Origin of the sequence: Amycolatopsis jejuensis (assembly GCF_000717335.1) — a bacterium.
Lineage (GTDB): Bacteria > Actinomycetota > Actinomycetes > Mycobacteriales > Pseudonocardiaceae > Amycolatopsis > Amycolatopsis jejuensis.
This window is the reverse complement of sequence record NZ_JNYZ01000039.1, coordinates 115,344-166,804: the sequence shown is the minus strand read 5'-3', so window position 1 is coordinate 166,804 and position 51,461 is coordinate 115,344. Positions and strand designations below refer to the sequence as shown.

The following is a 51,461-nucleotide window of genomic DNA, read 5'->3' as shown; positions in this document are numbered from 1 at the left end:
TGGCGCAACCGGCACTGCCACCCGAAGCGCCACTTCGCAGCCGGCTCGAAGATCCGCCGCCCAGATTACCTACCCAACGTTGCGTGACGCGGCACTAGCGCGACGTTCCTGGGGACGGTGTGCCACGATCGTCGCGTGACGACCGCGCTGATCTACCTCGTAGTCATGCTGCTGGTGGCCGCCGTGGTGTTCCTCTTGGCCGCAGTGGTGTTCGGCCGGGGCGAGGAGCTCGCGCCGCTGCCGCCGGGCAGCTCGCCCACCCGCCTGCCCGCCGAGGACATCACCGGCGAGGACGTGCGCCGGGTGCGCTTCCAGCTGGTGCTGCGCGGGTACAAGATGTCCGAAGTGGACTGGGTGCTGCGCAGGGTGGGCGTGGAACTGGACGAACTACGCGAACGCGTCGCCCGGCTCGAAGCAGTGCAGGCCCCGCGGGAGGCAGCCCACCGGAGGCCGCCGGGTGAGTGACCTGGTGCTGTCGGTGGACGTGGCGGCACCGGCAGGCACGACCTGGCTCGCATTGACGGACTGGGCCCGACAGGGCGAGTGGATGCTGGGCACGTCGGTGCGGGTGATCGAGGGCAACGGCCGCAGCGTCGGCTCGAAACTGTCAGCGTTCACCGGCTTCGGCGGCGTCGGCTTCACCGACACGATGGAGATCACCGCCTGGGAACCGCCCCTGCGCTGCACGGTCCGCCACCTGGGAAGCCTGGTCCAGGGCACCGGCGTATTCCAGGTACTGGCAAAAGGCGGCGAACACTGCACGTTCGTCTGGGCCGAACACCTGAAACTGCCCTTCGGATTACTCGGCCGCGCAGGCTGGCCGGCCATCCGCCCGGCCTTTGCACTGGGCGTCCGCCACTCACTACGGCAATTCGCCAAATTCGCCGAGAACTACTCGATGGGGGACCGATGACAACTCTGCTGGGCGAAGACGGAATCGCCCGCTGCACCTGGGGAAACTCGACCCCGGACTACGCCGCCTACCACGACGAGGAATGGGGCGTCCCGCTACACGGCGAGGCAGAATTGTACGAACGACTCTGCCTGGAATCCTTCCAGTCCGGCCTGTCGTGGATCACCATCCTGAGAAAACGAGAAAACTTCCGAAAAGCCTTCCGCGGCTTCGCCCCGGAAAAAGTGGCACGATTCAAAGAGCGCGACATCGAACGCTTGATGCAAGACGCCTCCATCGTGAGAAACCGCGCAAAAATCGAAGCAGCAATAACGAACGCAAGGGCAATAGCCACCCTGGACGTCACCCTGGACGACCTACTCTGGTCCTTCGCCCCGCAAACACACCGACGCCCCCGCACCATGGCCGACGTCCCAGCCATCACCGACGAATCAAAGTCAATGGCAAAAGAACTGAAAAAACGAGGCTTCGCCTTCCTAGGGCCCACCACCTGCTACGCCCTGATGCAAGCCACCGGCATGGTAGACGACCACATAAAAGGCTGCTTCCGCGCCACCTGACCTTCCGTGAAGGGAACCTTCACGGACTTAGATTCCCTCATGGTTCCCTTCACGGACTTCCCCCCCTCGCCAACCGCAGCCGAGGCACCCACCCAGACCCAGCAGCCCAGTCTCCGCCCTGCACCCCGATACGAAGCCAAAACACGGTCTGAGGGGCTTGTCAAGGCATCTTTCCCGCCTTGACAAGCCCCTCAGGCCGTAGTCACAATTCCGGCTTCGGGGTGCCCTCACGCAACAGTTCCTAAACGGAAACCCTCACCGCCACATCACTTCCCTTGAAAGGAAGGCTTCCTCTTCCCCACAAACGCCTCCACCGCCTCGGTATGATCAGCAGTAGCCCCCAACGCATTCTGCGCCGCATCCTCAGCCGCCAACGCCCCCTCCAAAGACGACTCCGCAGCCACCCCCAGCACTTCCTTGATCTTCGCAAACGCCACAGTCGGCCCAGCCGCCAACCGAGCCGCCACCTTCTGCGCCCGCCCAGCCAACTCCTCATCCGGCACAACCTCGCCGACGAGCCCGATCCGCAGCGCCTCCGCGGAATCCACCGACCGAGCCATCAACATCAGCTCCGCCGCCCGCCCGTACCCGATCAACCGCTGCAACGTCCAGGACGCCCCCGAATCCGGCCCCAGCCCGACATTCGCAAACGCCATCAAGAACGACGACGATTCCGCGGCAATTCGCAGGTCACACGCATACGCAAACGCCGCCCCCGCCCCGGCCGCAGTACCGTTCACCGCAGCGATGACCGGCTTGGCCATCCCGGTGATCGCCAGAATGATCGGGTTGTAATGATCACTCACCGTGTGCAGCGGCGCCGGGTCGTTCGCCTGCAGCAGCCCGACGTGCTCCTTCAGGTCCTGCCCGGCACAGAACGCCTTGCCGGTGCCGGTGAGGACGACCGCGCGGACGTCCGCGTCGTCGGCGGCCGCGCGCAGCTCGGCGATCAGGCGTTCCTTGAGTTCGACCGTCAGCGAGTTGTACGCCTCGGGCCGGTTCAAGGTCAGCGTGCGCACGCCGTCGGCGTCGGCGGTCAACAGGACGTCGGATGTGGTCACGAAATGCTCCTCTGAAACGGCGGCTCGGGTTCTCCGCACCGAGTCTCGCACCCCCGGCGGGCGGCATACCAGCACCGATGCGGCGGCAAATGATCGGTCCGCGTTCGCGCCCGGGCGCTGATGAGGGACAATGGGGGTCGAGACCCGGCTGGCATGGGAGTGCGCGACCCGGGCGCGCCGGTTGATACGGAGGGAGCACGCTATGGCGGCCATGAAGCCCCGGACCGGAGATGGTCCCCTCGAAGTGACCAAGGAGGGGCGGGGCCTCGTGATGCGGGTGCCACTGGAGGGTGGCGGCCGATTGGTCGTGGAGCTCTCCGCGGAAGAAGCGAAGGACCTCGGTGCGGCATTGCAGGAGGTCACCGGCTGATCCCGGCCCGGCCGACTCTGTCCACTATGCACCCCGGTCTCCTGCTGGAGGCCGGGGTCGCGGTTCGTCTGCGCCCGAAGGTTGCTCGCTGTGCGTAACTCGCTACCACCCGTCCCCACGAAACTGCCCGAGATCGAGGTCGTCGCCGCGACGCGCCGGGGGATCCCGCTGGTCGTGCTGGCCGCTGCCGGGGACGAGGACGCGTACGGCTCGAGCGGGCGCACCGGCGAGATCCGCGAACTCACCGAAGACGTGCCGCGCTGGGTCGCCGGGATCGGGGACGCCGCGCCGAAGGACTTCCGCCAGACCGGTGCGGCGCTGGCCAGGACGTTGCGGGACGCGGCGGAGCACCGTCCGATCCGGACAGTCCAGGTCGCCCTGCCGCCGGACGTGACCGCTGAGCACGTCGGCGAACTGGCCACTGGACTCTTTCTCGGTGGCTATCGATTCGTCGTCACCACGTCGGAGCCGAAGCCATCGATGCCCGCCGTCCGGCTGGCGGCGGGTGACGATCGGGCAGTGCCGGAGTACGCGGAGGCAGCGTCGCGGGTACGAATTCTGGCTGCGGCCGCGGCATTTACGCGCGATCTGGCGAATACGCCGTCGAATGTCAAGAATCCGGCGTGGCTGGCGAATACCGCGGCAAAGGTCGTTGGTGGCCCGGTCGAAGTGACCGTGCGGGACGAGAAGTGGCTGGCGGACAAGGGATTCGGCGGAGTGCTGGCGGTCGGCGGTGGGTCGGCGTCGCCGCCGCGGCTGATCGAAATGACGTACCGCCCGCGTGGTGCGGCGAAGCATTTGTTGTTCGTGGGCAAGGGAATCACGTTCGACACCGGCGGGCTTTCGGTGAAACCGGCCGACGGCATGCACCTGATGCGCACCGACATGGCAGGCGGCGCAGCCGTGATCGCCGCGGTCCGCGCAATTGCGGAGCTGAAACTGCCGGTGCGCGTCACGGCGCTGGTGCCCGCAGCGGAAAACCATGTATCCGGCAGCTCGTACCGGCCGGGCGACATCGTGCGCCACTACGGCGGCCGGACCACCGAGGTCGGCAACACCGACGCCGAAGGCCGCATGGTGATGGCCGACGCGCTCGCGTACGGCATCGATCGCTTCCGCCCGGACCTGGTCGTCGACGCGGCCACTCTCACCGGCGCGATGAAGGTGTCGCTCGGTCTCCGCGTCGGCGGCGTCTTCGCCACCGACGACGACCTGGCCGCCCGCGTGGTGGCGGCGGGCGCCCGCGCCGGGGAGGCGTGGTGGCGGATGCCGCTGGTCGAGGACTACGCGCGCGGAATCGAAGGCGAACTCGGCGACGTCCGCCAGGCTCCCGGCGGTCCGGGCGGCATCATGGCGGCGCTCTTCCTCCGGGAGTTCACCGCGGGGCTTCCGTGGGCCCATCTGGACATCGCCGGTCCGGCCCGCGCGGACAAGACGTACGCCGACATCGTTCCGGGTGCTTCGGGTTTCGCCGCCCGGACATTGGTGGAGCTGGCCGCTTCCTACGGCTGACCTTGCAGTACGTGATCCCGGAACGCCACGACCGCGGGCGGGAGTGGTTCTCCTGCCCGCCAGGCCAGTCCGATCGTCCGGCTGACCGGCGGTAGCAGCGGCACCTCCGCGACGCCCGCCGGAGCGCCCGGCTCGAACCGCGGCAGCAGCGCCACCCCCAGCCCCGCGCCGACCAGCCCGCGCACGGTGTCCGACTCCTGCCCTTCGAACGCCACCTTCGGCGTGAAACCCGCGGCGGCGCAGAGGTCGTCGGTGATGCGGCGCAGGCCGTAGCCGGGTTCGAGGAGGACGAACGGCTCGTCGGCCAGTTCCTTCATCCGGACTCCACGGCGCCCGGCCAGGCGATGGCCCGCCGGGACCGACAGGCGGATCGGCTGCTCGTCGAGCACCACCGTCTCCAGCCGGTCGTCGGCCGGGACCGGGGCGAGCAGCGCGAGGTCGAGCTCTCCGGACACGAGCCGGTCCACCATCTCCTGCAGCGACCCTTGGATCAACGTGAACCGCGAGGGTGCCGGGTAGGTCCGCAGCAGTTCCGGTACCAGGGTCCGGCCGAGCAGGTGCAGGAACCCGAGCACGACCCGTCCGCTCGCCGGTTCGATTTCCTCGCGCGCCAGCCGGACCCCGGCGTCCACCAAAGGCAGCGCCCGCTCGGCGGCGTCGGCCAGCAGTTCGGCGGCGCGGGTGAGGCGGACGCCGCGGCCGTCCGGCACGGTCAGCGGCGCGCCGAGCGCCTGCCCGAGCGCGGCCAGCCGACGGCTGACGGTGGGCTGCGGCACCCCGAGCACCTCGGCCGTGCGGGTGACGTTGCCTGTGCTTCGCAGCGTCGCCAGCAGCTGCAGGTGCGGGACGAGCAGGGACGTCAGGCTCTCATTCGCCACGGTATGAATGATGGCAGATCAGCGTATTGGACGTATTGGTTAGCGAACCTTACTTTCGGGGCGTGCCCTCTTCGACCCGCCGGGTGAAGGTCGCGGTCGCCGCCGCGGGCTTCACGTCGTTCGCCCTGCTGTACGCCCCGCAGGCGGTCCTGCCGCAGCTTGCCGCGCAGTACCACCTCGACCCGGGCGGCGCGGCGCTCGCGGTGAGCGTGGCGACCGGTGCGCTGGCGATTTCCGTGCTGCCGATCGCCGCACTGTCCGAAGTGGTCGGACGGCGGCCGGTGATTCTCGCGTCCGTCCTCGTTTCCTCGGCGCTCGGACTCCTGCTGCCGCTGGTCCCGGACTACTCGCTGCTGCTCGTTTTACGCGCGATCCAAGGCGTGGCGATCGCGGGTTTTCCCGGGGTGGCCACGGCTTACCTCGTGGAGCGGCTGGGTAAAACCGGCGTCGCGGCCGCGGTCGGGGCGATGATCGCGGGCAACACCGTCGGCGGCATGTCCGGACGCTTGGTGACCGGTTTCACCGCGGGCTCGTTCGGCTGGCGCGGGGCGCTTTACGTCGTCGCCGGGATTTCCGTGGCCTGCGCGGTCGTGACGGTGGTGGCGCTGCCACGGTCGTTGCCGCGCGGGAGCCCCCGCGACGTCGGCCGCGGACTCCTTGACGCGGTACGGCGCCCGGTGCTGCTCGTGCAGTACGCCGTCGCGCTGCTGGCCATGGGTGCCTTTGTTGCGCTGTACAACGCGGCCGGGTTCCGCCTGACCGGCTCGCCGCTCAATCTGACGCCAGCCGTTGCGTCGCTCGTCTTCCTCGCGTACGCGCTGGGCTCGGTTTCGTCCGTCCTGGCCGGTCGGCTCGCTGCACGGGCCGGGCGCCGTCGGGCGTTGGTCGGCGCGCTGCTGGTCACCGCGGCGGGTGGAGTGCTGACGATCCCGGACTCGCTACCGCTGATCGTCCTGGGTTTCCTCGTGCTGACGGCGGCCTTCTTCGCCGCACATTCCATCGCGAACAGCTGGGCCGCCGCCGAAGCCCCGGAGAACGCTCGCGGGCAGGTCGGCGGGCTGTACATGCTGATGTACTACCTGGGCAGCAGCGTCGGCGGGGGAGCCGGGAGTGTCGTGTACGGGCACGCGGGCTGGGGGTGGCTGATCGTGGCCGTGGTGGTCTGGCTGGGGCTGGCCGCGACGGCCGTGCAGCTTACGAGCAGGCGGTGGCGCAGAGCAGCCCACCGCCTACCGGAAGCAGGGCCGGGACCAGGCGGTCGTCCTCCCGGATCGCCCGCGCCACCTCGCGCAGCGCCAGCGTCTCCGGGTCGCGGCGGGCCGGGTCGGTGACCCGGCCGCCGGCCAGCACCTGGTGGAACACGATGATCCCGCCGCGGCGCAGCAGTGCGACACCCTGCTCGTAGTACCCCGGGTACTCGATCCGGGCGGCGTCGACGAACACCAGGTCGTACCCGCCGGGCGTGAGCCGCGGCAGGACGTCGAGCGCGCGGCCGACGATGAGCCGCATCCGGCCCGGCGGGTACCCCGCTTCGAGGAACGTCTTGCGAGCGGCGCGCTGGTACTCCGGCTCGACGTCGATCGAGGTCAGCACGCCGTCGGCGGCCATCCCGCGCAGCAGGTACAGGCCGCTGACCCCGGATCCGGTGCCGACCTCCACCACCGCCCGCGCACCCAGCGTCGCCGCGAGGAACCGCAGCGTGCCGCCGGCTCCGGGGGCCAGCGGGGCGCAGCCGAGGTCGACTGCGCGTGCGCGGGCCGCGGCCAGCTGGTCGTCGTCGGGCACGTACCCGTCGACGTACTCGGCCCCGGTCGCCGCCTGTGTCCCCGAACTCACGCGCGAAGGTTAGCGCTGGTTGTCGATAAATCAGCGAAGGCTCCCTGGTAAGCCTCCGGAAACAACTTCTCAGGCTGCTCTCAGACCGGTCTCATGTCCCGCACATGGAGATCGGCGAGACTGAATCCCGAACGCGGGAACACCGCGCGCTCGATCTGCGTTGGCCGAGGTGAAGAGGAGTGACCCAGATGGAGGTGCCTGCTCCCCTGATGCAGAACGCCGAACTGCCGGAGGCCGAGCCGGTGACCGTGGACGCGACCGAGGCGGCGTGGACGCCGCCCTCGTGGGACGAGGTCGTGCGCGAACACGCCGACCGCGTGTACCGGCTCGCGTACCGCCTCACCGGCAACACGCACGACGCCGAGGACCTCACCCAGGAGACGTTCATCCGCGTCTTCCGGTCGCTGGCGTCCTACAAGCCCGGCACGTTCGAGGGCTGGCTGCACCGGATCACCACGAACCTGTTCCTCGACATGGCGCGCCGCCGCTCGCGCGTGCGCATGGAGGGGCTGCCGGAGGACACCGACCGGATCGTCGGCGACGACCCGAGCCCGGAGCAGTACTACAGCGACACCCACCTCGACCCTGACCTGCAGGAAGCTCTCGACGAGCTGCCGCCGGAGTTCCGGGCCGCGGTCGTGCTGTGTGACGTCGAGGGCCTGTCGTACGAGGAGATCGGTGCCACGCTGGGCGTCAAGCTCGGCACCGTGCGCAGCCGCATCCACCGCGGCCGCTCGGCGCTGCGGGCCTCGCTCGAGCGCAGGCGCGCGATGCGGGACGAGCCCGTGAAGGTGTCTGTATGAGTGGCTGGCGCTTCGCCGAATCGCACCTGATGCCGGACGTCGTGGTCGCCCTGGTCGACGGAGAGCTGTCCCCGGGCGCACAGGACCGCGCCACGTCGCACGTCGCGCACTGCCCTGGTTGCGCGGCCGAGGTCACCGCCCAGCGGCAGGCCGTCGCGGCGGTGAAGCGCGCGGGCGAGCCGTCGATGTCGGCGGGCTTCCTGGCCAGCCTGCGGTCCATCCCGGAACACACCGACCTGCCCGGTTCCCCGGACAACCTCGCGGTGACGGCCGACGGCCAGCTCGTGGCCATCCAGCGCCCGGACCGCGTTGCCGGACTGCGCGACATGGGAGTCCTCGGAGGTGCCGCGCCGTTGGGAACAACAGCGCCGCTCGGGCAATCGGCGAACGTGCTCGGCGGCGGCCGCTTCACCCTCAGCCGCAAACGAGCAGCACAGGGCGCGGGAGTCGTCGTGTCGGGTCTGGTACTGAGCGCACTCGCGCTCGTCGGCACCTCGGCTGACAGTGGCGAGGGCTCCGACCCGGCCACGCTGCCACCCGCGAACGCGAACTTCGCCCCGGCGAAGATGGGGGCGCCGACCTCGTCCTCGCCTTCGTCACTGCCGACGCCTTCGTCGGTGGTGCCGGTGGGGGAGAGCGTTCCTGTCCCTGCTCGGTGAGTCTTCGGCCGGGTTCCCTGGGTGGGGCCCGGAGGAGTGTCTGGGGAGTGGGTTGGCGGTTGCGTTGCACGGTTGCGGCTCGTGGGGGTTGGGGAACCGTTGCGGGCTCACGCGCCGGGATACGGGAGCCTTGCGGGCTACAAAGCGCCAGGCCGAGCCGGTCCGCAGGCTTGCTGGACCGGCCCGGTCCGCAGGCCCAGCGGCCTCGGCCGCTCACGACGGCGGAGGTGAGCCCTGCCTGGCTCGTTTTCCGGGGAGTTCCGGCGGTCCCGGCTCGTCGAGCCGAGCTCCGGCGGGGTCCCGGCGCGGGCGTGTGAGCACTGCTCGACTCAAAGGGTGGGGGTGAGCCCTGCGGGCTCCGCAGGTTCCGCTGAGTCCCGGCGGGCAGCCCCGGCAAGCTGAGCCCTGGCAGGCCCGGTTCCTGGAAAAAATTCCGGAAGTCCCAGCTCGTCGAGCCAAGCCCCGGCGGTCCCTGAACGCGAGCCACAACCCGTGCAAACTCAAAGCACCCCCACCCGGGCCCACCGCAGGTCCACAGCCGCATTTTGCAGGCAACAGCCATTTCACTGTGCGCTAGGCACACTCTGACGCGAGGCTTGGGTATCGTCGACCTCCAGCCACTGACCGTATCTCCGGGGAATGATGACCGACCAGCCGAACGCCAATTCCGCTCAGTCCGGCGCCGTGGGGGCTGATCGGCTCTCGCCTCGGCCGTTGGAGAGGCCTTCGGTCGATCCGCAGCAGGCGGCGGTCTTCGGGCGGCCCCATGGGGTCGACGGGGCGTTCGACAAGCTCTACACCCCTCCGCCCAACGGGAACGGGCGGCGCGGGCTCGAGCTGGCGCCGCCGACACCCGAGTCGCTCGCTGAGGCTTTTCGGCGGCCGGAGGGGGCCGAGGGGGTCGTGTTGCAGCGGCCGCTCGAGGCGGTCGGTGAGGCACCCGCTCCCGAGGAACCGCTGTGGACCGATGCGCGGGATCCTTGGCGGGATCCCGCGGCCGGGGCGGTGCTCGGGGGGCCTGCGGTTCCGGCTGAAGACGCCGATGACAAGAAAGCAGCGCGACCCGGTGGGGCGCGGCTGAGCTTGCCCGAGGTCCTGTTCGGGCGGCGGGTGCAGCCGAAAGCGCTTGCGGTGCTCGGGGTCGTCGCCTTGCTGATCGGGGCGGTCGGCGGGCTGGTCGGGTGGTGGATCGCCGACACCGGGTCCGAATTGACCGGCAGTGCCACGATTTCCGAGGCCGAGGCGGCGAAAGAACGGCCGCCGGGGTCGCTCGCCGACATTGCCCGGCGCGTGGCGCCCGCGGTGGTGTCGCTCGAGGTCGTCAAGCCTGGTGCCGACAGTGGCGAACAGGGGTCCGGCGTGGTCATCGACCCGCAGGGCTACATCCTCACCAACGAGCACGTCGTCGCCACTGCCGTTGCCGACACCGGCGCCAAGATCACCGCCGTGTTCAACGACGGCACCCGGGCCCAGGCCAAGATCGTCGGCGCGGACCAGAAAACCGACCTTGCCGTCGTGAAAGTCAACGTCACGAACCCGGTCGTGATGCAGGTCGGCAAGTCGTCCGACCTGCAGGTCGGCGACGCGGTGATCGCCGTCGGGTCGCCGCTCGCGCTGCAGAACTCGATCACCGCGGGCATCGTCAGCGCGATCGACCGGCCGGTCACCGCGGGTGGCGACAGCGGCGCGCCGCCGGTCACGTACTCGGCCATCCAGACCGACGCCGCCATCAACCACGGCAACTCGGGCGGTGCGCTCGTCGACTCGACCGGTGCGCTCGTCGGGATCAACTCGGCCATCCGCTCGTCCAGCTCCGACGGCGGCAGCATCGGCATCGGCTTCGCCATCCCCAGCGACTACGCGATCAAGATCGCCAAGTCCCTCATCAAGAACGGCAAGGTCAACCACGCCGACATCGGGATCAACGCGGCGTCCACCGTCGCCGGGTCGACCACGATGGGCGCGCAGGTCCGCAACGTCGCGCCGAACGGCCCGGCGGCATCCGCGGGTATCCGCGAAGGCGACGTCATCACGAAGGTCGGCGACCGGCTCGTGCGCGATTCGGCGGAGCTCACCGTCGCGGTGCGCAGCCACGACCCGGGTCAGGTCGTGCCGGTGCAGCTGGCCCGCGACGGTGCGTTGCTGGTGGTCGACGTCACCCTCGGGTCCGACTGACCGTCACGCGCTCTTAAGCCCCGCGCGACCTTCGGGCCTGCCAAGACGGCAGACTGCCCGGGTAGTCTTGGGCGGGGCAGCACCGAGCGGAGGTTCACGGGTGTTCGACAGTGTCGGCTGGGGCGAAATCCTCGTGCTCATCATCGCGGGGCTCTTCATCCTGGGCCCCGAGCGCCTGCCCGAGGCCGCATCGTGGATGGCCAAGAGCGTCCGCAAGGTCCGCGAGTTCGCCTCCGGCGCGCGCGACCAGCTGCGCGAGGAAATGGGCCCGGAGTTCGACCAGCTGCGCAAACCCCTCGAGGACCTGCGCGGCCTCCGCAACTTCGACCCCAAACGGGTCGTCACCCAGCATCTCTTCGACGGCGATTCCGACCCGCTCGGCCTGAACGGCGTCAACGGGTCCAACGGCTCGAACGGCACGCCGGCCATCAAGCCGCAAAGCGCCGTCCCCCAGCCGGAACCGCTGAAGCCGGGTGAGCGTCCGCCGGTCGACCCGGACGCCACCTGACCGCTCCTGCAACCTCCGCAAAGGCGCTGGGTAGCCTCAGGGCAGAAGCTCACCCAGACCCTGGAGGTTCCTGACATGTCACGCCGTGCGGCTGCGCTGGCCGGAACGATCGCGGCGGCCGCTCTCGCCGTTGCCGGGTGCAGTGCCGACGACGAGCCGAGCACCCAGCCGCCCGCCACCTACACGTCGGTGCCCGCGCCGTTGATGCCTTCGCCGTCGGCCCCGTCGAGCGCCCCCGCGAACGGCAACAGCTCCGGCGAACAGCCGAACGTGAAGCGCGGCGCGCAGACCGGCGAGGCAGGCGTGGACGTGCTCGTCACGATCGACTACCGCGGCGGCAAGGTCACCCCGCCCGCCGGGGTCGTCGACGTCCAGGTGGGCAACAAGGTGAAGATCAAGGTGACGTCCGACCAGGCGCAGAACATCGACGTGCAGGGCCTGCCGGACAAGTCCGCCGACGTGTCCGCGAAGGAGCCCGAGGACATCGACTGGACCGTGACCAAGGCGGGCGACACCAAGGTGACGTTGCGCGAGTCGAACACCCTCCTGGTGACCGTGCACGCGGCCTGAGCAGCAGGTCTCAGCGGCCGGCGGGGCTGACGTTCAGCATCATCCCCGCCAGGCCGCGCGCCCGGACGGTCAGCTGCTTCGCCGCGTCCTTCAGCACCACCGACGCCGGCGCGTCCGGTTCGGCCAGCACCAGCGGCGTACCTTCGTCGCCCTGTTCGCGCAGCCGCGGGTCGAGCGGGATCTGACCCAGCAGTGGCACCGTCGAACCCACCGACTTCGACAGCGAGTCCGCCACCGTCTGGCCGCCACCCGCGCCGAACACCTCGATGCGTTCGCCCGACGGCGTTTCCAGCCACGACATGTTCTCGATCACGCCCGCCACGCGCTGCCGCGTCTGCATCGCGATCGCACCCGCGCGCTCGGCCACCTCCGCGGCGGCCTGCTGCGGTGTGGTGACCACGAGGATTTCCGCGTTCGGAATGAGCTGTGCCACCGAAATCGCGATGTCGCCGGTGCCCGGCGGCAGGTCCAGTAGCAGGATGTCCAGGTCGCCCCAGAACACGTCGGCCAGGAACTGCTGCAACGCGCGGTGCAGCATCGGCCCGCGCCACACCACCGGCGTGTTGCCCGGGGTGAACATGCCGATCGAGATCACCTTCACGCCGTGTGCCTGCGGCGGCATGATCATCGTGTCGACCTTCGTCGGCTTCTCGCGCGCGCCCAGCATGCGCGGGATCGAGTGGCCGTAGATGTCCGCGTCCACCACGCCCACCGACAGCCCGCGCTCGGCCATCGCCACGGCCAGGTTCACCGTGACCGACGATTTGCCCACGCCGCCCTTGCCAGAGGCCACGCAGTACACGCGCGTCATCGAACCCGGCTGCGCGAACGGGATCACCGGCTCCGCCGCGTCACCGCGCAGGGATTTCCGCAGTTCAGAGCGTTGCTCGTCGCTCATCACGTCGAGCTCGACCCGCACGTCGGCGACGCCGGGGACCTTCGACACGGCTTTCGTGGTGTCCTCGGTGAGCGTCGCCTTGAGCGGGCAGCCCGCGACCGTGAGGTAGATCCCGACGGTGACCACCCCGTCGTCGCCGACCACCACGTCCTTCACCATGCCGAGGTCGGTGATCGGTTTCTTGATTTCCGGGTCGTACACGTCCTTCAGCGCGGTGCGGACGTCGTCGACGCTGGGGAGCTGCTGTGTACCAGTCACGCAACCCATCGTACGTACCGGGTGCAGCCGCCCGTTTCACGCCTGCTTCGTCTTGCGTGGCTTGGGTTCCACGGCGAGATCGTCCCGCAGCCGGTCGAGTTCGCTGCGCAGGTAGTCGCGGGTCGCGACCTCGCCGACGGCCAGCCGCAGCGCGGCCAGCTCGCGCGCCAGATATTCGGTGTCCGCCTTGGTTTGCGCGGCCCGCGTGCGGTCTTCCTCCAGTGATACCCGGTCGCGGTCGTCCTGGCGGTTCTGCGCGAGCAGGATCAGCGGCGCGGCGTACGCGGCCTGCGTGGAGAACGCCAGGTTGAGCAGGATGAACGGGTACGGGTCCCAGCGCAGTGACACCGCGACCAGGTTCAGCACGATCCAGACGATCACGATCAGCGTCTGCCAGAACAGGTACTTGCCGGTGCCGAGGAACCGTGCGATGCGCTCGGTGAACCGGCCGAAGGTGTCCGGGTCGATGTTCAGCCGCAGCCGCGCCTGGCCGCGCGGCTGGTCGAGCCTGCGGCGGCCGGAGCTGAGGTCAGGCACGGTCGGCCTCCTGGATTTCGGCGCCGTCGGCGACGTCGTGCAGTCCGGTTTCGCGCCAGTCGTCGGGCAGCAGGTGGTCGAGCACGTCGTCGACGGTGACGGCGCCGAGCAGGTGGTCCTCGGCGTCGACCACCGGGCCGCACGCCAGGTTGTAGGCCGCGAAATACCGCGTGACCTCGGCCAGCGTCGCCTCCGGGCGCAGCGCGGTGAGGTCCGTGTCCACGGCGCTGGCCACGAGCTCGGCGGGCGGTTCACGCAGCAGCCGCTGGAAATGCACGACGCCGACGAACCGTCCGGTGGGCGTCGCAGTGGGCGGGCGGCACACGAAAACCATGCTGGCGAGCGCGGCGGGTAAGTCGGCGTTGCGGATGTGCGCGAGCGCCTCGGCGATGGTGGCGTCCGGCGTGAGCACCACCGGTTCCGGTGTCATCAGGCCGCCCGCGGTGTCCGACGAATACGCCAGCAGCCGCTTGACCGGCGCCGATTCCTCCGGCTCCATCAGCTCCAGCAGCCTGCTCTGGTCGGCGGGAGCGAGCTCGGCCAGCAGGTCGGCGGCGTCGTCCGGGTTCATCGCCTCGAGGATGTCCGCGGCGCGTTCCTCGGCGAGGTACGCGAGCAGCTCCTTCTGGTCGTCCTCGGGCAGCTCCTCGATCACGTCGGCGAGCCGCTCGTCGTCCATCGCGTCGGCGACCTCGTGGCGGCGCTTGATCGGCAGGTCACGCAGGGTGGCCGCGACGTCGACGGCCCGCATCGTGTCGAACAGCATCAGCAGCTGACCCGCGCCCTGGGGCTGTCCGGTGAGGTCGGTGAGCCCGAGCCCGGCGACCTCGTTCCACGGCAGCACCTGCATTGCGCTGCGGCGGCGGCCCAGCGTGAGCCGGGTGGACCGCTCGCGAACGGCGACCTTGGCCAGTACCCAGTCGCGCGTGCGGGTGGGCTCCATGGCCGCGTCGACCACGGTGACGCGGGTTTCGGCGCCGGAGAGCGTGGCGTGCGCGTCGAGGAGCTGCCCGCACACCAGTACTTCGTTGGGCCGCTGGGTGAAGTGCCGCATGTTCACCGAACCGGTGGCCAGCGTCACGGCGTTCGGTTCGATCGACGTGACCCGCAACATCGGCACGAACACCCGCCGCCGCGTCGCCAGCTCCACCACCATGCCGAGGATCCGCGGCGGCTGCTGGTCGAGCCGGAGCCCGGCGACGACGTCCCGGACCTTCCCGATCGACTCGCCGTCGGGTCCGAACACCGGCAGACCCGCCAGCTGGGCTGCGAAAACCCGGTTTGTGCCCGCCATGGCGCCGACACTATCGGCTGGCGGCCCGGCGCGCTCGCGCCGTCACTGGGCGAATTCTCAGACTTCCATCGCCCATCGGGTGAGCAGCGGCAATGCGTCGTCGGGCGGATCGTTCTCGGTCGCGTCCACCCCGCCGAAGTCGCGGATGTCCTCGGCGAGCCACAGCCGGTTCTGCACCGAACGCACGAGGGTCCACGCCTTCGCCCGAGCGCGGTCCAGACCGGTCGCGGCGAGCCTCGAGTCCAGTGTGGACTCGTCGAACCGGTTCCACAGCAAGGGAAGTACGCCGAACTCCAGGTCACCCGCGAGTGGCTTCGGGTCGATCACGAGCCACGGTTCGCGGCGCCCGGCCAGCACGTTTTCGTAGTGCAGATCCTCGTTGACCAGCGCGTTGCCCGCCTCCGGGCCGAGGTCGCGGCACACCTCGAGCGCGGCGTCCAGGTCGCGGCGCGGCAGCGGCCGGTCCAGCTCCTCCCACGACTTGGGCAGTTCCGTCAGCAGCTCCTCCGCGAACCCGCGCAGCGACCTCGTGAGCCCGGGCGGGGCCGGTACGGCAAGCCGCGAGGCCAGCTCGCTCATGGTCTCGACCGCGGGCAGCAGCGGCTCGGTGAAGAGCGTCCGGCTGTCGTCGAGGCGCTCCAGCAGCATCGCGCCTTCGGCCGGCGCGGACTCGAAGAGCCGGACCGCCCCCTGACCGTCCCATGTGGACAGTGCGAGCGGCTCGTCGCGCGATTCCGCTTCCACCCAGCCGAGTTTGAGCACCACCGGGGTCCCGTCGGTGCGGCGCGCGGGCTGCACCACGCCGACGTACCCGTGCCGCGCGGTGTCCTCGAACTCCAGCCCCCATTCGCGGGCGAACCGCTCGGCGAGCGCGGGCAGTGAGGCGAGCCACGGAACTGCTTCCGGTCCCAGGATCTGCGGGGCGCGCTCGGCGAACGTGGGCGGGATCTGCAAAACGGTCACAACGCCCATCCTGGTCGGGCCCGCAACCCGTTTCCCGGGCGGTGCGGCGCGCGTACAGTAGGTCTACAGGGGTCCGGCGAGCCCGGGAGCTGCCATGATCATCGAGATTGTCAGCGCAGTGGTCGTCGTGGGCGGGGTCTGGCTCGCCTCCGCGGTGCGCGTGGTGAAGCAGTACGAACGCGGCCTGGTGTTCCGCTTCGGCCGCGTGCACACGCACGTGCGCGAACCGGGGCTGGCGCTGCTGGTGCCGATCGCCGACCGGATGCAGAAGGTGAACATGCAGGTCGTCACCCTGCCGGTGCCCGCGCAGGACGGCATCACGCGCGACAACGTCACGGTGCGGGTCGACGCGGTCGTGTACTTCAAGGTGGTCGACCCGGTGCTCGCGACCGTGCATGTGCAGGACTACCGCAGCGCCATCGGCCAGGTCGCGCAGACGTCACTGCGGTCCATCATCGGCAAGAGCGACCTCGACGACCTGCTGTCCAACCGCGAACGGCTCAACCAGGGCCTGGAGCTGATGATCGACAGCCCGGCGCTCGACTGGGGCATCCACATCGACCGCGTCGAGATCAAGGACGTCGCGCTGCCGGAGTCGATGAAGCGCTCGATGTCCCGGCAGGCCGAGGCCGAGCGGGAACGGCGCGCGCGGGTGATCTCGGCGGACGGCGAGCTGCAGGCGTCGGCGAAGCTGGCGCAAGCCGCCGCCGCGATGGCCGACACCCCGGCGGCACTGCAGTTGCGCTTGCTGGAGACGGTGGTTCAGGTGTCGGCGGAGAAGAACTCCACGCTCGTGCTGCCGTTTCCGGTGGAGCTGCTGAGATTTCTCGACGCCCAGACTCCCAAAGACTCCACAGAGTCCAAGGAGTCCTTGACCCCCAACGGACACGCCCGAGCCGACAGCGACGTACCGGATCAGCGGTCGAGATAGCCGTTCACGCCGAGCACCACCAGCGTCACGAAGAAGCCGACGTACAGCGCCACCACCGTGTAGCCGATCACCACGGCGGCCAGCGCCATGCCGCGTCCGCCTGCCTCCCCGCGGTCGGCCTTGGCCAGCGCGATGTGCCCCATGATGATGCCGGGGATCGCGAGCAGGAAGGTGACCAGCCCGATCACCGAGCAGACCAGCGCGCCGACGGCGAGGCCGGTGTCGTCCTGGCGGCCGTAGGGCTGGTAGCCCTGGTACGTCGGGGCGTAGGGCGGATACGGCTGGCCGGGCTGGGGGTACGGCGGCGGGTAACCGGGCGGCGGGGCGTACGCGCCGGGGATGTGCGCGACGGGGTCCGGGCTCGGGATGTCGTAGCTGCCCGGGGCCGGTGGCGGGGCGGTCCAGCCGGGTGGCGGGGTGGCGGGCGCCGGTGGGGCGAACGGGTTCGCGTCGGGCGGCGGATCGAGGGGGCCGAGGGGATCACGGTCGGGCGGAGTGGTCATCGGGGTCCCCCTCGGAATGCCGGCTACCCCTCGACGCTACCGGGTCCGGGTCAGCCGAACACGCCGGACTGGACCAGTGCGTGCACGATCAGCGGAATCGTGATGCCCCAGACCACCAGTGCGGCGTACCCGATCACGAACCCGGCCACCGCCACCGCGCCACCGGTACCGCGGCCGTGCCGGGCGCGGTAATGCGCGACGTGCCCCATCGCGATCCCGGCGATCGCCGCGGGCACGCACACCACGAACCCGGCGATCGAGCACACCAGCGACGCGATCGCGAGCCCGGCTCCTGGCGGCGGGCCTTGCGGCGGGTAGGGCTGGTGCTCGAACGACGGATGCTCGTAACCATCGTCGGGTTCGTCGCTCATGAAGGTCCTCCCGGGGTGAATCCGCACCTTAATGGGGTAATCGGGGGCCCGGCGTGAGCACCCTCATAGCCGCATGCGCGCGAAGCCAGTCATACTCCGCGGTAGCCCAGCGCCGGGAGCCGGCGTCACCGCCGAAGGGAGCTCAGCAATGGCCCGTCTCGCCCGGACCGCCGGTCTGACCGACGTGCAGGAGGAGATCCTCGCGACGGTGCGCACGTTCGTGGACAAGGAGATCATCCCGCACGCACAGGCGCTGGAGCACGCGGACGAGTACCCGGCGGAGATCGTCGAGGGCATGAAGGAGATGGGCCTGTTCGGGCTCACCATCCCGGAGGAGTACGGCGGCCTCGGCGAGTCGCTGCTCACCTACGCGCTGGTGGTGGAGGAGATCGCGCGCGGCTGGATGAGCGTTTCCGGCGTGATCAACACGCATTTCATCGTGGCGCACATGATCTCCCGGCACGGTACGCCGGAACAGAAACAGCATTTCCTGCCGCGGATGGCGACTGGTGAAGTGCGCGGGTCGTTCTCGATGTCGGAGCCGGACCTGGGTTCGGATGTCGCCGCGATCAAGACCCGGGCGCGGCGCGAGGGCGACGATTACGTCATCGACGGCGCGAAGATGTGGCTCACCAATGGTGGTTCGTCGAACTTGATCGCTTTGCTGGTTCGCACGGATGAAGGTGCCGAGAAAGCGCACCAGAATCTGACGACGTTCCTGGTGGAGAAGCCGTCCGGGTTCGGCGAGGTACTGCCGGGGCTGACGATTCCGGGCAAGATCGACAAAATGGGGTACAAGGGCGTCGACACCACCGAAGCGGTGTTCGACGGCTTCCGCATCGGCGCGGACAAGGTGCTGGGTGCCGCGCCGGGCAAGGGTTTCTCGTTCATGATGGACGGCGTCGAGGTCGGCCGGGTGAATGTGGCGGCGCGGGCGTGCGGGATCGCGATTCGCGCGTTCGAGCTGGCGGTGTCGTATGCGCAGCAGCGGTCCACGTTCGGCAAACCGATTGCGCAGCACCAGGCAATTGCGTTCAAGCTCGCGGAAATGGCGACCAAGGTCGAGGCGGCGCACTTGATGATGGTCAATGCCGCGCGGCTGAAGGATTCCGGCGCCCGCAACGACGTCGAAGCCGGGATGGCGAAGCTGATCGCGAGCGAGTACTGCGCGGAAGTGACGCAGGAAGCGTTCCGCATCCACGGCGGGTACGGCTACTCGAAGGAATACGAGATCGAGCGGCTCATGCGCGAGGCGCCGTTCCTGCTGATCGGCGAAGGCACCAGCGAAATCCAGAAAACCATCATCAGCAGGGGCCTGCTGCGCGAATACAAAGCCTGACCCCCGTCCGGGGTTCGCGCGTTCCGCCGGTTCTTGACAAGATGGACGTCTCGGACCGGACGAGTGCGCAGGTGATGATGTGAGCAGTCCTCTTGGTGGTCAGGGCCCGGCCGGGCTGCCGCGGCTCCCGACGCCGCCCACCGGCTGGCCGATCGGGTCGTACTCCACCTACCGCGAGGCCCAGCAGGCGGTCGACTACCTGGCGGAAAACGAGTTCGCGGTCGCCGACGTCACCATCGTCGGAGTCGACCTGATGCTGGTGGAACGCGTGATCGGCCGCCTGTCGTGGGGCCGGGTCCTCGCGGCGGGCGCGATGTCCGGCGCGTGGTTCGGCCTGTTCGCGGGCCTGCTGCTGGGCTTGTTCGTCAACCAGGGCGGGTTCACGCTGCAGCTGCTCACCGGCCTGGTGCTCGGCGTCCTGTCCGGCCTGCTGTTTTCCGCGATCGGCTACCGGACCTCGCGCGGGCGCCGCGACTTCTCCTCGGCAAGCCAGCTGGTGGCGGGCCGGTACGACGTGCTCTGCCAGCCGCGCACGGCCGAACAGGCCCGGGAACTGCTCGCGAAGCTGGCCCTCCGGCCACCGCCCGCGACCGCGTAACCCTCTTCCGTACCCTCGTTCACCCGGATGGCACAAGTCGTCTTCGGGGTTTCCTCAGTCTTTCCGGTGGTCGTTACCGCGCAGGGCTGAATCGTTACCGACCCTCCTTGCGAGGGGTGATCGCCGGGCATAGGTTGGCCGACACCGGTCGGTCGGCCGCGGCCTCCAGCGTGGCCGTCCGGCGTTTGGCGCGGGGTCCGCTTCGACGCGGCGTGCTGCCTGGGGGTGCCGATGGCACATGGGGCTAGGAGGCTTGGATGGGGAAACGGCCAGGCAAGAAACGCGCGGCGGCTTTGCTCGCCGCCGGCGTGGTCACCGGCGGCCTGGTCGCCGGATGCGGGACGAGTTCGGGGACCACGATCAACGTGTACTACTCCCCGGAAGACCATTTCCAGACCGTGGTCGACAACTGCAACAAGGCCGCGAACGGGCGGTACCGGATCGTCTACAACAAACTCCAGCGCGGGTCCGACGACCAGCGGATCCAGATGGCGCGCCGGCTCGCGGCAGGGGATACGTCGATGGACGTGCTCGGCCTCGACGTCACCTGGGTTTCCGAATTCGCCGAAGCGGGCTGGATCGACGAATGGACGGGGCCGGACAAGGCCGCCGCGTCCGCCGGGGTGCTGAAGGGTCCGCTGGAAACGGCTACGTACCAGGGAAAACTCTTCGCGGCGCCGAAGAACACGAACGTGCAGCTGCTCTGGTACGACGATCGCATCACCCCGAACCCGCCGAAGACGTGGGACGAGATGATGCAGATGTCGCAGCAGCTCAAGAAGGACCGCAAACCGTATTCCATCGTGTTCACCGGGGCGCAGTACGAGGGCCTGGTGGTCATTTACAACACGCTGGTGGAATCGCTCGGCGGGCACATCCTGTCCGACGACGGCAAATCCGTGGTGATGGACGCCGGCGCGGTGCAGGCGCTGGAACTGCTGAAGACGGTCACGTCGTCGGGGATCACCGATCCGTCGCTGACGAACCAGAAGGAGGACGACGTCCGGCAGACGTTCCAGCGCGGGGACGCCGCGTTCGAGCTGAACTGGCCGTTCGTCTATGCCTCCTATGCCGAGGAAAAGCCGCAGGATCTGTCGCATTTCAAGTGGACGGTGTATCCGGAGGCGAAGGCAGGTACGCCGTCGCGCAGTACGATCGGCGGGTTCGACCTGGCGGTGAGCGCCTATTCACAGCACAAGCCAGAGGCGTACGAGGCGGCATTGTGCTTGCGCAGTGCGGAAAACCAGAAGTACTCCGCGATCAACGACGGGGTGCCGCCCACGATCGAATCGGTGTATCACGACAATACGCCGCTGGATCCGGCGAAACCGCCGTCGGCGGACAACCCGAGCATGGCCGTGAAATATCCGATGCGGGACACCATTCTCGACGCGCTCAAGACTGCCGCGGTGCGTCCGCTCACGCCCGCGTATCAGAATGCGTCCACGGTGATGTCGAAGATCCTTTCCCCGCCGTCGGCCATCGATCCGCAGTCCACCGCGCAGAAACTGCGGAAACAGCTCGATGACGCGCTCCAGTCGAAGGGAGTGATCCCGTGACCGTCCAGGATCCTGCTGCCGCGCCGGTCCACGAGGCCGCGCACCGCAAGGGAAAACCCGCTCTGTCGGAAGGAAAGAAGGCCGAACGGCGGCTGGGGCTGTGGCTGTGCGCGCCGGCGTTTCTCGTGATGGTGGCCGTGACCGGGTACCCGATCGTCTACTCGATCTGGCTGTCGCTGCAGCGTTATGACCTCCGTTTCCCGGCGCAGCACGAGTTCATCGGATTCGCCAACTACGCCGCGGTGCTCACCAATTCCTACTGGTGGACGGCATTCGGTACCACGATGTTCCTCACCGTGGTTTCGGTGGCGATCGAATTCGTGCTCGGCATGGGGCTCGCGCTGATCATGCACCGCACCCTGGTCGGCCGGGGTCTCGTGCGGACCGTTGCGCTGATTCCCTACGGCATCGTGACGGTGGTGGCGGCGTTCTCGTGGTATTTCGCGTGGACGCCGAAAACCGGGTACCTGGCCAATTTGCTGGGTTCCGGGGTCGCGCCGCTCACCGACCAATGGCCGTCGCTGTTCATCATCATTCTCGCCGAGGTGTGGAAGACCACGCCGTTCATGGCGTTGCTGCTGATGGCCGGGCTGGCGTTGGTGCCGGACGACCTGCTGAAAGCCGCGGCCATGGACGGTGCGAGCGCGTGGCAGCGGTTCACCAAGGTGATGCTGCCGGTGATGAAACCGGCGATCCTCGTCGCGCTGCTTTTCCGTACGCTCGACGCATTCCGCATTTTCGACAACATCTACGTGCTGACCAATGGCGCGCAGGACACCGGATCAGTCTCCATGCAGACGTACGACAACCTGGTCAAGGGCCTCAACCTCGGCATCGGTTCCACGATGGCGGTGCTGATCTTCATCACGGTGGCGATCATCGCGTTCCTCTTCATCAAGGTGTTCGGGACCGCGGCACCCGGTACGGACGATGGGGGGAAACGCTGATGGCGATCGGAGGTGCGGTCACCACCGGCCGCAAAGTCAACTGGGGCCTGCTCGACATCCTGGTGGTGGTATTCGCCATCGTCCCGGTGCTGTGGGTGCTTTCGCTGTCGTTCAAGACGAAAGCGACGCTCACCGACGGCAATTTCATCCCGGTCGAATGGACGCTCAAGAACTACGCGGACATTTTCCAGACCACGGAGTTCATCCGCGCGCTGGTGAACTCGATCGGCATCGCGGTGATCTCCACGGTGATCGCGGTGGCGCTGGGTACGATGGCGGCGTACGCGATCGCCCGGCTGGATTTCCCCGGAAAGCAGCTGCTGGTGGGGCTTTCGCTGCTGATCGCGATGTTCCCGCAGGTCTCGCTCGTCACGCCGCTCTTCAACATCGAACGCGGGCTGGGCCTGTTCGACACCTGGCCGGGGCTGATCCTGCCGTACATCACGTTCGCGCTGCCGTTGTCGATCTACACGCTGTCGGCCTTCTTCCGGGAAATCCCGTGGGAGCTGGAAAAAGCGGCGAAAATGGACGGCGCGACCCCGGCGCAGGCATTCCGGAAGGTGATTGCGCCGCTGGCCGCACCGGGTGTGTTCACCACGGCGATCCTGGTGTTCATCTTCTGCTGGAACGACTTCCTGTTCGCCATCTCGCTGACGTCCACCGAGGCGTCGCGCACGGTGCCTGCCGCGTTGTCGTTCTTCACCGGGTCCTCGCAGTTCGAAGACCCGACCGGCCAGGTGAGCGCGGCCGCGGTCGTGATCACGGTGCCGATCATCCTGTTCGTGTTGTTCTTCCAGCGTCGCATCGTGGCGGGGCTGACGTCCGGTGCGGTGAAGGGCTGACCCATGGCTGAAATCGTTCTCGACAAGGTTTCCAAGCGCTACCCCGACGGCGCGCTCGCAGTGTCCGAAGTGGACATCACGATTGCCGACGGCGAGTTCATCATCCTGGTGGGACCGTCCGGCTGCGGGAAGTCGACCACGCTGAACATGGTGGCCGGACTGGAGGACATCTCGTCCGGCGAGCTGCGCATCGACGGCAAGCGGGTGAACGAAAAGGCGCCGAAGGACCGTGACATCGCCATGGTGTTCCAATCCTACGCGCTGTACCCGCACATGAGCGTACGGGAGAACATGGCGTTCCCGCTGCGGCTGGCCAAAGTGGACGATGCGACCGTACAGTCCAAAGTGGAGGAAGCGGCGCAGATCCTCGACCTCACCCAGCATCTGGACCGCAAGCCCGCCAACCTGTCCGGCGGGCAGCGGCAGCGGGTCGCCATGGGACGGGCAATCGTGCGTAACCCCAAGGCGTTCCTGATGGACGAGCCACTGTCCAATCTGGACGCCAAGTTGCGCGGTCAGATGCGTACGTCGGTGTCGAAGATACAGAAGCAGCTGGGCACGACCACGCTGTACGTCACGCACGACCAAACCGAGGCCATGACACTGGGCGACCGCGTGGTGGTGCTGCGGGCGGGGTACGTGCAGCAGATCGGTTCGCCACAGTTCCTCTACGACAACCCGGCGAACCTGTTCGTTGCCGGGTTCATCGGCTCGCCGTCGATGAACTTCGTACCCGCGACAATGGAGGACGGGCAGCTGCGCAGCCCGCTGGGCAGCACCCCGCTCACCGACCGGGTCCGCCGGATGGCCGAGGCGGCGGACGCCCCACGCGAGGTGATCATGGGCATCCGGCCGGAACATTTCGAGGACGCGGCTTTGGCCGAATCCGGCCGGATCGGGGCCACTTTCACCGCACACATCGACGTACTGGAGTCGATGGGGTCGGAGAAGTTCGCGCATTTCACGGTGGACGGCGAGGTAGCGACGTCGGCCGAACTGGCGGAATTGGCCGCGGACAGCGGTTCGGCCGACGTACCGGGCGCCGAATCGCTGATCGTGGCCCGATTGTCGGCAGAATCCTCAGCCGCGGAAAACCACGACCTGCAACTCTGGTTCGACGCCGACAAGGTAAAGCTGTTCGACCCGTCCGACGGCAGAAACCTCACCTACGCCGATTAGCCCCGTTCCGTGAAGGGAACCATGACGGAATCAGATTCCCTCATGGTTCCCTTCACGGACTCTGGCTCGCCCCTCACGGAATCTTGGCGAAAACCGTAGCCGCAACGGCGCGGGCGGGAGTGCAGGCCGCGTCCCCACCCGCGCCACTGGTGTCGACGACGCTCACGGTCGCCTGCTCCGCACGTCCCGGGGTGGCAGGCGAGGGCTGCACCGTGCGAACGCGGCAAAACGCCCCATCAGCCACCACGCGCGACGTGCGGCTGCCGAGCGTTTCCGACGGCCCGGTCGACGCCTGTTTCACCACGGTGAACTCAAGACTGACGTCCCCGCGAATGCACGAGTGCCCGGCCAGCGCGGCGATCGCGTCAGTCGCCGCGGCGGCGAGGCCGGGCGTGTTCAGCAGCGCGCAGGAGTCGACGCGCCCCCACGACCGGTCAGGCAACTGCATATGCCGGACGCGGTTGCCACTGACCGCAGCAAGCACCCCGCCGACGACGTCGTCCGCCGCCCCGCATCGGTCGTCCACACTCCCGCGACCGTCGTCGTCCGCGATGGAAACCGCCAGTCGAATCCCATCGGCGAACGTGATGGCCCGCCCACACGTCCGCTCAGGCACGAACCCGGTTTGCTGCACGGAAACCCCGTCAGGCAGCGGCCGCGCGTAGTCATAAGCCTGGACATTGGGATCACGATCAGCCGCGAGTGGCCCAATCGTCACACTCCGCGACCGCCCGCCTTGGAGAACGTCGACCTGACAGGAGGTGAACGAGGAATCAGGCGCATCCGCGGTGGCGTTCTTCAGCCGCGAGGTGTCGAGAAGACTGCAGTAGTCAAGCGTCGAAAACTCCCCGAGCGCCGCCACCGCAGTCAACGGCGCAGGCGAAGCCACCGGCGGCGGATCACCAGCCACAGAACACGCGGCGAGCACCACCACACCACCAACGGCGAGGACTCCGAGTGGGTTACGCACGGGGTGCAGTATCACCGTGAGTGCGGAAAAAGCCACCCCGGACCGGGAAATCCCACACTTCGCTGCGTCATCACCGCTGGTGGGGTGAGAGATTCGGGCAACCGGCGGGGGTGCCGGTGGGCAATGCCGATGCGGGGCAGGCCGGGTGCCGGTGGCTCGGGAGGGCCGTGTGTTCGGCGGGTTGGGTTGCGCGGCAGGGCCGGGGTGTCGGTGGCTTGGCAGGGCCGGGTGTTCGGCGGGCGGCGGGGCTGTGGGCTGGGTCGGCGGGTGGGTTGCGCGGCAGTGCCGGGGTGTCGGTGGCTTGGGAGGGCAGGGTGTTCGGCGGGCGGCGGGGCTGTGGGCTGGGTCGGCGGGTGGGTTGCGCAGCAGGGCCGGGGTGCCGGTGGCTCGGGAGGGCCGGGTGCTCGGCGGGCGCCGGGGGATTGTGGACTGGGTCGGCGGGCTGGGTTGGGTGGTCGGAGTCGGCGGGTCTGGCGGATTGCGCGGCGGGGCCGGTGGTCATCGACGAGGACCGGGGCCATTCGGCTCCGAATAACGCTCGGGCAATCGGCTGGGTGGGCCGAGCTGGCCCTGCCGAGGGCAGTTGACCGGCGGTGAGCTGTGGACGGCGAGCCCGGCTCGCGTCGTGCCGCCCCGGATCGCGCCCTCGACCCGGTGGGTTCCGAATCCGGCCGCCGGGGATGGACCCTGAGCTGCCCCACCGGGCACCCTCATCCCCTTAAGGGTGCGGATCGTTCCGGAGGGCGATGCGGTTCCGGTGGGGAAGTGGTGACATGGAAGTACGAAACCCACTCAGGAGGGGAACATCATGACCGCACCTGTCACCCACCGGCTGAGCCGGCCGCGTGAGGGGCGCATGCTCGGTGGCGTCTGCGCCGGGCTCGCCCGCCGCTTCGGGACTACCCCGGGCAAGGTTCGGGTGCTTGCCCTGTTGTCGTGCTTGCTGCCGGGGCCGCAGTTCGTCGCGTACCTGATTCTCTGGGCCATCATGCCCAGCGACTGACCCCGAACCGGTCACGGGGGCGGCACGGAATCAGCCGTGCCGCCGTCGCCGCGTTTGTCGACATGTTCCGCGGCCAGCCCGGGGCGGGGGCTGGTTGGCGCATAGTCCGTCCAGCCCGGGGGGAGGGTGGGGCAGGGCCGGGTTCGTGCGCAGCCCCGCCCGGCCCGGGGAGGTAGGGGCTCGGGTTGGCGCGCAGCTTTGTCCAGCCCGGGGAAGGCAGCGGTCCAGGTTGGCGCGCCGCTCGTTCAGCCCGGGGAGGCGGGCACGGGTTGGTGTGCAGCCCGTTCGGCCCGGGGAAGGCGGGGCACGGGGTTGGCGTGCAGCCCGTCCAGCCCAGGGAGGACAGGGGCAGGGTTGGCGTGCAGCCCGTCCAACCAGAAGGAGGACAGGGGCACGTCCAACCCGAGGAGGGCGGTTCGCCTGCCTGGCCCGGGTCGCGCAGGGCCTGTCCAACAGCAGGCCGAGGCACCGCCGCCATACGGTGCGGGTCCACCTCGCCGGTGCACCCCATCACCGGGCCCCAACCGCAAACCCGTCAGAACCCGGCCCCGTTCAAGAATCTTCGTGACCGGGCATTCCCGGTGAGCAGCCGAACCGTGACCGTCGTGCGCAGGCCGGAGTCAGCATCTCAACTTCCCGCCCGTTCGGCCGAAAACTTCTCCCACGCCGACTGCCGCGTCACCCCCAGCGCCGCGCCGATGCGTGCCCACGCCACCCCCCTCGAGCGCAGCAGGTCCACCTGTGCCTGGATTCGCGCGTCCGCTTGGGCGCTCACCTGGGTCATTCGCGGGATGCTCTCCAGGATTTCCTCGTCGGACTTGCTTTCCCACAACGTCATCTCCGACGTCGACGGTTCGTGCTGTCCCGCCAGGATTTCGCTGCACAGCTCGACGCAGCCGGAGCAGATGTACACCCCGGCGCCGGAGATCAGTTTTTCCACCTCGGCCGCGGGTTTGAGGCAAAAAGAGCAGTACGTCACGGGCAAAGCTCCTCCGTCAGGATAGCCCTGACACTAGCCCGTCAGGCTCAACCTGACAAGTCCCGCAGAGCGGAGACAACTTCCTCGTCCCAGCGGTGCGTCCGGATGAGCCGGTATCGCTCACACGCGACCCACAGGTACGCCTCCGCCTCCGTGCGGTCGCCGACCAGGTCCGCCTGTCGCAGCATGGCGACCACCGGGGTGAACTCCTCGTCGAACCAGCGTTGTGCGATGGTCGCGCGGTCGGTGAACCGGCCCTCGTCCTGCATCAGGCGGAAGCCCCACGCCTCGACGTGCTCGCCGAGTTGCGCGTAGTTCCACGGGTCCGTCACCAGTACCGACGCCCGCGCGGCGCCGGCCAGCGGGACGCGCTCCAGGAACAACCGCCGGTAGTCCTTCACGATCAGGTCGCCGCGGTACCGGATGCCGCTCGGGTCGAGTTTGGTCCGGACCACCGTGACGAATGCCTCTATTGTGGACAGTCCCTGCGCGAGCGCGACGGAAACGCGATGGTGCCCGTCGACGATGAAATGCAGTTCACCAATGCGGTACACCTCGATCGGCGGGATTGCCTCGCCGCGGCGGGCGGCCAGCGCGAGTCGTTCCCAGCGCTGCCGCACACGCGCGGACGTCGGCCGGAACCGGCGGTCGAAATCGCGGCTTCGGTCCACAGTGCCCACGATCGAGTCCAAAGTGATCACTCGAAGGCCGACCCGCGACTCGCTCACGTATCCCAATGCCTGTACCACTTCGTGGAACGGCAGCATGATGTTGACGTCGTCGGGTTCGCGGCGCAGCCACGTCGACAACCGGGACAGGACCTGTCGGCGACGGGCGCGCAGGAAGTCGTTTTCGGCGTCAGCGCGGGGAAATCCAGTGGGTCGGCTCATTGCGGCAACTCCATTACCTGGTGTCCGACGACATTGCGGATCCGGGTGCGACCGGCCACGCGGTCGGGCACCGGTTCGCCGTGCGGATGGATGTGCCCGTGCAGCAACCACTGCGGCTGCAGCGTCGCCAAAGTGCGGTGCAGGCACGTGAAACCGTGGTGTGGCAGATCTTCCCGATCACCGCACCCGTGCGGTGGCGAATGCGTGAGCAGAACGTCGATCCCGCGCCCGTCCCGCCATTTCCGCCACGCCGCAAGACGTTCCAGCCGCCAGGCCCGGCGCGACTGCTGGCGTTGCGTCCACTGGTTCGGCCCGTCGCGGTACCGGACCGACCCGCCGAGCCCGGCGAACCGCAGCCCGGCGACGTCGACCACGCGGCCGTCGGCGTTGATTGCGCCTGCCGGGCCCGGCCATTCGGCGGGGAAACCGTCCTTCATGGACAGTCCGCCGGAACGGGTGTAACCGCTCAGGTCCGGATCGTGGTTTCCGGGAACGAAAACGCAGGGCACGTCGAGCGTGCCGGCGAGGAACTCGAGGTACGCGAACGGCAGGTCACCGGCGCCGACGACGAGGTCGACCTGCAGCGCGCGGACCGCGGAGGTCCACAGCCGCTCGTCGGCCTCGTCGGCCACCACCAGCGCCTTCGGCATCCACCCAGGTTACGGCGTCACTTCAGGCCGTGCGCGAATCCCGGGTTGAGCGCGATCATCGCGACGATGCCGAGAATCCACACGAGGCACAGGGTGAGTGCCCAGAACTTGAGGTTGGACAGCAAACGGGACATGGCGAAGTACTCCTACTGCTACCGGGGGAAGAAAAACGGGGACCGCTACAACCAGCCGTTCTTCCGGAATATTCGGTACAGCAACAGGCAGATCGCCAGAATGACGGTGACCACGATCGGGTACCCGAACTGCCAATGCAGCTCGGGCATGTAGTCGAAGTTCATGCCGTAGATGCCCGCGATCATCGTGGGCACCGTGATGATGGCGGCCCACGCGGTGATCTTGCGCATGTCGGTGTTCTGCTGCAGCGAGATCTTCGCAACCGTGGCGTCGACCAGCGTGCTCAGCAATTCGTCGAACGCCGCCACGCGTTCGGACACCGTGGCGAGGTGGTCCGCGACGTCCCGGAAGTACGAGCGGACGTCGTCCGGCACCAGCCGCGTGTACCCCTCGGCGAGGCGGGAGATCGGCGTGGCGAGCGGCACCACCGACCGGCGCAGCTCGAGCACTTCCCGCTTCATCAGGTAGATCTGCTCGGCGCTCACCGACGACCGCGGCGCGAAGACCTGCGCCTCGATCTCGTCGATGTCCGCCTCGATCCGGCTGGTGACCTCCAGGTAGTGGTCGACCACGTGGTCGGCAATCGCGTGCACGACCGCCGCCGGGCCCAGCGCGAGCCGCTCCGGGTCCTCGTCCATGTCACGGCGCAGCCGGGCGAGCCCGGAGTGGTTGCCGTGCCGCACGGTGATCGCGAAATCGCGGCCGAGGAACACCATCAGCTCGCCGGTTTCCACGATCTCGTTGGCCGTGGTGGGCGACTGGTGCTCGACGTACCGGACGGTCTTCAGCACCAGGAACAGCGTGTCGTCGTAGCGCTCCAGCTTGGGCCGCTGGTGCGCCTCCAGCGCGTCCTCGACGGCCAGCTCGTGCAGGCCGAACGTCTCCGCGATGCCCTGGATCTGCTCGGAGTCGGGCTCGTGCAGGCCGATCCAGACGAACCCGGTGTGCCGCTTGCGCACCTCCCGGATCGCCTCGGCGTGCGACCACCGTCCGGGCAGCCGCTTGCCCTCGACGTACACCGCACAGTCGACGACGTACGCCGACAGCGGCACCGGAATCGGCCGTTCGAGTGCGGCCTTGGCCCGGCTGTTGCCGCGGCCGCGAAGGCCGCCGAGCGAGGGAATGGCAGGCATGGGATCTCCTGGGCAGGCGTCGTGGAGCGCGAAGACGACGGCCAGGCGGACTGTGTCCGTCCGGCGGCACCGCAGTTCCCGGAACGCCTACCGGCAGGTCATCCGTTGACGGCCGGCGGGGCGGGAACACGGCTACTACTAGTGAGCGGACTATCACCACTGCTCATGGGCGGTTCCTCACCTCCTTACGGCCGGGGCACGCCGGAGCGTGCGGAGTGGCGGGGGTCGCGTTGACGCACGATCACCGATGGTCGAGGGTACTCCTCACCACGGATACGTGTCGCACCTGGCTCGGCAGGTGTTACCCGGACAGGAGGGACAAGCGTGCAGTTCGGCCGGTATTACGAGGAGTTCGAGGTCGGCGCGGTGTACAAGCACTGGCCCGGCAAGACCGTCACCGAGTACGACGACCACCTGTTCTGCCTGATCACGATGAACCACCACCCGCTGCACCTCGACGCGCACTACGCGGGGGAGACCACCGATTTCGGCAAGAACGTCGTGGTCGGCAACTACATCTACTCGCTGCTGCTCGGCATGTCGGTGCCCGACGTGTCCGGCAAGGCGATCGCGAACCTCGAGGTGGAGTCGCTGAAGCACGTGAAGCCGACGTTCCACGGCGACACGATCTACGGCGAGACCGAGGTACTGGACAAGACGCCGTCGAAGTCCAAGGACGACCGGGGCGTGGTGTACGTCGAGACTCGCGGGTACAAGCAGGACGGCACAATCGTGTGCATCTTCCGGCGCAAGGTCATGGTGCCGAAGAAGTCCTACGGCGACACTCGCGGCGGGGAGCAGCCCGGCCGCCCGACGCCGCACGAGTGACGGGAGCACGGGTGGCCCTGGAGAAGATCAAGCAGGCGCTGCGGACGTTCGCCGAGGTCGAAGCACGGGGCGTCTCGCCGCTGTACGAGCACCTCGCAGGCCACGCGGCCGACGACGACGACGTCGCCGCCCTGCTCACCGACGCCCGCGGCGGCGAAGCGCGCGCGAACCTCCTGCTCGCCGCCGCGCACCGGCTGGTGCAGGCCGATCCGATCCACCCGTTGTCGCGGTACTACCCGTCGCTGGGCGGTTTCGACGGCGTCGACAGCGAGACGTGGCCCCTGTTCCGCTCGTTCCTGCTGGAGCGCGCGGACCGGGCCCGCGAAATCATCGCGACCCGCTACACGCAGACGAACGAGGTCGGCCGCGCCGCGGTGCTGTACCCGGCGGTGGCCGCGGCGGCGAAGGAAGCGGGCGGCAAGATCGCGTTGCTCGAGGTCGGCTGCAGTGCCGGTCTGCTACTGGGTCTCGACCGCTTCGGGTACCGCTACCAGTGCGACGGCGGCGAGCAGCTCACGGCCGGTCCGGCGAAGGCCGCGGTCGGCTTGCACTGCGCACTGGACCTCGCGCCGGGAGCGCGGTTGCCGAAGCCACCGAAGAAGATCGCGGTCGCTGCCCGGGCGGGCTTGGATCGTGCCCCGGTGGACCTCTCGGACGAGGACGAGCTGGCCTGGCTGGAGGCCTGCGTGTGGGCGGACCAGGTCGACCGGATCCGGCTGCTCCGCACGGCTGCGGCGGAACAGCGGAAACACGCCCCGGAACTGGTGACCGGCGATGCGGTGGACGACCTGGCGACTGCTGCGTCGCGGTTGCCTGCGGAGCTGCCGCTGGTGGTGCTGACCAGCCATGCGCTGGCTTATGTGCACGACCGGCGGACGGATTTCGTGGCAGAACTGTCCCGGCTGGCCGGGACGCGGCCGGTGTGGTGGGTGAGCCAGGAGTTCTACGGCGCCGCACTGGAGGAGGTGTTGCCGGGGCGGGAGGATCTGGCTTCGGTGGCTGGGGGAGGCGAGCCGTCGCTGGCGGTGCTGGGCGTGACTACGTGGGTGGACGGGAAATCCCAGGCCCGTGCGCTGGCCCGCACGACCCCGCACGGGCAGCGGATGACCTGGCTGCCTGTGTGATTGTTCGCCTCGGTGCTGGCGGTGCTGGCGGTGCTGGCGGTGCTGGCGGTGCTGGCGGTGCTGGCGGTGCTGCCGGTGCTGGCGGTGTTGCTGGTGCTGCCGGTGTTGCTGGTGCTGCCGGTGTTGCTGGTGCTGCCGGTGTTGCTGGTGCTGGTGGTGGGTGTCCGCTGGCCCTGCCACTGCCCTGCGCTCGCCCGCCTTGCCACTCCCGCAGCTCATCCGCGCCGCTGCTCCGCGGTGCTCGCCCACCGGGGAGTGCCGCTCTCTGGTGCTCGCAGCCGTGCCGCTGGTCTGCGCTTACCCGCCGCTGCTGCTGCTCCGCGGGCACTCACCGACGAGCATCGCTCCCTGGTGCTCACCGCCCTGCCGCTAGTCTGCGCTTGCTCGCTGCTGCTGCGCGGGCACTCACCGGTAAGCGCCACTCCCCGGTGTCCCACCCACACCCCGCTCCCCAGCACCGGGCAAGGCGTCCACCGAGGGCTCTGCACCCTGAGTCACCTGTGTCACATTCACCCCATCAGTCACACCTTCCGGACCCCGCCCCGGACGCGGAACCGATGCGTATCCGGCAATACCGAATAGCCCTCCGTCGCATTTTCCGTGCTCACCGGCGATTCCGTCCCGATGGCAATACATTCGCGCCGCACGCCAATCCGATCCGATTTCCGGATGCAACTGCGCGCAATGCGGAAATGGTTCCCCGGGATCATCGGGAAGGCAGCGCATTCCAATCACGCAGGGTCACGAAGAGCTGGTCCGTCAGGTGGCCCGCCTGGTCCAATGCGACCAGTTCGGCCGAGCCGACCCAGCGGGCGTCGGAGGCGTCGTCGCCCGCTGTGAGCGTGCCGGAGGTCCAGGTGCAGGTGTAGTCGAAAATGTCGTATCTGCCGCGGCTGACCGTGCCGGTGAGTGTGTGCGGTCTCACGTCGAGCCCAGTCTCCTCGTGCAGCTCCCGGACGACGGCTTCGGTGTCCGTTTCGCCCTTTTCGACCCGTCCGCCGGGGAGGGACCAGAGGCCCTTGCCGGGGTCGTGTCCGCGCTGGATGAGCAGGAGTCTGCCCTGGTCGTCGAAGACGATGCCGCCGACGCAGCGCTCCCGTTGGGTCATGGTCCCGACGGTAGCCGAGCGGAACCTGTACACGGAGAGTAGCCGTACGGTACACTTCGAGCGCTCTGCTGACCCATGCGCGGGACTTTCCTGCCGCACGGGTGGCGGGTGCGGTACAACGTAAAAAGTCAGTTTCTCAGGTGCCAGGTAAGAGACGGGATTGATCGCTGTGAACGCGAAGAAGCTTGCGGGTCTCGTGGGTATCGCGTTGGTGCTGTTCTTCGTGATCGCCCAGCCGGGCCAAGCTGCCGGTCTCGTCGGCAACGTCGTCGACTTCCTCCGCAGCTCGGCCGAATCGGTGATCACTTTCGTCAGCAACGTCTTCAAGTGACGTAGGGGGATATCCTCGGACCATGTTCGCGCCACGCGACCCCGACGAGTACCTCCTCGACACCGAGCGGCGGGTCATCCGGATCCGCCGCCACTGGGCGGTGCTCCTGTGGGACACGTTCGAGGCGGCGGCCCTGCTCGCGGTCTGCGTGCTGGTGTCGTACCTGCTCCCGCCCTCGCTGTGGGTGGTGCAGAACGTCCTCTGGTACGTCGCGCTGATCGTCGTGCTGCGGTTCGCCTACGTGGTGGTCGAGTGGTGGGTCGAGCGGCTGGTGGTCACCGACAAACGGTTCGTCATGACCACCGGGGTGTTCACCACGAAGGTGCTCATGATGCCGATCAGCAAGGTCACCGACCTCACCTACCAGCGTTCGGCATGGGGCCGGATGCTCGGCTACGGCACGATGGTCGTCGAGTCGGCAGGCCAGATCCAGGCCCTCAACCGCATCGACTACCTGCCGCGGCCGGAGGAGTTCTACGACACGATCTCCGAGCTCGTCTTCGGCGACAAGCAGAAGCAGGCCGAGCGGTTCTCGATGATCAAGGCACAGCGAGCCGCACGGGGCAAGAAGCCGGTCGGCTGACCCGGGCGGCACTGGTCCCGGCGTCGGGGTGACGCAGTGCATCGTCGAGAATGGGTCCGATGCGCATCGATCTGCACGCCCATTCCACGGCTTCCGACGGAACCGACAGCCCTGCCGAGCTCGTCGGCGCCGCCGCGCGTGCCGGTCTCGACGTCGTCGCGATCACCGACCACGACACCACCGCCGGCTGGGAACGCGCCGCCGCCGCGCTGCCCGCCGGGCTCACGCTCGTGCCGGGCGCGGAGCTGTCCACGGTGTCGGTCGATGCGGACACCGGGTACCCGATCAGCGTGCACCTGCTGGCGTACCTGTTCGACCCGGCCGCGCCTGCGCTGGTCGCGGAACAGACGCGGCTGCGGATCGAACGACGTACGCGGTTGCGCAGGATGGCGCAGCGGATGGCGGCCGACGGCCTCCCCATCGACGCCGACGAGATCATGGGCCTGCTCCCGGCCGATTCACCCGCCGGACGGCCGCATCTCGCGCAGGCACTCGTGCGGGCCGGGCTGGTCCGTACGGTCGACGAGGCGTTCGCCGACTACCTCGGCAGCCGCCGCGGCTATTACGTCCCGCGCCGCGACACGCCGGTCGAGGAGGCGATCGACATGGTCACGGCCGCGGGTGGGGTCACCGTGATCGCGCACCCGTTCGCGTACAGCCGGGGCGCGACGATCAGCGAGGACACCCTGCGCGACCTGGCGCGGCGCGGGCTCACCGGCGTCGAGGTCGACCATCCGAACCACGATCCGGCCACCCGCGTGCGGACCCGTGAACTCGCCGGCGAGCTGGGTCTCGTCCGCACCGGATCGAGCGATTACCACGGCACCAACAAGACGATCGGCCTCGGCCAGGAGACGACCGAGCCGGACCAGCTGGAGGAACTGGTGGGGCGGGCGACCGGGTTCCAAGTGGTGAAGGGATGACCTTCTCCGACTTCTTCGACGCGAAGCTCTTCATCAGCGCCACGATCACCCTCGTCGTGATCATGGACCCGCCCGGCACGGTGCCGGTGTTCCTGAGCCTGGTCGGCCGCAAGCCGATGGCGACGCGGATCAAAGCGGCCCGGCAGGCGGTACTGGTGTCGCTGCTGGTGATTTCGCTGTTCGCGGTGGCCGGGCAGGCGATCCTGGCGTACCTGGGCATTGGGATTCCGGCATTGCAGGGCGCGGGCGGACTGCTTCTGCTGCTGATCGCGCTGCAGTTGCTGACCGGAAAAGGCGGCAACGAACCGGAAGCGGCCGAGGACGTCAACGTTGCCCTGGTGCCGCTCGGCACCCCGCTGCTCGCCGGGCCGGGCGCGATCGCGGCGACCATTGTGTTCGTCCGGCAGGCTGACGGGCATCTCGGCGCGTACATCGCGCTCGGGCTGGCGATCGTCACCGTGCACTTCGTGCTGTACACGTGCATGCGGTTCTCCGGCGTGGTGATCCGGCTGATCAAGGAAAGCGGGATCACGCTGCTGGCGAAGATCGCCGGTCTGCTGCTGGCCGCGATCGCCGTCGAACTGGTCGCGAACTCGGTGCAGGGGTTCATCGCCGGGGCGGGTTAGGGGCGGGCCGCGCCGGAAAGTGTCGGTGGTGGTGCGTAGCGTGGGCGGGGTGAAGGAACAGCTGGGGTTCGACTTCGGAGTCGAACAACCGCAGCGGCTCACCAAGGTGTCGCCGGCGCGGCTGAGCACGTTCGACGACTGCCCGCGTCGATACCGGTTGAGCTACCTCGACCGGCCGACGCCGCAGCGCACCGGACCGTGGGCGCACAGCACCCTCGGTGCGGTGGTGCACAACGCGTTGCGCGCGCTTTTCGACCTGCCGGTGGCGAAACGCACGCCGCAGCGGGCGATGGCGCTCGTGGCCGAGCACTGGAAGGACGCCGGGTTCTCCAGTGACGAGCAGGCCGCGCGGTACCGGGCACGGGCGAAGGGCTGGGTCGCGGAGTACGTGGAGGAGCACGACGTCAGCGACGATCCGGTCGGGCTCGAACGGTGGGTGTCGGCGCCGGTCACCACCACGGGCGAACGGCCGACGATGATCATCGAGGGCCGTGCCGACCGCATCGACCAGCGTGACGGTGAACTGGTGATCGTGGACTACAAGACGGGCCGCTGGGTACCGGACGAACACGAGGCCCGAGCGTCACAGGCACTGGCGATGTACGCGGTGGCGGCCACGCGTACGTTGCGCATGCCGTGCACGAAAGTCGAGCTGCACCACCTGCCGTCGGGCACGGTCGCTGCGGCGGAACACACGCCGGAAACCTTGCGGCGGCACCTGGAACGCGCCGAGGAGACTGCCGGGGATCTGCGGCTGGCAGCGGATACCCTGGACGCCGGCGGCGACGGCGACGTACTGTTCCCCGCGCGCCCCTCCCGCCGCTGCGCATGGTGCGATTTCCGCCCGAGCTGCGCGGAAGGTCAGGCGGCCGCGCCTGCCGCACAGCCGTCGGACCTGCTCGCGCCGTAGCCGTCAGATTGGACATGAACATCGTGGCGTCACCGGATACCGACGAAATGCCCGTTGGGGGTTCTGCTGCGTCCGCGGGGGATGACTCGGCGGGTGCGTCTTCGGTGAGTGGCACCACTCCGCGCCATGCCACAACGCGCCCGGCTGCGACGGTGCGGTCGGTTTCGACGGCACGGTTTGCGACGGATGGACCCGCAGAGGCCGGGGTCGGCGCGAGAGCCGGGTGGATGGGCGGTGGTGTGGGTCCGGCCGTGGGTGGGGTGGCGGCCAGTGCTTCGAATGCTGAGGCGGCCGCTGCTTCTGCTGGTGCACGCTCGGCCGCTTCTTCCGCCGAGCGTTCGACGGCTGTTGCTTCCGCTGCTCGCTCGACCTCTGCTGCCGCTGTTGGGCGCTCGGCCGCAGCTTCTGGTGCGCGCTCGGCCGCTTCTTCCGCGGAGCGTTCGACGGCTGTTGCTTCCGCTGCTCGCTCGACCTCTGCGGCCGCTGTTGGGCGCTCGGCCGCAGCTTCTGTTGCGCAGTCGACTGCCGCTGGCGGCGCAGATTCGGCCGGTGCTGCCGCTGGGCGTTCGGCCGCGGCTTCTGTTGCGCAGTCGACGGCCGCTGGCGCTGTGGACTCGGCTGCTGTTGGGCGCTCGACTGCTTCCGCTGTGCAGTCGGCTGCCGCGGGCGGCGCGGATTCGGCCGTTGCGTTCGCTGGGCGCTTAACTGGCGTTGCCGGTGCGCACAAGACTTCCGCTGACGGCGCACGCTCAGCCGCCCCTTCCGCCGCTTCCGCCGCTTCCGCCGCCACTCCGGCTGCGGCTGGGTCTGCTGGTGATGGGTCTGTTGCGCCAGCGCGGGAGAAGCCGCGTGGTCGGTGGTGGCGGGGGTTCACGGGGTCGGTCGCGGCGGGGGTTGCCGTGCTGGCGGTCGGGGTGCTTGTGGTGGGTGGCGTGTGTCTGGTGAACGGAGCGTCCGGGCCGGGGGTGGCGATGCTGGTCGGACATCCGGTGGCGGCGGTCGTCGCGCTGGGGTTGCAGCGGATTGCCGACCGGCGTTACGGGCGGGTGGCGGCGCTGGCCGGGGCCGGAGTCCTGGTTGTTGCGGCCCTTGCGCTCACGATGTTGTGGTGGGCTTGACCGCTCAGTGCAGCGCGACCTGACTTGGCTCAAATTAGTGCGCACCGCGGTCGTGGATGCGGGTGAGGGCATCGCGGAGGTCGTCGGGTAGCGGGTCGACGGCGGTGAGGGTGTGCTCGCCGGCCTGGATGTTGATGGTGCGGTAGCGGCGGTGGTGCGCACGAACTTCTTGATCGACCAGCCGGTGGTCTGCTCGATCCACCTGCTGACGGCCAGGGCGGCGAACACGACCGTCAGGTGCGCGTCGATCGACTCGCGCTTGTGGTGGTAGATCGGCCGCGCACGTAGGTCGTGTTTAGACATTCGGAACGACTTCTCGATGTGGAACAGTCGGTGGTAGGCGTCGATCACGAACTCGGCGGTGACGTCCGGGAGGTTGGTGACGTAGCCTTTGAGGCCGGCAAGGGCGCGTGCCTTGGCTTCCAGGGTCCGGTTGACACTCTTGGTGGCGCCGGTGAGCTGGATGAACCGGTTGCGTTTGACCGCGGTCTTGCCGGCGACGGGCCTGCTCGGCCTTGGCGACCTGTTCGTCGATGCCGTGCAGGGTGCGCCGAGCCCGGTCCGCCCGGTACTGGTAGTCGATGATCTGGTCGCGGCGCTGGTCCTTGGGGCCGGCAGGCCAGGGCTGGGTGAAGATGTGCCCGTCGGGGATCTGCTCATCCGGGTGCTCGTGGCGCCACGCCTGGACCACGTACGGCACGTCGGGTATCCGCGCGCCGAGGATGAACGACAACCCGCGGCCTCGATGGCCTGCTGGTTGGCCGCAGAGATCATGCCAGCGTCGGCCACGACCGTGACATCAGCCAGCTGGTGGGCATCCATGAACGCACGGATGGTCGGCAGCATCGTAGTGGTCTCGCCCCGGTTGCCCTCGAACGCGTTAACCATCAACGGAAACCCGCTTGCGTCGGTGAGCAGCCCGATCGTGATCTGCGGCTCCAGGCGGCGTTCTTTGGAGAACCCGGGCTCACGGAACCCGTCCCCGGCATCGGTCTCGAAGTACAAGGTGGACACATCGTAGAGAACCAGTGACGCCGGCCCCAGATCAGCGGTGCGGGCGCACGCCGCGGCCAACTTCTGCCGCCAGGACTCTTTCGCGAACGCGGGCAGACGCCGCTTGAGGGTCGCGTACGCCGGCGGGTCGAAACCCTGCCTCCTCGACCACCCGCAGACTGTCCAGCTTGCTGGTCGGCTCGACGATCCGTGCCAGCACCAGTAATCGGAACACCTCGTCACCACCAGCGGCCTCCTCGAACCCCAACAGCTGGTAGGCGTGGCCGAGCGCGTCCCACAGGTACCCCATCCGCGACGACGTGATCGCAAGCGGCCCACCACCAGCACCACTGCCGGCCTGCAACGCCACGAAGTCCGGGCCAAAGTCGAGCTCGGGCTGCCCCACAGCCAGACGCTGCCTCGCCACCGCCTTGAGCGCCTCCAACGCCGCATCGTCATGCGCCGAGCCGATGTGCTCGATGTCCCGCGACCCGCGACGCGAGGAGTGCACGATCTGCACCGGCCTGGCCCCCGACGCCGTCTTCACCGTGCGCACATACGCCACGAGAGACAGCCTAGAACCGGCCGCTTAGTGCACAGATTTTCGCCGTTCACACGACGAAACCGCAGCTCAACAGCCAGCACCCTACCCAAGATCAGCGATCTTGAGCCAAAGTCAGGTAAGGTGACGGAATGGTCATGCGGGTGGCGGTACCCGTGCTGCCGTGCCGAGATGTGCAGGCAGCGCGGTCGTACTTCACGGACGCGCTCGGATTCGACACCATATTCACCTGGGAGACCCCACCTAGCTACGCGGCCGTGATCCGCGACACCGCCGAGTTCCACCTGTACGCCGAAAGCAGCGTCGGCCCGGCCAGGGTGACGGTTGTCGTCGACGACGTCGATTCCTGCCACGACGAGCTGCGCGCCCGCGGCGCCGACATCGTCGAGCCACTGGCTGACCGGCCCTACGGGATGCGCGACTTCAACGTACGGACACCCGATGGGCACTTGTTGATCTTTAGCCAGCCGCTTACCGAGTACGGGTGACGATCAGCGGACCAGCCGGAAGAATGACCGGACCTCGTCGACGAACAACGCCGGCTGCTCGAACGCCGCGAAGTGGCCGCCCTTGCCGGGCTCGTTCCAGTACCGGATGTTCGGGAACCGGCGCTCCGCCCACCGCCGAGACGGGCGCTGCAGCTCCTTGGGGAAGACCGAACAGCCGGTAGGTACGGTCACCGGCGCGCCGGCCGACCCGGAGATCCATTCGTTGACCTGCCGGAGGCTTTCCCAGTACAGCCGGGCGGATGAGGCACCGGTGCCGGGCAGCCAGTAGAGCATCAGGTTGTCGAGCAGCTCATCCCGGGTAATAACCCGATGCAGGTCGCCACCGGAGTCGGTCCACGACCAGAACTTCTCGACGATCCAGGCGCAGAGGGCGGCCGGCGAGTCGACCAGCCCCGTAGCCGACCGTCTGCGGCCGGGTCGACTGCTGCGCCGAGTATCCGGAGCCCCATTCGTCCGCCTCCCGCAGTGTCGCGAGCGCCGCCCGCTCGGCACCGATGAGGTCGTCCAACGTGGCCGGATCGGGCGGTGCGAGCGGCGGCATGAGATGGATGCCGGCGACCCGATCGGGTTGCCGTTGACCGATGCTCGTGGCGATGCTGGTGCCGCAGTCGCTGCCCTGGGCGCCGAACCGCCGGTAGCCGAGCCGGGCCATCAGCTCGCACCACGCGTCGGATATCCGCTCGATCCCCCACCCCGGCGCGGCCGGCTTGTCGCTGAAGCCGTAACCGGGAAGCGATGGGCAGACCCCTAGAACCGGCCGCTTAGTGCGCAGATTTTCGCCGTTCACACGACGAAACCGCAGCTCAACAGCCAGCACCCTACCCAAGATCAGCGATCTTGAGCCAAGTCAGGTCAGTGCAGCGCGACCGCGACCGCTCAGCGCAGCGCGGCCAGTGTCGTACCGCGTTGTTCCAGCAGTACCGGGCCCAGCGCGGTCAGCCGGACCGGGCCGGTGTAGGCGCCGCGGTCTACGCCGACCGTGCGGAGCGTCGCGCCGTCTGCTTCGTTCAGTACTGCCAGGCCTCCGCGGATCGGGACCACCAGCTGGTTCGCGAACGTGATGCCGGGGCCGAGGGTGCCGTCGAGGGTCCAGCGCGGCGTGAGGTCGTCGCGGGACAGGGCGACGGTTTTCGAGCCCGTGAACCAATAAATGGCCGCCGCGGTGCGGGAAGTCTGCTCGGTGCGGCCGACGGGGTCGACGTCGGGCTGGGGGAGGTCCATCGGGTAGGCGGATTTCTGGGTGCCGTCCGGGCCGTAGATGACGTAAAGCTTCTGCTCCGGCAGCAATACCCCAGTGAGGTTCCCGGACATCGCGATCACGCGGGCGTGCGACCCGGCCAGCACGGCGCTGAACACGACCTGCGGTTCGTCCTCGTGCTCGGCGGTCGCTTTGTAGACCGTCAGCCGGTCGTGCGGGTCGTCGGGGCAACGCTCGATGACGCCGATCTTGTCGGCCCCGGCGGCGACCGTCCCGTAACTGCATCCGGGTCGCGGCTGTTTGTTGGCGTTCTGCAGGAAGGGAACCTGGCCGTACTCCATGCTTTTGACGAGGTCGTCGCGCCAGGTGTCGAGCAGGTGCTCGCCGGTGGTGGTGACGTGGCTGCCGTCGCTGACGAGCCGGGTGCCGAGCTCGGCGTCTCCGTTGCGCTGCGCGGTGATCCGCCCGGTGGCGGGGTCGAGTTGCGTGACCTCGCTACAGCCCATCGACTTGCGGTAGACCGCGTTCACCCGGCCCCACGCAGTGTCCACAGTGCACAGTTGAAGGTTCTCGCGCGTGTAGTGCCACCGAATCCGCCCGGTGAGCGGATCACGCCCGGCGACCTCGCTGCCGTCGGCGGTGGTGACGGTGTCGGCCTGCCCGATCGGCACCGGCGTCGCGGAACTGGGCGCCTGCCAGAGCAGGGACATGGCCCCGGGCACGGCGGACGGAGGCGCAGGCAAAGCAGGCGGCGGATCGGCGCGCGCGCGGCTGGTGTGCAGGTTGTCACTGGTGACCGCCACAACCACGGCAACGGCCACGACGACCACCCCGATCACCACCGCAACGACCCGATCCCGCCCCCGATTCCACGGCGAACGTCGAGCTTTTCCTACGGTGGAGCCGGGTGGCGGGGGGAAGGTGGCTTCGGAGCGGGGTGCTGTGCTGGTGACGCCGGAGATCTCGGCGGGAGTCTGCGCGACGTTCTCGGCGGGGGTCGCCGATCCGGCGGCGGGTGAGGTGGCGGGGCGCGGTTGGCCGGGAGTGGGAAAACCGGCTGGGGAGGGGAGGGCAGACTCGGCTTCGTCGGACTGCTCGGAGGGGCGGGGCGGCCCGAAGTTGCTGGGTTGCCCGGGTGTGCTCTCCTGCCCGATCGTGCTGGGCTGGTCCGAGGTGTCGGGCTGCCCGGAAACTGTGGGACGGTCGGATGGTGCAGGCGGGGGCGAGGGAAACCGGGAGGCCGCCTCGCCGACGTTCGGTCGGCCACGGTCGCCGGTCGGCGTGGTCGGTCCCCCGGGGCCTGTCGGGGCGAGTGTGGGGATCGGGCCGGTCGGCAGGTCGGGATCATCGGGCGGCGGGGTCGGTTCACCCGAGCCCGGCACCCCAGAGCCCGGATCCGAACCTGGGCGAAGGCTCGTGTCCGGTCCAGAGTCCGAAGCCGGGGCGGAACCAATGCCGGTCCCACCCCCGGCCGGACCGTGACTCGGGCCGGGGTCCGAGGGGCCAGCGGGCCCTTCCCACCCCGAACCGGGGGTGGGATCCGACGGAGCAGCAAGCCCCGGACCGGGGGCCGGGGAGTCAGCCGGGGTGTCGGCGTCCGGCTGTCTCTCGGGGGGCGGCTGGGCGCCGCCGTTCCCGTGGTCGTTCACTTGCCTGGCTCCCGGCTGTCGGTGTGGTGCTCAGTCTGCCGACGCAGGTGTATCAGACGCGCGGCGGCGACGGCGGCGGCGCGCTGGGCGTTCCATCGTCTCGCCGGGGTCGGCGGTGGGCGAACCGGCGCTTCCGGACGAATTGGCCGAGCCGGCGGGGCCCGTCGCGTCGGCGCCGGACCTCGGGCGGCGGCGGGTGCGGGGGCGGTCCTCCGTGGACTCCGAAGCGTCCGCGTCGGCTGCCTCGACTGCTTCTGCCGCCTTTGCTCCGCCTCGGGTTCGCTTGCGGGGCGAGCGGTTGCGCTTCCGCGGGGCATCCTCAGGCGAGTCCGGACCAGAACCAGAGGGGCCGGACCGACGGCCCCGCCGCTTACCGCCCAGGTCTTCTTCCTCCTCCGCGGCCAGACCGGCCCGCGTGCGCTTCGCCAGCGGCAACCGGCCCTTCGTGCCCTCCGGAATACCCAGGTCGCTGTACAGATGCGGCGACGACGAGTACGTCTCCACCGGTTCCGCCAAACCCAGGTTGAGCGTGTCCGAGATCAGCTTCCAGCGCGCTTCCTCATCCCAGTCGACGAGGGTGACCGCGACGCCCGTGCGGCCCGCGCGGCCGGTGCGGCCGATGCGGTGCACGTAGGTCTTCTCGTCCTCCGGGCACTGGTAGTTGATGACGTGCGTGACGTCGTCGATGTCGATCCCGCGGGCGGCGACATCCGTCGCGACCAGCACGTCGACCTTGCCCGACCGGAACGCCCGCAGCGCCTGCTCCCGGGCGCCCTGGCCGAGGTCACCGTGTACCGCGGCGGCGGCGAAACCGCGCTCCACCAGTTCGTCGGCGATCTTCTGGGCCGTGCGCTTGGTGCGGCTGAAGATCATCGTGAGCCCGCGGCCCTCGGCCTGCAGCGCCCGCGCGATGACCTCCGGCTTGTCCATCGAGTGCGCCCGGTAGACGAACTGGGTGGTGCGCTCGTGGATCGCGCCGGCGTCGTTCTCCTCGGCGCGGATGTGCGTGGGCTGGCTCAGGAACGTCCGCGCCAGCGTGATGATCGGACCCGGCATCGTCGCGGAGAACAGCATCGTCTGCCGCTCGTCCGGGACCATCCGCAGGATCCGCTCGATGTCCGGCAGGAAGCCGAGGTCCAGCATCTCGTCGGCCTCGTCGAGCACGAGTCCGCGGATCTTGCCGAGCACGAGGTGCTGCTGCTCGGCGAGGTCCAGCAGCCGGCCCGGCGTGCCGATGACGACGTCGACGCCCTTGCGCAGCGCGTCGATCTGCGGCTCGTACGGCCGTCCGCCGTAAATCGCCAGCGTGCGGATGCCCAGGTGCTTCCCGGCGCCCTTCAGGTCGTTCGCGACCTGGATGCACAGCTCGCGCGTGGGCACCACGACGAGCACCTGCGGCGTGCCGTCGCCGGGCACCTCCAGCCGGTGCAGCAGCGGGACGCCGAAGCCGAGCGTCTTGCCCATGCCGGTGCGGGCCTGTCCGATGAGGTCGTCGCCTGCCATGGCGAGCGGCAGCGTGAGCGCCTGGATGGCGAACGTGTGCTCGATGCCCGCGTCGCCGAGTGCCTTCACGATCTCCGGCTTCACGCCGAACGATGCGAACGTCGGCGATTCGTCGGTGACCGGAGCGCCTGCCTGCAGCGGATGCGAGGTGTCGAGCGCGGCCGGTCCGTTTTCGCTGTGCTCGAGAGCGACAGCGGGGGTCTGTTCGGTTGTGGACTGTTCTGCGGTCAGGGTGATCGCCTCTCTCGTGACCAGCGCGCACAGGCCGGTTGTCACTCGACACTCGACCGGGGGCCTGACTCACACCGCGGCCTCGTCACTGGAGGCCCGCGGCGCCGGAGCCGCCCTCCCGGGAATGCCGCTGGGAGGCGTGCACGCACACTTGCGGCGAACCCCGGCCGCCCTGGTGGCACCGGTCGTCCGCCTCGTTTCCCGCCACGCGGCCGAAATCCGGTCCGGCGGACGGAAGCTCTACGTATCCGCCAGCAGTGTACCTGGTCAGCAGTTTTCGGGCAGCACCGGGAGCGACGGCGCGGCGTGGGATCGGTCTCTCGGCGGCGCCCGACTCCGCTTCGGCGATACCCTCGTCGCCGTGACCGACCGCGCCGAGCCCGCCGAACCCACCCGAACCACGATCAGCGAAGGCGTCGTCGACCTGCTCGGCGTGATCGCTTACCTGGAGCTGTCCGCCTTCGACCGGATGGCCGAGGACGCCCGCAGCGCGCCCACCCTCGCCGGCCGCGCCGCGCTCGCCTCGATGGCCGCCGCCGAGATCGGGCACTACGACCTGCTGTCGGCGCACCTGTCCGCGAACGGCGTCGCCGTCGAGGACGCCATGCAGCCGTTCGTGTCGCAGGTGGATGCGTGGCACGCGTCGACGCGGCCGAAATCGTGGCTGGAATCGCTGGTCAAGGCGTACGTCGGCGACGGGCTGGCGGCCGACCTGTACCGCGAGATCGCGAGCTGGCTCGACGCCGAGACCAAGGACCTGGTGCTCACCGTGCTCGCCGACACCGGGCACTCGGCGTTCGCCGAACGCGAGGTCGCCGCCGGGATCAAGGCCGATCCGAAGGCCCGCGACAAGCTCGCGCTGTGGGGGCGGCGGCTGCTCGGCGAGGCGCTCACCCAGGCCCAGTACGTGGTGGCCGAGCGCGACGGGCTGGCCGAGCTGATCGTCGCGGGGTCCGGCGACCTGGCGGGAATCGGCGCATTGTTCCGGAGGTTGCAGCAGGGGCACACCAAGCGCATGCAGGCGCTGGGGCTGGGCTGAGCGGGTGGCCGCGGATCACCCGCTGGTCGCGCGCCACCGCGTCGGCCCGCTTCGGTTAGCCTTGCCGGGCGTAGTCACAACGAATTTCCAGCGGAGGTCCCACGTGGAGGTCAAGATCGGCATCAAGGACACGCCGCGCGAGCTGGTGGTGTCCAGTGGCCAGACTCCCGAAGAGGTGGAGAAACTGGTCGCCGAGGCGCTGACGGCCGGTGACGGGCTCTTCCGCCTCAACGACGAGAAGGGCCGCAAGTACCTGGTCCCGTCCGACCGCATCGCGTACGTCGAGATCGCCCCGTCCGACGTCCGCAAGGTCGGGTTCGGCGTCGGCGACTGAGCTTCGAAGTCCGTGAAGGGAACCATGACGGAATCTGATTCCGTGATGGTTCCCTTCACGGCTTTCCGGGGGCGGGTCAGGCGGTGGCCGACTCGACCTCGGCGAGGGTTTTCGGGATCGCGAACGGCGGCGTGGACGTGCCCATGATCCGGTAGCGCCCCATGGATCGGGGTCGGACAGTTCGCCCGTCGCGGAATGCTCGCCGACCCGGATCTCGCACGGCTTCTTTCGCCCGCCGGCCGCAGAGGTCAGCGCCGGGTCGGCGGAAATGCGGCCGTACCAGTGGTAGTAGCCGTCGATGGGCTGGAAGTAGCCGCGCAGATCGACTTCCACCGGCAGCTCCGTGCCGTCGACGATCAGGGTCGCGGGGCCGGTGTAGCCGTCCTCGTCGCTCATCCCGGATCCTTCCCTCAGCCGGACGCGGTGTCTTCTTCGGCTCGTCCGAGCTGGACGACCTTGTTCTCCTCCAGCGGCAGGTTCGGGTCGATCACGACACCTTGCTGGCGGGTGAGCCCGTCGATCGCCGCCCAGATGATCTGCGTGAGGTACTCGACGACCGAATCGCGGCCCATCGACCGCCGGTCCAGCCACCATTCCCCGGTGCTCTGCACCATGCCGACGATGCCGTGCGCCCACGGTTCCGCGGCGCCGGAATCCATGTTGAACATCCGCATGTAGTCGCCGAGCAGGGCGGTCAGCGCGGTGGCGATGACCTCCTTGTCCTCCGCGACGACGTCCGAATCGACCGTTTTGCCCGGCAGTCCGCCGTGCGCCAGCAAGCGGTACAGGTTCGGGTGTTCCTCGATGACGCCGAAGAACGCGTCGAGCGCCATCCGGATGCGCGGGACCGGCGCGAGCTCGGCGTTGATCGCCGGGATGAGCCGTTCGAAAAGGATCTCCGTGCCGCGCTGGCCGAGTGCCACGTACAGGTCGGCCTTGTCCTCGAAATGCCGGTACAGCACGGGTTTCGTGACCCCGGCCTCCGCGGCGACGTCCTCCATCCCGAGGTCCGGGCCGTGTGCGTCGAGCGCGCGCAGGGCCGCCTCGACGAACTCCGCGCGCCGGGCGATGCGGTGCTTGCGCCAGCGGTCGCGGCGGGCGTCACCGGTGCTGCCTTCGGTGTCTGCCGCCTGCTTGCCGGAGCGCTTGACACGTTCGATCACGAAGGTCATGCTACCAGAGGTAACTGTTACCACGGGTTACAGGTTAATGAGGCTTCAGGCGGCGAGTCAGGCGCTGGAAGGGGCTGAGGATGACGCTCAAGGTGACCGACCGGGAGGCGACGGCGCAGCGGCTGCTCAAGTCCGCGGCGGGCAAGTTCTACGACCCGGACGTCGACATCGACTGGGACGCCCCGCTCGTCGAGGGCAAGCGCTACATCCTGCCCGAGCGGTCCTCGCTGTACGGCACGCCGCTGTGGGACCGGCTCACGCCCGAGCAGCGGATCGAGCTCGGCAAGCACGAGATGGCCAGCATCGCGACCACCGGTCTGTGGTTCGAAATCCTCCTGATGCAGATGCTGCTCAAGGAGATCTACGAGCAGGAGCCGACCACGGCACACGTGCAGTTCGCGCTCACCGAGATCGCCGACGAATGCCGCCACTCCACCATGTTCGCGCGGATGTCGGCGCGGATCGGCTGCCCGACCTACGGTCCGGTGCCGGTGCTGCGCCGGTTCGCGAAGCTGATGCCGACGATCTCGTACGGCCCGGCGCGGTACGGCGCGATCCTGGTCGCCGAGGAGGTACTCGACCGGTTGCAGCGCGAGCAGATGAACGACGATCAGATCCAGCCGCTCGTGCGCATGGTGAACCGGATCCACGTGCTGGAGGAGGCGCGGCACGTCACCTTCGCGCGCGAGGAGGTCACCCGCGGGATGGCGAAGCTCGGCCGCGGCGAAATTGCGTACCAGCAGTTCAGCATTGCGCTGATTTCCTACTTCGTGACGCGGGCGTTCATCAATCCGAACGTGTACAAGGCGGTCGGAATCCGGCCGCGTGAGGGCGTCGAAACTGCGCTGAACAATCCGCATTGGCGTGCGACGATCGCGTGGGCCGGGGAGAAGATCATGCCGTTCCTGCAGGAGTCCGGTCTGGTCGGACTGCCGGGGAAACCCTTCTGGCGTAAGTCTTTCCTGCTTCCTTCGGAGGCGGCGTGACTACGGTAGAACGGCTGCGCAATCCGGCGCGCGAGCATCGGTTCGTGACGAGTGACGGCTGCGCATTGCACGTCGAATCGAGCGGCCCGGCCGACGCTGCGGTCACGCTGGTTCTGGTGCACGGCTGGACGCAGGACCATCGCACGTGGGACGGCGTCGTGCGGCACCTCGGACCGGGTGTGCGGATTCTGCGGTACGACCTGCGCGGGCACGGCGGTTCCGCGCCTGCGCGCGACGGTGCGGCCACCATTCCGCGGCTGGCCGACGACCTTGCCGAACTGATCGCCGACCGCGTGCCGTCGGGTCCGGTGGTGCTCGCCGGGCATTCGATGGGCGGGATGACGATGATGGCGCTGGCCGAACGGCATCCCGCGCTGGTTGCCGAGCGGGTGGCCGGGGTGGCGTTCGTGGCGACGTCGTCGGGGCAGATGGACCGGATCACGTTGGGACTGCCCGGAATGGCCGGTCAGTTCTCCGCGCGGTTCGAGCGTCGGCTGGCGAAGGCGTTGGCGCATCGGAAAGGGGAGCGGTTGCCGTTGAGCCCGGCGTTGGTGCGGTCGGGGGCTCGGTTTCTCGTTTTCGGTGACCGGCCGCGGCGGGGCGATGTGCGGACGGTGGCGGAGCAGTTGCTGTGTGCGCATCCGGCGAGTTTGGGGGCATTTCAGGACGCGATCTCGACGCATGATTGCCGGGTTGCGCTGGCGGTGTTGCGGGGGGTTCCGGCGGTTGTTCTGGCCGGGGAGAAGGATCGGCTTTGCCCGCTTTCTCACGCGAGAGTGATTGCGGGGGAGTTGCCGGAGGCCGAGTTCGTCCGGTTTCCCGGGGCTGGGCATATGTTGCCGCAGGAGCGTGCTGGGGAGGTTGCTGGTCGGATTGCTGGTTTGCTGCGGTCTGTTTGACCGTGGGGGGATTGTTTCGCGAGGAACGGTTCCGGTCTGTCTGACGGAACTGTTGCGGTGGGGTTCTGTGTTGGCCGGAACTGTTGCGTGGGGGCACCCCGAAGCTGGATTGTCACGACGGTCTGAATGGCTTTTCAAGGCGGGAAAGATGCCTTTACAAGCCATTCAGACCCTGTGGGGGCTTCGGATCGGGGTGCAGGGCGGGGGCTGGGTGCCCGGTCCCGTTGGGTGCGTCGGCTGCGGTGGGGTGGTGGGGGTGGGGGAAGTCCGTGAAGGGAACCATGAGGGAATCAGATTCCGTGATGGTTCCCTTCACGGACTTCGGTCAGCTGTCTTTGAGAGGGAAGCCGCCGCCGATGCCTCGCCAGGCCAGGTTTGCGGTCAGGTCTACGGCTTCTTCTCGGCTCATCGATTGGTTGTGTTGCAGCCAATATCTCGCGCTCACCTGGCTCATGCCCACCAGGCCGACCGCCAGCAGCCGGGCCTTTTCCTCGTCCAGACCGGCGTCTGCGGTGATGGTTTCCGTGATGGCCTCGACGCTTGCCGACGTTGCGCGGTCCACTGCTTCCTGTACTGCCGGTTCGCCGCGTAGGTCGGACTCGAACACCATTCGGAAGGCGCCTGCGTCGTTGTTCACGAAGTCGAAGAACGCGCCTACCGTTGCCGGGACGCGCTGGCGGTTGTCCGTGGTGGAGTGGAGTGCGCCTTGCACTCGGCCGACCAGGTCGTCGACGTGGCTTTCCAGCAGGGCGATGTACAGGTCGAGCTTGCCGGGGAAGTGCTGGTACAAAACCGGCTTGCTGACGCCTGCCTCTTCCGCGATCTCGTCCATCGCCGCCGCGTGGTAGCCGTGCTCGGCGAAGACGCGTTGCGCGGCCGTCAGCAGCTGGGCCCGGCGTTCGGTCCGGGGCAGCCGGACGCCTCGTTGCTGCAGTCGCGCCATTTCCGTCATTCTTCCTCCGTCCGCGGCTTCGCCGGGCGGGTTCACCAACCGTGCGAAGTGAACCTGACATTACTCGCGGGTACGCCCGGAACGCCAAGGGTCAGGCATCCTGGAACCGTGACCACAGTGCCAACCCGGCCGCACCGGCCGACTCCGACTGCCGGGCCTGCGGCGGCGGTTCGTCCGCCGGTGACCCACGTGCCATTGTCGACCACGCCGCTGCCGCCGCTCGACCGGGCGCTGCCTCCCTGGCCCGGCGCCGTCGAGGGTGGCCTGCACGTGCGGCGTACTCCCGGCCCGGACGGCACCGTCGCGGTGTACGTGCACGGCCTCGGCGGATCGTCCACGAACTGGACCGACCTGGCCGCGCTGCTGTCCCCGACGGCCGCCGGGCAGGCGCTCGACCTGCCCGGATTCGGGTTTTCCGAGCCTGCCGAGGGGTTCGCGTTCGGGCTCGAAGACCATGCTGCCGTCGTCGCGCGGCATCTCGAGCGGCTCGGCGGGCCAGTGCACCTGGTCGGCAACTCGATGGGTGGCGCAGTCTCGCTGCTGCTCGCCGCCGAGCGGCCCGCGCTCGTCAAGACGCTCACCCTGATCTCCCCGGCGATGCCCGACCGCAGGCCCGACCCGCGGCGGCTGTCCGATCCGCTGATGGCGCTGGCGTACCTGCCGGTGGTCGGCGCCCGGGTACGCCGCCGGATGGCCGCGCTCACCCCGCGCGAGCGGGCTGCCCAGGTGATCAAGCTCTGCTTCCACGATCCGTCGCGCTTCGCCGACGCGCGTCTCGACGAGCTGGCCGAGGAACACGGCGCCCGCGCGGCCTTCCCCTGGGCGCCGCTCGCGATGGAACGCAGCACGTTCGGCATTTTCCGGCGCTGGACCGCGCGCGGACCGGCGTCGCTGTGGTCGGTCGCGACGCAGGTCCAGGTACCCACGCTCGTCGTATGGGGCCTGCACGACCGGGTGATCTCCGTCCGCCGTGCGCCACGGACCGCACACGCCCTTCCGCGCGCCCGGATGCTGCTCCTGCCGCGCACCGGGCACGTTGCGCAAATGGAACGTCCGGAGGCGGTCGCGCGGGCGGTGCTGGGGCTCTGGGAGGGCGCTGAACAGGGCACTTGGTAACCCGAACGGGGGATAGCCGTTCGCCGGGACGCCCGCCAGTCGCTGCGAGGTATGCGGTCTCGGTATGGCACCCTGGGTCGGTGGACCGGCTGAAGCAGGACGCGCGAGCGAAGGACCGGCCGGCTTCGACCGCTGGGTCGGCCCGGCGCTCGACGTATCCGCGGACTGCATCGGACCCCGCATCGGATTCGGACTCACCTCGGGTCGGTCAGTACCGCCCGGCGAAACAGCCCGCACAACGCGTCGGCGACGACCGTTACCGGCCCGGGCGGCGGCGGACCAGCGCGGAACCGCTCACCGCCACGTGGCAGCCGAAGGACCCGGCAGAACCGCGTCGTCCCAGGCAGCAGTCCGGGTTCGCCCGCTTCGTGAAGACCTACGGCTGGCGCGTGTACGCGTTGCCGATCCTCGTCGTGATCACCGTGCTGGTCGTCGTGAACACGGCCACCGGACCCACCGGCTCGGGTTCCGCCGCGTCCGGGGCCGGGGAAACGGCGTCGGGCGACGCCACCGCGGGTGCCATCGACGGTGCCCAGAGCATCCCGGAGAACCCCGCGCAGCCGGTGAACCTCAACGTGCCCACGGCCGATCTGCCCACCGGCGGCGCCTTCACTCAGGCGGGCAAGGGAACCTGGCACGTGGTCCCGGGGTCGGGCCCGGTCATCGGCAAGGCCGGGAAGCTGTACACCTACACCGTCGAGGTCGAGGACGGCATCGACGCGTCTAGCTTCGCCGGCGACGACAGCTTCGGCACGGCGGTGCAGGGCATCCTGTCCGACCCGCGGAGCTGGACGTGGAACGGCGAGATCCGGCTGCAGCGGGTCGACGCGAGCTATCCGGACCCGAGTTTCCGCGTGAGTCTCACCACTCCGGAGACGACGCACCGGCCCGACGCGTGCGGGTTCCAGATCAAGTTCGAGGCCTCCTGCTACCGCCGGAGCAT

The 51,461-nt window shown here is 68.9% G+C and carries 56 protein-coding genes and 3 pseudogenes (1 of these 59 only partly in view); 35 read left to right on the top strand and 24 right to left on the bottom strand.

The annotated features are described in order from the left end of the window. The first annotated feature begins 135 nt into the window (after positions 1–135). The 3 genes from OO71_RS39420 to OO71_RS39410 are packed head-to-tail and all read left to right on the top strand — an operon-like array spanning position 136 to position 1,473. Positions 136–465 (top strand): DivIVA domain-containing protein, encoded by a 330-nt coding sequence (locus OO71_RS39420; RefSeq protein WP_033295133.1) that lies wholly within the window; start codon positions 136–138, stop codon positions 463–465. Then, positions 458–913, top strand: a complete 456-nt coding sequence (locus OO71_RS39415; protein WP_033295132.1) for an SRPBCC family protein — start codon at positions 458–460, stop codon at positions 911–913. The genes OO71_RS39420 and OO71_RS39415 overlap by 8 nt, the downstream gene beginning before the upstream one ends. Further along, on the top strand, positions 910–1,473 hold the full coding sequence (locus OO71_RS39410; protein ID WP_033295131.1) for a DNA-3-methyladenine glycosylase I: 564 nt from the start codon (positions 910–912) through the stop codon (positions 1,471–1,473). The genes OO71_RS39415 and OO71_RS39410 overlap by 4 nt, the downstream gene beginning before the upstream one ends. Positions 1,474–1,739: 266 nt before the next feature. On the opposite strand, the gene OO71_RS39405 is transcribed toward OO71_RS39410, so the two are convergent. Further along, positions 1,740–2,534: an enoyl-CoA hydratase-related protein gene (locus tag OO71_RS39405; RefSeq protein WP_033295130.1), complete on the bottom strand. Its 795-nt coding sequence runs from the start codon at positions 2,532–2,534 to the stop codon at positions 1,740–1,742. A 202-nt stretch (positions 2,535–2,736) separates the two neighbouring features. Here OO71_RS39405 and OO71_RS39400 point away from each other — a divergent pair, with 202 nt between their 5' ends. Further along, positions 2,737–2,904 carry a DUF3117 domain-containing protein gene (locus tag OO71_RS39400; protein WP_005155393.1) on the top strand — a complete coding sequence of 56 codons (168 nt, stop codon included), beginning with the start codon at positions 2,737–2,739 and terminating at the stop codon, positions 2,902–2,904. Positions 2,905–2,994: 90 nt separating this feature from the next. Further along, positions 2,995–4,416 carry a leucyl aminopeptidase family protein gene (locus tag OO71_RS39395; RefSeq protein ID WP_033295128.1) on the top strand — a complete coding sequence of 474 codons (1,422 nt, stop codon included), beginning with the start codon at positions 2,995–2,997 and terminating at the stop codon, positions 4,414–4,416. Here OO71_RS39395 and OO71_RS39390 read toward each other — a convergent pair. After that, on the bottom strand, positions 4,407–5,294 hold the full coding sequence (locus tag OO71_RS39390) for a LysR family transcriptional regulator (protein WP_033295127.1): 888 nt from the start codon (positions 5,292–5,294) through the stop codon (positions 4,407–4,409). The two genes, OO71_RS39395 and OO71_RS39390, sit on opposite strands and share 10 nt — an antisense overlap. A 62-nt stretch (positions 5,295–5,356) precedes the next feature. Between OO71_RS39390 and OO71_RS39385 the strand changes: the two are divergent. Next, positions 5,357–6,499: pseudogene (locus OO71_RS39385) on the top strand (MFS transporter); the annotation flags it as partial. Here OO71_RS39385 and OO71_RS53030 read toward each other — a convergent pair. Next, a complete protein-coding gene (locus OO71_RS53030; RefSeq protein WP_033295126.1) occupies positions 6,489–7,130 on the bottom strand; it encodes a class I SAM-dependent methyltransferase in 642 nt (213 codons plus the stop codon). The pseudogene OO71_RS39385 and the gene OO71_RS53030 sit on opposite strands and share 11 nt — an antisense overlap. A 188-nt stretch (positions 7,131–7,318) precedes the next feature. Between OO71_RS53030 and sigE the strand changes: the two genes are divergently transcribed. The 5 genes from sigE to OO71_RS39355 all read left to right on the top strand — a co-directional run bounded on the left by sigE (position 7,319) and on the right by OO71_RS39355 (position 11,845). Then, positions 7,319–7,933 carry an RNA polymerase sigma factor SigE gene (sigE, locus tag OO71_RS39375; protein WP_033295125.1) on the top strand — a complete coding sequence of 205 codons (615 nt, stop codon included), beginning with the start codon at positions 7,319–7,321 and terminating at the stop codon, positions 7,931–7,933. Further along, positions 7,930–8,592 (top strand): anti-sigma factor family protein, encoded by a 663-nt coding sequence (locus OO71_RS39370; protein WP_033295124.1) that lies wholly within the window; start codon positions 7,930–7,932, stop codon positions 8,590–8,592. Before sigE ends, OO71_RS39370 begins: the two co-directional genes overlap by 4 nt. A gap of 642 nt (positions 8,593–9,234) precedes the next feature. Next, entirely contained in the window at positions 9,235–10,767 is a 1,533-nt protein-coding gene (locus OO71_RS39365) for a S1C family serine protease (protein WP_033295123.1), read from the top strand. Positions 10,768–10,867: 100 nt separating this feature from the next. Then, positions 10,868–11,275, top strand: a complete 408-nt coding sequence (gene tatB, locus OO71_RS39360; protein WP_033295122.1) for a Sec-independent protein translocase protein TatB — start codon at positions 10,868–10,870, stop codon at positions 11,273–11,275. A 75-nt stretch (positions 11,276–11,350) separates the two neighbouring features. Next, complete coding sequence (locus OO71_RS39355; RefSeq protein ID WP_033295121.1) at positions 11,351–11,845, top strand: hypothetical protein; 495 nt, start codon at positions 11,351–11,353, stop codon at positions 11,843–11,845. Positions 11,846–11,855: 10 nt separating this feature from the next. On the opposite strand, the gene OO71_RS39350 is transcribed toward OO71_RS39355, so the two are convergent. The 4 genes from OO71_RS39350 to OO71_RS39335 are packed head-to-tail and all read right to left on the bottom strand — an operon-like array spanning position 11,856 to position 15,804. Beyond that, positions 11,856–13,001, bottom strand: a complete 1,146-nt coding sequence (locus tag OO71_RS39350) for an Mrp/NBP35 family ATP-binding protein (protein ID WP_033295159.1) — start codon at positions 12,999–13,001, stop codon at positions 11,856–11,858. A 36-nt stretch (positions 13,002–13,037) separates the two neighbouring features. After that, the gene (locus OO71_RS39345; RefSeq protein WP_033295120.1) at positions 13,038–13,538 is read right to left on the bottom strand and encodes a DUF1003 domain-containing protein; all 501 of its coding nucleotides are present in this window, start codon (positions 13,536–13,538) and stop codon (positions 13,038–13,040) included. After that, entirely contained in the window at positions 13,531–14,832 is a 1,302-nt protein-coding gene (locus OO71_RS39340; protein ID WP_033295119.1) for a magnesium transporter MgtE N-terminal domain-containing protein, read from the bottom strand. The genes OO71_RS39345 and OO71_RS39340 overlap by 8 nt, the downstream gene beginning before the upstream one ends. A 57-nt stretch (positions 14,833–14,889) precedes the next feature. Beyond that, positions 14,890–15,804, bottom strand: coding sequence for an aminoglycoside phosphotransferase family protein (locus tag OO71_RS39335; RefSeq protein ID WP_084145592.1), 915 nt, complete (start codon positions 15,802–15,804; stop codon positions 14,890–14,892). Between the two features lie 85 nt (positions 15,805–15,889). Between OO71_RS39335 and OO71_RS39330 the strand changes: the two genes are divergently transcribed. Next, entirely contained in the window at positions 15,890–16,726 is an 837-nt protein-coding gene (locus OO71_RS39330; protein WP_051792834.1) for an SPFH domain-containing protein, read from the top strand. Here the strand turns inward: OO71_RS39330 and OO71_RS39325 are convergent. Next, complete coding sequence (locus OO71_RS39325; RefSeq protein ID WP_033295117.1) at positions 16,711–17,229, bottom strand: DUF4190 domain-containing protein; 519 nt, start codon at positions 17,227–17,229, stop codon at positions 16,711–16,713. The two genes, OO71_RS39330 and OO71_RS39325, sit on opposite strands and share 16 nt — an antisense overlap. Before the next feature lie 50 nt (positions 17,230–17,279). Beyond that, on the bottom strand, positions 17,280–17,600 hold the full coding sequence (locus tag OO71_RS39320; protein ID WP_033295116.1) for a DUF4190 domain-containing protein: 321 nt from the start codon (positions 17,598–17,600) through the stop codon (positions 17,280–17,282). Between the two features lie 148 nt (positions 17,601–17,748). Between OO71_RS39320 and OO71_RS39315 the strand changes: the two genes are divergently transcribed. The 6 genes from OO71_RS39315 to OO71_RS39290 all read left to right on the top strand — a co-directional run bounded on the left by OO71_RS39315 (position 17,749) and on the right by OO71_RS39290 (position 24,064). Continuing rightward, positions 17,749–18,939, top strand: coding sequence for an acyl-CoA dehydrogenase family protein (locus OO71_RS39315; RefSeq protein WP_033295115.1), 1,191 nt, complete (start codon positions 17,749–17,751; stop codon positions 18,937–18,939). Positions 18,940–19,018: 79 nt separating this feature from the next. Then, a complete protein-coding gene (locus OO71_RS39310) occupies positions 19,019–19,537 on the top strand; it encodes a YflT domain-containing protein (RefSeq protein ID WP_033295114.1) in 519 nt (172 codons plus the stop codon). 257 nt (positions 19,538–19,794) lie between these two features. Next, positions 19,795–21,096, top strand: a complete 1,302-nt coding sequence (locus OO71_RS39305) for an ABC transporter substrate-binding protein (RefSeq protein ID WP_033295113.1) — start codon at positions 19,795–19,797, stop codon at positions 21,094–21,096. Further along, positions 21,093–22,043 (top strand): carbohydrate ABC transporter permease, encoded by a 951-nt coding sequence (locus OO71_RS39300; protein WP_033295112.1) that lies wholly within the window; start codon positions 21,093–21,095, stop codon positions 22,041–22,043. Before OO71_RS39305 ends, OO71_RS39300 begins: the two co-directional genes overlap by 4 nt. Further along, on the top strand, positions 22,043–22,885 hold the full coding sequence (locus tag OO71_RS39295) for a carbohydrate ABC transporter permease (protein WP_033295111.1): 843 nt from the start codon (positions 22,043–22,045) through the stop codon (positions 22,883–22,885). Before OO71_RS39300 ends, OO71_RS39295 begins: the two co-directional genes overlap by 1 nt. Before the next feature lie 3 nt (positions 22,886–22,888). Further along, positions 22,889–24,064, top strand: a complete 1,176-nt coding sequence (locus OO71_RS39290) for an ABC transporter ATP-binding protein (protein WP_033295110.1) — start codon at positions 22,889–22,891, stop codon at positions 24,062–24,064. A gap of 73 nt (positions 24,065–24,137) precedes the next feature. On the opposite strand, the gene OO71_RS39285 is transcribed toward OO71_RS39290, so the two are convergent. Continuing rightward, entirely contained in the window at positions 24,138–25,034 is an 897-nt protein-coding gene (locus OO71_RS39285; protein WP_033295157.1) for a hypothetical protein, read from the bottom strand. Between the two features lie 808 nt (positions 25,035–25,842). Here OO71_RS39285 and OO71_RS39280 point away from each other — a divergent pair. After that, entirely contained in the window at positions 25,843–26,037 is a 195-nt protein-coding gene (locus OO71_RS39280) for a PspC domain-containing protein (protein WP_033295109.1), read from the top strand. Positions 26,038–26,665: 628 nt separating this feature from the next. On the opposite strand, the gene OO71_RS39275 is transcribed toward OO71_RS39280, so the two are convergent. The 4 genes from OO71_RS39275 to corA all read right to left on the bottom strand — a co-directional run bounded on the left by OO71_RS39275 (position 26,666) and on the right by corA (position 29,824). Next, positions 26,666–27,016: a ClpX C4-type zinc finger protein gene (locus OO71_RS39275; RefSeq protein ID WP_245633922.1), complete on the bottom strand. Its 351-nt coding sequence runs from the start codon at positions 27,014–27,016 to the stop codon at positions 26,666–26,668. 47 nt (positions 27,017–27,063) lie between these two features. Next, positions 27,064–27,906: a chromosome partitioning protein ParB gene (locus tag OO71_RS39270; protein ID WP_033295107.1), complete on the bottom strand. Its 843-nt coding sequence runs from the start codon at positions 27,904–27,906 to the stop codon at positions 27,064–27,066. Next, on the bottom strand, positions 27,903–28,556 hold the full coding sequence (locus OO71_RS39265) for a metallophosphoesterase family protein (protein WP_033295106.1): 654 nt from the start codon (positions 28,554–28,556) through the stop codon (positions 27,903–27,905). The genes OO71_RS39270 and OO71_RS39265 overlap by 4 nt, the downstream gene beginning before the upstream one ends. A 179-nt stretch (positions 28,557–28,735) precedes the next feature. Continuing rightward, positions 28,736–29,824: a magnesium/cobalt transporter CorA gene (gene corA / locus OO71_RS39260; RefSeq protein WP_033295105.1), complete on the bottom strand. Its 1,089-nt coding sequence runs from the start codon at positions 29,822–29,824 to the stop codon at positions 28,736–28,738. A gap of 324 nt (positions 29,825–30,148) precedes the next feature. Between corA and OO71_RS39255 the strand changes: the two genes are divergently transcribed. Genes OO71_RS39255 through OO71_RS47985 form a run of 3 tightly spaced genes read left to right on the top strand, consistent with a single transcriptional unit; the run spans position 30,149 to position 32,358 of the window. Then, positions 30,149–30,652 carry a MaoC family dehydratase gene (locus tag OO71_RS39255; protein ID WP_033295104.1) on the top strand — a complete coding sequence of 168 codons (504 nt, stop codon included), beginning with the start codon at positions 30,149–30,151 and terminating at the stop codon, positions 30,650–30,652. 11 nt (positions 30,653–30,663) lie between these two features. Continuing rightward, positions 30,664–31,776 carry a DUF2332 domain-containing protein gene (locus OO71_RS39250; RefSeq protein ID WP_033295103.1) on the top strand — a complete coding sequence of 371 codons (1,113 nt, stop codon included), beginning with the start codon at positions 30,664–30,666 and terminating at the stop codon, positions 31,774–31,776. Positions 31,777–31,788: 12 nt separating this feature from the next. Then, complete coding sequence (locus OO71_RS47985; RefSeq protein ID WP_156096782.1) at positions 31,789–32,358, top strand: hypothetical protein; 570 nt, start codon at positions 31,789–31,791, stop codon at positions 32,356–32,358. Positions 32,359–32,482: 124 nt separating this feature from the next. Here the strand turns inward: OO71_RS47985 and OO71_RS39240 are convergent, their stop codons facing one another. After that, positions 32,483–32,884 (bottom strand): NUDIX hydrolase, encoded by a 402-nt coding sequence (locus OO71_RS39240; protein ID WP_033295101.1) that lies wholly within the window; start codon positions 32,882–32,884, stop codon positions 32,483–32,485. 169 nt (positions 32,885–33,053) lie between these two features. On the opposite strand from OO71_RS39240, the gene OO71_RS50670 reads away from it, so the two are divergent. The 6 genes from OO71_RS50670 to OO71_RS52695 all read left to right on the top strand — a co-directional run bounded on the left by OO71_RS50670 (position 33,054) and on the right by OO71_RS52695 (position 37,375). Further along, on the top strand, positions 33,054–33,215 hold the full coding sequence (locus OO71_RS50670; protein ID WP_162186169.1) for a hypothetical protein: 162 nt from the start codon (positions 33,054–33,056) through the stop codon (positions 33,213–33,215). A 22-nt stretch (positions 33,216–33,237) separates the two neighbouring features. Further along, the gene (locus tag OO71_RS39235; protein WP_033295100.1) at positions 33,238–33,798 is read left to right on the top strand and encodes a PH domain-containing protein; all 561 of its coding nucleotides are present in this window, start codon (positions 33,238–33,240) and stop codon (positions 33,796–33,798) included. Between the two features lie 59 nt (positions 33,799–33,857). Further along, entirely contained in the window at positions 33,858–34,721 is an 864-nt protein-coding gene (locus tag OO71_RS39230; RefSeq protein WP_425388737.1) for a PHP domain-containing protein, read from the top strand. Beyond that, positions 34,718–35,347 carry a MarC family protein gene (locus OO71_RS39225; protein ID WP_033295098.1) on the top strand — a complete coding sequence of 210 codons (630 nt, stop codon included), beginning with the start codon at positions 34,718–34,720 and terminating at the stop codon, positions 35,345–35,347. The genes OO71_RS39230 and OO71_RS39225 overlap by 4 nt, the downstream gene beginning before the upstream one ends. 49 nt (positions 35,348–35,396) lie before the next feature. Next, a complete protein-coding gene (locus tag OO71_RS39220; RefSeq protein ID WP_033295156.1) occupies positions 35,397–36,257 on the top strand; it encodes a RecB family exonuclease in 861 nt (286 codons plus the stop codon). A 941-nt stretch (positions 36,258–37,198) separates the two neighbouring features. Further along, a complete protein-coding gene (locus OO71_RS52695; RefSeq protein WP_245633921.1) occupies positions 37,199–37,375 on the top strand; it encodes a hypothetical protein in 177 nt (58 codons plus the stop codon). Positions 37,376–37,409: 34 nt separating this feature from the next. Here OO71_RS52695 and OO71_RS53505 read toward each other — a convergent pair whose 3' ends face one another. Further along, complete coding sequence (locus tag OO71_RS53505) at positions 37,410–37,577, bottom strand: hypothetical protein (protein WP_425388740.1); 168 nt, start codon at positions 37,575–37,577, stop codon at positions 37,410–37,412. Positions 37,578–37,588: 11 nt separating this feature from the next. Continuing rightward, a pseudogene (locus tag OO71_RS46785) lies at positions 37,589–38,821 on the bottom strand (IS1634 family transposase); the annotation flags it as partial. 240 nt (positions 38,822–39,061) lie between these two features. On the opposite strand from OO71_RS46785, the gene OO71_RS39205 reads away from it, so the two are divergent. After that, complete coding sequence (locus OO71_RS39205) at positions 39,062–39,418, top strand: VOC family protein (RefSeq protein ID WP_020641977.1); 357 nt, start codon at positions 39,062–39,064, stop codon at positions 39,416–39,418. A gap of 3 nt (positions 39,419–39,421) precedes the next feature. On the opposite strand, the gene OO71_RS52690 is transcribed toward OO71_RS39205, so the two are convergent. From OO71_RS52690 to OO71_RS39190, 4 genes are all read right to left on the bottom strand, one after another. Further along, positions 39,422–39,712, bottom strand: a complete 291-nt coding sequence (locus OO71_RS52690; protein ID WP_051792828.1) for an alpha/beta fold hydrolase — start codon at positions 39,710–39,712, stop codon at positions 39,422–39,424. A gap of 16 nt (positions 39,713–39,728) precedes the next feature. Then, a complete protein-coding gene (locus OO71_RS52685; protein WP_245633920.1) occupies positions 39,729–40,256 on the bottom strand; it encodes an alpha/beta fold hydrolase in 528 nt (175 codons plus the stop codon). Positions 40,257–40,315: 59 nt separating this feature from the next. Continuing rightward, positions 40,316–41,791 carry an Rv3212 family protein gene (locus OO71_RS39195; protein WP_211260810.1) on the bottom strand — a complete coding sequence of 492 codons (1,476 nt, stop codon included), beginning with the start codon at positions 41,789–41,791 and terminating at the stop codon, positions 40,316–40,318. 525 nt (positions 41,792–42,316) lie between these two features. Next, complete coding sequence (locus tag OO71_RS39190) at positions 42,317–44,065, bottom strand: DEAD/DEAH box helicase (RefSeq protein WP_051792825.1); 1,749 nt, start codon at positions 44,063–44,065, stop codon at positions 42,317–42,319. A 316-nt stretch (positions 44,066–44,381) separates the two neighbouring features. On the opposite strand from OO71_RS39190, the gene OO71_RS39185 reads away from it, so the two are divergent. Together OO71_RS39185 and OO71_RS39180 are read left to right on the top strand one after the other, a co-directional pair. Then, complete coding sequence (locus tag OO71_RS39185) at positions 44,382–45,059, top strand: ferritin-like fold-containing protein (RefSeq protein WP_084145597.1); 678 nt, start codon at positions 44,382–44,384, stop codon at positions 45,057–45,059. A 103-nt stretch (positions 45,060–45,162) separates the two neighbouring features. Continuing rightward, positions 45,163–45,393 (top strand): DUF3107 domain-containing protein, encoded by a 231-nt coding sequence (locus OO71_RS39180; protein ID WP_009072973.1) that lies wholly within the window; start codon positions 45,163–45,165, stop codon positions 45,391–45,393. Positions 45,394–45,469: 76 nt separating this feature from the next. Here OO71_RS39180 and OO71_RS46775 read toward each other — a convergent pair. Beyond that, a pseudogene (locus OO71_RS46775) lies at positions 45,470–45,789 on the bottom strand (DUF4873 domain-containing protein). 14 nt (positions 45,790–45,803) lie between these two features. Further along, positions 45,804–46,565, bottom strand: a complete 762-nt coding sequence (locus OO71_RS39170; protein ID WP_033295096.1) for a TetR/AcrR family transcriptional regulator — start codon at positions 46,563–46,565, stop codon at positions 45,804–45,806. 80 nt (positions 46,566–46,645) lie between these two features. Between OO71_RS39170 and OO71_RS39165 the strand changes: the two genes are divergently transcribed. Further along, the gene (locus OO71_RS39165; protein WP_033295095.1) at positions 46,646–47,551 is read left to right on the top strand and encodes an AurF N-oxygenase family protein; all 906 of its coding nucleotides are present in this window, start codon (positions 46,646–46,648) and stop codon (positions 47,549–47,551) included. Continuing rightward, positions 47,548–48,450: an alpha/beta fold hydrolase gene (locus OO71_RS39160; protein WP_033295094.1), complete on the top strand. Its 903-nt coding sequence runs from the start codon at positions 47,548–47,550 to the stop codon at positions 48,448–48,450. Before OO71_RS39165 ends, OO71_RS39160 begins: the two co-directional genes overlap by 4 nt. A 325-nt stretch (positions 48,451–48,775) precedes the next feature. Here OO71_RS39160 and OO71_RS39155 read toward each other — a convergent pair whose 3' ends face one another. Further along, positions 48,776–49,402, bottom strand: a complete 627-nt coding sequence (locus tag OO71_RS39155; protein WP_033295093.1) for a TetR/AcrR family transcriptional regulator — start codon at positions 49,400–49,402, stop codon at positions 48,776–48,778. Positions 49,403–49,519: 117 nt separating this feature from the next. On the opposite strand from OO71_RS39155, the gene OO71_RS39150 reads away from it, so the two are divergent. Together OO71_RS39150 and OO71_RS39145 are read left to right on the top strand one after the other, a co-directional pair. Continuing rightward, positions 49,520–50,518: an alpha/beta fold hydrolase gene (locus OO71_RS39150; RefSeq protein ID WP_211260809.1), complete on the top strand. Its 999-nt coding sequence runs from the start codon at positions 49,520–49,522 to the stop codon at positions 50,516–50,518. Positions 50,519–50,598: 80 nt separating this feature from the next. Next, positions 50,599–51,461: the 5' portion of a DUF3152 domain-containing protein gene (locus tag OO71_RS39145; protein ID WP_033295091.1), read on the top strand. The gene runs 304 nt beyond the window's last position; only the first 863 of its 1,167 coding nucleotides appear in the window; it begins with the start codon at positions 50,599–50,601; its stop codon lies beyond the right edge, outside the window.

Coding starts and splice junctions, on each gene's coding strand:
- OO71_RS39410 (WP_033295131.1), top strand. CDS start 910: ATGACAACTCTGCTGGGCGAAGACGGAATCGCCCGCTGCACCTGGGGA.
- OO71_RS39400 (WP_005155393.1), top strand. CDS start 2,737: ATGGCGGCCATGAAGCCCCGGACCGGAGATGGTCCCCTCGAAGTGACC.
- sigE (WP_033295125.1), top strand. CDS start 7,319: ATGGAGGTGCCTGCTCCCCTGATGCAGAACGCCGAACTGCCGGAGGCC.
- OO71_RS39370 (WP_033295124.1), top strand. CDS start 7,930: ATGAGTGGCTGGCGCTTCGCCGAATCGCACCTGATGCCGGACGTCGTG.
- OO71_RS39365 (WP_033295123.1), top strand. CDS start 9,235: ATGACCGACCAGCCGAACGCCAATTCCGCTCAGTCCGGCGCCGTGGGG.
- OO71_RS39355 (WP_033295121.1), top strand. CDS start 11,351: ATGTCACGCCGTGCGGCTGCGCTGGCCGGAACGATCGCGGCGGCCGCT.
- OO71_RS39340 (WP_033295119.1), bottom strand. CDS start 14,832: ATGGCGGGCACAAACCGGGTTTTCGCAGCCCAGCTGGCGGGTCTGCCG.
- OO71_RS39335 (WP_084145592.1), bottom strand. CDS start 15,804: ATGGGCGTTGTGACCGTTTTGCAGATCCCGCCCACGTTCGCCGAGCGC.
- OO71_RS39330 (WP_051792834.1), top strand. CDS start 15,890: ATGATCATCGAGATTGTCAGCGCAGTGGTCGTCGTGGGCGGGGTCTGG.
- OO71_RS39325 (WP_033295117.1), bottom strand. CDS start 17,229: ATGACCACTCCGCCCGACCGTGATCCCCTCGGCCCCCTCGATCCGCCG.
- OO71_RS39320 (WP_033295116.1), bottom strand. CDS start 17,600: ATGAGCGACGAACCCGACGATGGTTACGAGCATCCGTCGTTCGAGCAC.
- OO71_RS39315 (WP_033295115.1), top strand. CDS start 17,749: ATGGCCCGTCTCGCCCGGACCGCCGGTCTGACCGACGTGCAGGAGGAG.
- OO71_RS39305 (WP_033295113.1), top strand. CDS start 19,795: ATGGGGAAACGGCCAGGCAAGAAACGCGCGGCGGCTTTGCTCGCCGCC.
- OO71_RS39295 (WP_033295111.1), top strand. CDS start 22,043: ATGGCGATCGGAGGTGCGGTCACCACCGGCCGCAAAGTCAACTGGGGC.
- OO71_RS39290 (WP_033295110.1), top strand. CDS start 22,889: ATGGCTGAAATCGTTCTCGACAAGGTTTCCAAGCGCTACCCCGACGGC.
- OO71_RS39280 (WP_033295109.1), top strand. CDS start 25,843: ATGACCGCACCTGTCACCCACCGGCTGAGCCGGCCGCGTGAGGGGCGC.
- OO71_RS39270 (WP_033295107.1), bottom strand. CDS start 27,906: ATGAGCCGACCCACTGGATTTCCCCGCGCTGACGCCGAAAACGACTTC.
- OO71_RS39265 (WP_033295106.1), bottom strand. CDS start 28,556: ATGCCGAAGGCGCTGGTGGTGGCCGACGAGGCCGACGAGCGGCTGTGG.
- corA (WP_033295105.1), bottom strand. CDS start 29,824: ATGCCTGCCATTCCCTCGCTCGGCGGCCTTCGCGGCCGCGGCAACAGC.
- OO71_RS39240 (WP_033295101.1), bottom strand. CDS start 32,884: ATGACCCAACGGGAGCGCTGCGTCGGCGGCATCGTCTTCGACGACCAG.
- OO71_RS39235 (WP_033295100.1), top strand. CDS start 33,238: ATGTTCGCGCCACGCGACCCCGACGAGTACCTCCTCGACACCGAGCGG.
- OO71_RS39230 (WP_425388737.1), top strand. CDS start 33,858: ATGCGCATCGATCTGCACGCCCATTCCACGGCTTCCGACGGAACCGAC.
- OO71_RS39225 (WP_033295098.1), top strand. CDS start 34,718: ATGACCTTCTCCGACTTCTTCGACGCGAAGCTCTTCATCAGCGCCACG.
- OO71_RS39205 (WP_020641977.1), top strand. CDS start 39,062: ATGGTCATGCGGGTGGCGGTACCCGTGCTGCCGTGCCGAGATGTGCAG.
- OO71_RS52690 (WP_051792828.1), bottom strand. CDS start 39,712: ATGCTCTACTGGCTGCCCGGCACCGGTGCCTCATCCGCCCGGCTGTAC.
- OO71_RS39170 (WP_033295096.1), bottom strand. CDS start 46,565: ATGACCTTCGTGATCGAACGTGTCAAGCGCTCCGGCAAGCAGGCGGCA.
- OO71_RS39165 (WP_033295095.1), top strand. CDS start 46,646: ATGACGCTCAAGGTGACCGACCGGGAGGCGACGGCGCAGCGGCTGCTC.
- OO71_RS39155 (WP_033295093.1), bottom strand. CDS start 49,402: ATGACGGAAATGGCGCGACTGCAGCAACGAGGCGTCCGGCTGCCCCGG.